Annotated in this window: 52 protein-coding genes, 1 tRNA gene and 1 pseudogene (1 of these 54 cut by a window edge); 21 read left to right on the top strand and 33 right to left on the bottom strand. The window is 66.4% G+C overall.

Annotated features, from left to right (window positions below):
- The 6 genes from mbfA to GPJ75_RS24385 form a co-directional block, all read right to left on the bottom strand.
- Positions 1 to 847: the 5' portion of an iron exporter MbfA gene (gene mbfA, locus GPJ75_RS24410; protein ID WP_163272296.1), read on the bottom strand. The gene continues 137 nt to the left of window position 1, outside the view; only the first 847 of its 984 coding nucleotides appear in the window; the start codon lies at positions 845 to 847; the stop codon falls past the left edge of the window.
- 88 nt (positions 848 to 935) lie between these two features.
- Positions 936 to 1,157, bottom strand: a complete 222-nt coding sequence (locus GPJ75_RS24405) for a DUF2283 domain-containing protein (protein ID WP_163272294.1) — start codon at positions 1,155 to 1,157, stop codon at positions 936 to 938.
- Complete coding sequence (locus GPJ75_RS24400) at positions 1,157 to 2,290, bottom strand: ABC transporter permease (RefSeq protein ID WP_163272292.1); 1,134 nt, start codon at positions 2,288 to 2,290, stop codon at positions 1,157 to 1,159. Before GPJ75_RS24400 ends, GPJ75_RS24405 begins: the two co-directional genes overlap by 1 nt.
- Positions 2,287 to 3,207, bottom strand: coding sequence for an ABC transporter ATP-binding protein (locus tag GPJ75_RS24395; protein ID WP_163272290.1), 921 nt, complete (start codon positions 3,205 to 3,207; stop codon positions 2,287 to 2,289). Before GPJ75_RS24395 ends, GPJ75_RS24400 begins: the two co-directional genes overlap by 4 nt.
- Before the next feature lie 124 nt (positions 3,208 to 3,331).
- Positions 3,332 to 4,279, bottom strand: a complete 948-nt coding sequence (locus GPJ75_RS24390) for an HlyD family secretion protein (RefSeq protein ID WP_163272288.1) — start codon at positions 4,277 to 4,279, stop codon at positions 3,332 to 3,334.
- Positions 4,276 to 4,974, bottom strand: a complete 699-nt coding sequence (locus GPJ75_RS24385) for a CerR family C-terminal domain-containing protein (protein ID WP_163272286.1) — start codon at positions 4,972 to 4,974, stop codon at positions 4,276 to 4,278. Before GPJ75_RS24385 ends, GPJ75_RS24390 begins: the two co-directional genes overlap by 4 nt.
- A gap of 99 nt (positions 4,975 to 5,073) precedes the next feature.
- Here GPJ75_RS24385 and GPJ75_RS24380 point away from each other — a divergent pair, with 99 nt between their 5' ends.
- The 4 genes from GPJ75_RS24380 (at position 5,074) to GPJ75_RS24365 (ending at position 8,028) form a co-directional block, all read left to right on the top strand.
- Positions 5,074 to 5,544, top strand: a complete 471-nt coding sequence (locus GPJ75_RS24380; protein ID WP_163272284.1) for a CYTH domain-containing protein — start codon at positions 5,074 to 5,076, stop codon at positions 5,542 to 5,544.
- The gene (locus GPJ75_RS24375; protein WP_163272282.1) at positions 5,541 to 6,440 is read left to right on the top strand and encodes a CHAD domain-containing protein; all 900 of its coding nucleotides are present in this window, start codon (positions 5,541 to 5,543) and stop codon (positions 6,438 to 6,440) included. The genes GPJ75_RS24380 and GPJ75_RS24375 overlap by 4 nt, the downstream gene beginning before the upstream one ends.
- Positions 6,441 to 6,746: 306 nt before the next feature.
- The gene (upp, locus tag GPJ75_RS24370; protein ID WP_163272280.1) at positions 6,747 to 7,376 is read left to right on the top strand and encodes a uracil phosphoribosyltransferase; all 630 of its coding nucleotides are present in this window, start codon (positions 6,747 to 6,749) and stop codon (positions 7,374 to 7,376) included.
- Between the two features lie 94 nt (positions 7,377 to 7,470).
- Positions 7,471 to 8,028, top strand: a complete 558-nt coding sequence (locus GPJ75_RS24365) for a TIGR02281 family clan AA aspartic protease (protein WP_343036382.1) — start codon at positions 7,471 to 7,473, stop codon at positions 8,026 to 8,028.
- Between the two features lie 3 nt (positions 8,029 to 8,031).
- On the opposite strand, the gene deoA is transcribed toward GPJ75_RS24365, so the two are convergent.
- From deoA to GPJ75_RS24335, 6 genes are read right to left on the bottom strand one after another with little or no spacing between them, the layout of a single operon-like run.
- Positions 8,032 to 9,354 (bottom strand): thymidine phosphorylase, encoded by a 1,323-nt coding sequence (gene deoA, locus GPJ75_RS24360; protein WP_163272278.1) that lies wholly within the window; start codon positions 9,352 to 9,354, stop codon positions 8,032 to 8,034.
- 2 nt (positions 9,355 to 9,356) lie between these two features.
- Positions 9,357 to 10,163 carry a purine-nucleoside phosphorylase gene (locus GPJ75_RS24355; protein WP_163272276.1) on the bottom strand — a complete coding sequence of 269 codons (807 nt, stop codon included), beginning with the start codon at positions 10,161 to 10,163 and terminating at the stop codon, positions 9,357 to 9,359.
- A complete protein-coding gene (locus GPJ75_RS24350; RefSeq protein ID WP_163272274.1) occupies positions 10,160 to 10,555 on the bottom strand; it encodes a cytidine deaminase in 396 nt (131 codons plus the stop codon). The genes GPJ75_RS24355 and GPJ75_RS24350 overlap by 4 nt, the downstream gene beginning before the upstream one ends.
- Entirely contained in the window at positions 10,555 to 11,526 is a 972-nt protein-coding gene (locus GPJ75_RS24345; RefSeq protein ID WP_159589897.1) for an ABC transporter permease, read from the bottom strand. Before GPJ75_RS24345 ends, GPJ75_RS24350 begins: the two co-directional genes overlap by 1 nt.
- Complete coding sequence (locus tag GPJ75_RS24340; protein ID WP_163272272.1) at positions 11,526 to 12,665, bottom strand: ABC transporter permease; 1,140 nt, start codon at positions 12,663 to 12,665, stop codon at positions 11,526 to 11,528. The genes GPJ75_RS24345 and GPJ75_RS24340 overlap by 1 nt, the downstream gene beginning before the upstream one ends.
- Positions 12,662 to 14,194, bottom strand: a complete 1,533-nt coding sequence (locus tag GPJ75_RS24335; protein WP_163272270.1) for an ABC transporter ATP-binding protein — start codon at positions 14,192 to 14,194, stop codon at positions 12,662 to 12,664. The genes GPJ75_RS24340 and GPJ75_RS24335 overlap by 4 nt, the downstream gene beginning before the upstream one ends.
- A 138-nt stretch (positions 14,195 to 14,332) precedes the next feature.
- On the opposite strand from GPJ75_RS24335, the gene GPJ75_RS24330 reads away from it, so the two are divergent.
- Positions 14,333 to 14,539, top strand: coding sequence for a SlyX family protein (locus GPJ75_RS24330; RefSeq protein ID WP_205602636.1), 207 nt, complete (start codon positions 14,333 to 14,335; stop codon positions 14,537 to 14,539).
- A 74-nt stretch (positions 14,540 to 14,613) separates the two neighbouring features.
- Here GPJ75_RS24330 and rpsA read toward each other — a convergent pair whose 3' ends face one another.
- The 3 genes from rpsA to aroA form a co-directional block, all read right to left on the bottom strand.
- Positions 14,614 to 16,320, bottom strand: coding sequence for a 30S ribosomal protein S1 (gene rpsA, locus GPJ75_RS24325; RefSeq protein ID WP_163272266.1), 1,707 nt, complete (start codon positions 16,318 to 16,320; stop codon positions 14,614 to 14,616).
- A gap of 210 nt (positions 16,321 to 16,530) precedes the next feature.
- The gene (gene cmk, locus GPJ75_RS24320) at positions 16,531 to 17,184 is read right to left on the bottom strand and encodes a (d)CMP kinase (protein ID WP_246249250.1); all 654 of its coding nucleotides are present in this window, start codon (positions 17,182 to 17,184) and stop codon (positions 16,531 to 16,533) included.
- On the bottom strand, positions 17,181 to 18,539 hold the full coding sequence (gene aroA / locus GPJ75_RS24315) for a 3-phosphoshikimate 1-carboxyvinyltransferase (protein ID WP_163272264.1): 1,359 nt from the start codon (positions 18,537 to 18,539) through the stop codon (positions 17,181 to 17,183). Before aroA ends, cmk begins: the two co-directional genes overlap by 4 nt.
- A gap of 250 nt (positions 18,540 to 18,789) precedes the next feature.
- Here aroA and GPJ75_RS24310 point away from each other — a divergent pair, with 250 nt between their 5' ends.
- Positions 18,790 to 19,173 (top strand): TIGR02300 family protein, encoded by a 384-nt coding sequence (locus GPJ75_RS24310; RefSeq protein ID WP_163272262.1) that lies wholly within the window; start codon positions 18,790 to 18,792, stop codon positions 19,171 to 19,173.
- Positions 19,174 to 19,328: 155 nt separating this feature from the next.
- Positions 19,329 to 19,404, top strand: a tRNA-Ala gene (locus GPJ75_RS24305).
- Positions 19,405 to 19,490: 86 nt separating this feature from the next.
- Here the strand turns inward: GPJ75_RS24305 and GPJ75_RS24300 are convergent.
- The 3 genes from GPJ75_RS24300 to GPJ75_RS27485 form a co-directional block, all read right to left on the bottom strand.
- Entirely contained in the window at positions 19,491 to 20,009 is a 519-nt protein-coding gene (locus GPJ75_RS24300) for a hypothetical protein (protein WP_163272260.1), read from the bottom strand.
- A gap of 57 nt (positions 20,010 to 20,066) precedes the next feature.
- Positions 20,067 to 20,411: an NIPSNAP family protein gene (locus GPJ75_RS24295; protein ID WP_163272258.1), complete on the bottom strand. Its 345-nt coding sequence runs from the start codon at positions 20,409 to 20,411 to the stop codon at positions 20,067 to 20,069.
- 75 nt (positions 20,412 to 20,486) lie between these two features.
- Positions 20,487 to 20,702, bottom strand: coding sequence for a DUF1127 domain-containing protein (locus tag GPJ75_RS27485; RefSeq protein ID WP_163272256.1), 216 nt, complete (start codon positions 20,700 to 20,702; stop codon positions 20,487 to 20,489).
- A 65-nt stretch (positions 20,703 to 20,767) separates the two neighbouring features.
- On the opposite strand from GPJ75_RS27485, the gene GPJ75_RS24285 reads away from it, so the two are divergent.
- Positions 20,768 to 21,448 (top strand): ArsR/SmtB family transcription factor, encoded by a 681-nt coding sequence (locus GPJ75_RS24285; RefSeq protein WP_163272254.1) that lies wholly within the window; start codon positions 20,768 to 20,770, stop codon positions 21,446 to 21,448.
- Between the two features lie 436 nt (positions 21,449 to 21,884).
- Here the strand turns inward: GPJ75_RS24285 and GPJ75_RS24280 are convergent, their stop codons facing one another.
- From GPJ75_RS24280 to dut, 5 genes are all read right to left on the bottom strand, one after another.
- Entirely contained in the window at positions 21,885 to 22,244 is a 360-nt protein-coding gene (locus GPJ75_RS24280) for a DUF1850 domain-containing protein (RefSeq protein WP_163272252.1), read from the bottom strand.
- On the bottom strand, positions 22,241 to 24,268 hold the full coding sequence (locus GPJ75_RS24275; protein ID WP_246249255.1) for a TRAP transporter permease: 2,028 nt from the start codon (positions 24,266 to 24,268) through the stop codon (positions 22,241 to 22,243). The genes GPJ75_RS24280 and GPJ75_RS24275 overlap by 4 nt, the downstream gene beginning before the upstream one ends.
- A 237-nt stretch (positions 24,269 to 24,505) precedes the next feature.
- Entirely contained in the window at positions 24,506 to 25,462 is a 957-nt protein-coding gene (locus tag GPJ75_RS24270) for a TAXI family TRAP transporter solute-binding subunit (protein WP_163272248.1), read from the bottom strand.
- 183 nt (positions 25,463 to 25,645) lie between these two features.
- Positions 25,646 to 26,455: an isocitrate lyase/PEP mutase family protein gene (locus tag GPJ75_RS24265; protein ID WP_163272246.1), complete on the bottom strand. Its 810-nt coding sequence runs from the start codon at positions 26,453 to 26,455 to the stop codon at positions 25,646 to 25,648.
- 96 nt (positions 26,456 to 26,551) lie between these two features.
- A complete protein-coding gene (gene dut / locus GPJ75_RS24260; RefSeq protein ID WP_163272244.1) occupies positions 26,552 to 27,037 on the bottom strand; it encodes a dUTP diphosphatase in 486 nt (161 codons plus the stop codon).
- A 201-nt stretch (positions 27,038 to 27,238) separates the two neighbouring features.
- On the opposite strand from dut, the gene GPJ75_RS24255 reads away from it, so the two are divergent.
- From GPJ75_RS24255 to ubiB, 4 genes are all read left to right on the top strand, one after another.
- A complete protein-coding gene (locus GPJ75_RS24255; RefSeq protein ID WP_163272242.1) occupies positions 27,239 to 28,837 on the top strand; it encodes a peptide chain release factor 3 in 1,599 nt (532 codons plus the stop codon).
- Between the two features lie 429 nt (positions 28,838 to 29,266).
- Positions 29,267 to 29,926, top strand: a complete 660-nt coding sequence (locus GPJ75_RS24250; protein WP_163272240.1) for a peroxiredoxin — start codon at positions 29,267 to 29,269, stop codon at positions 29,924 to 29,926.
- A gap of 135 nt (positions 29,927 to 30,061) precedes the next feature.
- Entirely contained in the window at positions 30,062 to 30,838 is a 777-nt protein-coding gene (gene ubiE / locus GPJ75_RS24245; RefSeq protein WP_163272238.1) for a bifunctional demethylmenaquinone methyltransferase/2-methoxy-6-polyprenyl-1,4-benzoquinol methylase UbiE, read from the top strand.
- 7 nt (positions 30,839 to 30,845) lie between these two features.
- On the top strand, positions 30,846 to 32,420 hold the full coding sequence (gene ubiB / locus GPJ75_RS24240) for a 2-polyprenylphenol 6-hydroxylase (RefSeq protein WP_163272236.1): 1,575 nt from the start codon (positions 30,846 to 30,848) through the stop codon (positions 32,418 to 32,420).
- Positions 32,421 to 32,690: 270 nt separating this feature from the next.
- Here ubiB and GPJ75_RS24235 read toward each other — a convergent pair whose 3' ends face one another.
- Positions 32,691 to 32,891 (bottom strand): 3'-5' exonuclease, encoded by a 201-nt coding sequence (locus tag GPJ75_RS24235; RefSeq protein WP_163272234.1) that lies wholly within the window; start codon positions 32,889 to 32,891, stop codon positions 32,691 to 32,693.
- Between the two features lie 208 nt (positions 32,892 to 33,099).
- Complete coding sequence (locus tag GPJ75_RS24230; RefSeq protein WP_163272232.1) at positions 33,100 to 33,936, bottom strand: tetratricopeptide repeat protein; 837 nt, start codon at positions 33,934 to 33,936, stop codon at positions 33,100 to 33,102.
- 110 nt (positions 33,937 to 34,046) lie between these two features.
- On the opposite strand from GPJ75_RS24230, the gene GPJ75_RS24225 reads away from it, so the two are divergent.
- The 3 genes from GPJ75_RS24225 to GPJ75_RS24215 all read left to right on the top strand — a co-directional run bounded on the left by GPJ75_RS24225 (position 34,047) and on the right by GPJ75_RS24215 (position 36,670).
- The gene (locus tag GPJ75_RS24225) at positions 34,047 to 35,408 is read left to right on the top strand and encodes a leucyl aminopeptidase family protein (RefSeq protein ID WP_163272230.1); all 1,362 of its coding nucleotides are present in this window, start codon (positions 34,047 to 34,049) and stop codon (positions 35,406 to 35,408) included.
- A 63-nt stretch (positions 35,409 to 35,471) separates the two neighbouring features.
- Positions 35,472 to 35,819, top strand: coding sequence for a MarR family transcriptional regulator (locus GPJ75_RS24220; protein ID WP_163272227.1), 348 nt, complete (start codon positions 35,472 to 35,474; stop codon positions 35,817 to 35,819).
- On the top strand, positions 35,816 to 36,670 hold the full coding sequence (locus GPJ75_RS24215; protein WP_163272225.1) for a C40 family peptidase: 855 nt from the start codon (positions 35,816 to 35,818) through the stop codon (positions 36,668 to 36,670). The genes GPJ75_RS24220 and GPJ75_RS24215 overlap by 4 nt, the downstream gene beginning before the upstream one ends.
- Before the next feature lie 41 nt (positions 36,671 to 36,711).
- On the opposite strand, the gene GPJ75_RS24210 is transcribed toward GPJ75_RS24215, so the two are convergent.
- The 5 genes from GPJ75_RS24210 to GPJ75_RS24190 form a co-directional block, all read right to left on the bottom strand.
- Positions 36,712 to 37,773 (bottom strand): DUF1513 domain-containing protein, encoded by a 1,062-nt coding sequence (locus GPJ75_RS24210; protein ID WP_246249248.1) that lies wholly within the window; start codon positions 37,771 to 37,773, stop codon positions 36,712 to 36,714.
- Between the two features lie 16 nt (positions 37,774 to 37,789).
- The gene (locus GPJ75_RS24205) at positions 37,790 to 38,869 is read right to left on the bottom strand and encodes an imelysin family protein (protein WP_163272221.1); all 1,080 of its coding nucleotides are present in this window, start codon (positions 38,867 to 38,869) and stop codon (positions 37,790 to 37,792) included.
- Entirely contained in the window at positions 38,869 to 40,386 is a 1,518-nt protein-coding gene (locus GPJ75_RS24200) for a di-heme oxidoreductase family protein (RefSeq protein WP_163272219.1), read from the bottom strand. Before GPJ75_RS24200 ends, GPJ75_RS24205 begins: the two co-directional genes overlap by 1 nt.
- A 54-nt stretch (positions 40,387 to 40,440) precedes the next feature.
- Positions 40,441 to 41,694: an imelysin family protein gene (locus tag GPJ75_RS24195; protein ID WP_163272217.1), complete on the bottom strand. Its 1,254-nt coding sequence runs from the start codon at positions 41,692 to 41,694 to the stop codon at positions 40,441 to 40,443.
- 128 nt (positions 41,695 to 41,822) lie between these two features.
- Positions 41,823 to 42,629 (bottom strand): undecaprenyl-diphosphate phosphatase, encoded by an 807-nt coding sequence (locus tag GPJ75_RS24190; protein WP_163272215.1) that lies wholly within the window; start codon positions 42,627 to 42,629, stop codon positions 41,823 to 41,825.
- A gap of 138 nt (positions 42,630 to 42,767) precedes the next feature.
- On the opposite strand from GPJ75_RS24190, the gene GPJ75_RS24185 reads away from it, so the two are divergent.
- The 6 genes from GPJ75_RS24185 to trxA all read left to right on the top strand — a co-directional run bounded on the left by GPJ75_RS24185 (position 42,768) and on the right by trxA (position 52,380).
- Positions 42,768 to 43,457: a glutathione S-transferase family protein gene (locus tag GPJ75_RS24185; RefSeq protein WP_159589957.1), complete on the top strand. Its 690-nt coding sequence runs from the start codon at positions 42,768 to 42,770 to the stop codon at positions 43,455 to 43,457.
- Positions 43,457 to 44,617 carry a tRNA epoxyqueuosine(34) reductase QueG gene (gene queG, locus GPJ75_RS24180; protein WP_163272213.1) on the top strand — a complete coding sequence of 387 codons (1,161 nt, stop codon included), beginning with the start codon at positions 43,457 to 43,459 and terminating at the stop codon, positions 44,615 to 44,617. Before GPJ75_RS24185 ends, queG begins: the two co-directional genes overlap by 1 nt.
- 8 nt (positions 44,618 to 44,625) lie before the next feature.
- Positions 44,626 to 45,342, top strand: coding sequence for a nucleotidyltransferase family protein (locus tag GPJ75_RS24175; RefSeq protein WP_163272471.1), 717 nt, complete (start codon positions 44,626 to 44,628; stop codon positions 45,340 to 45,342).
- Positions 45,339 to 48,464, top strand: a complete 3,126-nt coding sequence (gene addB, locus GPJ75_RS24170; protein ID WP_163272211.1) for a double-strand break repair protein AddB — start codon at positions 45,339 to 45,341, stop codon at positions 48,462 to 48,464. Before GPJ75_RS24175 ends, addB begins: the two co-directional genes overlap by 4 nt.
- Entirely contained in the window at positions 48,461 to 51,982 is a 3,522-nt protein-coding gene (gene addA / locus GPJ75_RS24165; RefSeq protein WP_163272209.1) for a double-strand break repair helicase AddA, read from the top strand. The genes addB and addA overlap by 4 nt, the downstream gene beginning before the upstream one ends.
- A 74-nt stretch (positions 51,983 to 52,056) precedes the next feature.
- A complete protein-coding gene (gene trxA / locus GPJ75_RS24160) occupies positions 52,057 to 52,380 on the top strand; it encodes a thioredoxin (protein ID WP_159589967.1) in 324 nt (107 codons plus the stop codon).
- 86 nt (positions 52,381 to 52,466) lie between these two features.
- On the opposite strand, the gene GPJ75_RS24155 is transcribed toward trxA, so the two are convergent.
- From GPJ75_RS24155 to trpA, 3 genes and pseudogenes are all read right to left on the bottom strand, one after another.
- Positions 52,467 to 53,795, bottom strand: coding sequence for a bifunctional folylpolyglutamate synthase/dihydrofolate synthase (locus GPJ75_RS24155; RefSeq protein ID WP_163272207.1), 1,329 nt, complete (start codon positions 53,793 to 53,795; stop codon positions 52,467 to 52,469).
- A gap of 34 nt (positions 53,796 to 53,829) precedes the next feature.
- Positions 53,830 to 54,756, bottom strand: a complete 927-nt coding sequence (accD, locus tag GPJ75_RS24150) for an acetyl-CoA carboxylase, carboxyltransferase subunit beta (protein WP_163272205.1) — start codon at positions 54,754 to 54,756, stop codon at positions 53,830 to 53,832.
- Positions 54,757 to 54,812: 56 nt separating this feature from the next.
- Positions 54,813 to 54,973 (bottom strand): annotated as a pseudogene (gene trpA / locus GPJ75_RS24145) (tryptophan synthase subunit alpha); the annotation flags it as partial.

The raw sequence follows: 54,973 nt of genomic DNA, 5'->3' as shown, positions 1-54,973 counted from the left end.
CGATGATGGCGATGGTCGTCGCGGTCCAGAAATCCGGGATGAGGTAGGGGAGCGCGTGGCCGAGGCCGCCCAGCGTCGTCATGATGCCGGTTGTGAGGCCGCGCTTGACGGGCGAGCCGCGCCCGGAGATCACGCCGTCGTCCGAGGCGACTTCGGTGAAGCCCATGGAAATGCCGGCGCCAATGGAGGCGGCTAGCCCAACGAGGAAGGTCTGCCACGTGTCGCCGGTGGCAAACGCGGCGGCGAAGATGGGGGCGAGCGTGGAGACGGAGCCGTCCATCAGCCCGGCCAACCCCGGCTGTACGTAGGTGAGGATGAACTGGCGCCGCTCGGTGCGCGCCTCCTCATCCCGCGCCTCGGCGCCGAGATGTTTTTCCGAAAGGTGCTCGGCCAGCGATTCGTGCTTCTCTTCGGCGGCTGCGAGGTCCCCCAGGAGCTTGCGGGTGGCGGCGTCCTCCGTGCGCTTGGCGGCCTCGATGTAGAAGCGCTGCGCCTCCTCCTCCATGAGCGCGGCCTGGGCGCGTACATTCTCAAGGCCCAGCGGCCGCACCAGCCAGTCCGGCCGGCGCTGATAGTAGCCGCGCACGTGCTCGCGGCGGATCAAGGGGATGCGCTCGCCAAAGCGCTGGCGGTGCAATTCGATCAGGGAAGCGCGGTGCCGGTCTTCCTCTTCCGCCATATCCTCGAACATCGCCGCGGAATGGGGATAATCGTCGGCAAGCCCGTCGGCATAGGCGCGATAGATGCGCGCGTCGTCCTCCTCGGACGAGATCGCCAGTGCCAGCACCTCCTGCTCCAAGAGTGAGGAAAAGGCGCGGCGGTTGAAGCCGAAGAGGCGGTTGAACATGAGGCGGGGAATCCAGTTAGTTTAGAATTATTCTAAACTAAGACCGAAGCGGCGGCCCGTCAAGGATGCTCCATCAAGGATGCCCCCATTAAGGATGCAAGACACGAACGGAGCGCAGATGCCGACGCCTCAGGAGCGTTGGCGGCAGGTGGGCGCTTGCGCCCAGCACCTCCATGCCGGCGATATGACCGGCTTCGTCGTAGTCGAGCACGATCCCTTGCGAGATTTCCGCGCTTGCGACGACGGGTGCGGCCGTGAAGTGGACATAGGCAGCGTCGGTGTCCGCGTCATATTCTATCTTGAGCCGCATCAATCCAGTGTCCTCCTGAAGCGCATCAGCGCGATTGCAGCGTAGATGAGGATGAAGAGCGCCAGGATGCCGGTCTCGAAGGCCACGGCCGGCAGGTCGGCACCCTTGAGCATTACGGCGCGGATGACGCGCAGGAAATGGGTGAGCGGAAAGGTCTCGCCGAGCCACTGCGCCCATTGCGGCATGCCGCGAAAGGGGAACATGAAGCCGGAAAGCAGGAGCGACGGCAGGAAGAAGAAGAAGGTGAGCTGCATGGCCTGCATCTGCGTCCTGGCGATGGTGGAGATGGTGTAGCCGAGAAGCACCAGCGCCATGACGAAGATGAACACGGCGAACAAGAGCAGCGACATGCCGCCGACGAAGGGGATGCCGAACAGAAGGCCGGCCGTGGTGAGCACCACCGCCACCTGCACGGCGCCGACCGCGAAATAGGGCAGGATCTTGCCCAGCATGATCTCCAGCGGGCTCGCCGGCATGGCGAGCAGGTTTTCCATGGTGCCGCGCTCCTGCTCGCGGGTCAGCGCGATGGAGGTCATCATGACCATGGTCATCTGCAGGATGACCCCAAGCAGGCCCGGCACGATATTGTACTGCGAGAGGCCCTCGGGGTTGTAGCGGCGGTGGACAACCACATCGAGCCCGCCGCCGGCTTCCGCCTCGGCGGGCGTGATGCCGCGCTCGCGCGTCAGTGCCTGGCTTGCCACGGTGCCGAGCGTCGAGATCGCGCCGCTGGCGACCGACGGGTCCGTGGCGTCGGCTTCGATGAGTATCTGCGCCTGCTCCCCGCGATCTACCTTTCGCGAGAAATCGGCGGGAATGGTGACGATGAAGGCCACCGCGCCACTCTCCATCAGCGCTTCCGCCTCTGCCGCGCTCCCCACCACGTGGTTGAAGCGATAGTAGTCGGTGAGTTCCAAGGCCGAGACCATGGCGCGGGTGTAGTGGTCCTGGCTGGTGGTCACCAGCGCGGCTGGCAGGTATTTGGGGTCGTTGTTGATGGCGTAGCCGAACAAGACAAGCTGCATCAGCGGGACGCCCAGCATCATGGCGAAGGTGATGCGGTCGCGCCGCATCTGGATAAACTCCTTCAAGAGCAGCGCTGCCAGCCGGCCGGGGGAGAAGAACCGCTTCATGACATGTTGTCCGTCGCATCGCCCATGAACTGGATGAAGACGTCCTCCAAGCTGGTTTCGCCGCGCGCCACCGTCACGCCGGGGCGGCTGCCGATCTCCTCCAGCGCCGCGCCCAGCGCCTCGACATCGGAGCCCACCACGTGCAGCGTCGCGCCGAAAGGCGCCACCTGCTCCACGCCCGGCAGCCTTTCGATCTCTCGCGCCATGCGTTCGAGGCGCGGCCCTTCGACCACGAATGTCGTCAGCCCGGCGTCGCGCACGACCTCGGCGACCGTGCCGCTGGCCAGCATCTTGCCGTAGGAGATGTATGAAATGCGGTGGCAGCGCTCGGCCTCGTCCATGTAATGGGTGGAAACGAGCACCGTCAGCCCGTCGGCCGCCAGGCGGTGTATCTCATCCCAGAAGTCGCGCCGGGCCTTGGGGTCGACGCCCGCCGTCGGCTCGTCGAGCAGCAGGAGCCTCGGCTTGTGCATGATGCAGGCCGCCAGCGCCAGGCGCTGCTTCCAGCCGCCCGACAGCGTGCCGGCAAGCTGATTGCGCCGCGTCGTCAGGCCTAGGTCCTCAAGTGTTTGATTCACATGCTCATTAGCCGGCTTCATATTGTAGAGCCTGGCAACGAAGGCGAGGTTCTCGGCGATCGTCAGGTCTTCGTAGAAGGAGAAGCGCTGGGTCATATACCCGACCTCGCGCTTGATCTTCAAAGGCTCGGTCCTGAGATCGTAACCGAGCACCTGGCCGTGGCCCTCATCCGCCGTCAGAAGCCCGCACATCAGGCGGATGGTGGTCGTCTTGCCGGAACCGTTGGGGCCGAGAAAGCCGACGATCTCGCCCGTATCCACCGTCATGGACACGTGATCGACGACGGTCTTGTCGCCGAAGCTCTTGACGAGGTCATGGACGTCGATGGCGTGCTGCATCGTCGGAACTCCAGTGAGTGGTAAGAAGTGAATAGTTGGATAGTGAGTAGTGAGTAGTGAGTAGTGGTTGGGGGGCAACAGTTCCGGGGCGCTTCACTATTTTCTACTCACTACTCACTACTCACTACTCACTTATCGCCACGTCCACGATCTGCCCCGGCTGCAGCCGCTCCGCCCCGTCTCCTTCCGGCTTGGCCTCGACGAGGAAGACGAGCTTCTGCCGCGTCTCCAGCGAATAGATCACCGGCGGTGTGAACTCCGGGTCCGGCGAGACGTAGGAGATGCGTGCCCTGAGGCCTTCCGGGCAACCGTCACAACTGACGGCGAGCAGCGAGCCTACCTCGACGGTGGAGAAGGAAGGCTCCGGCACGTAGAGCTTCAGCTTCACCGCGCCGTCCGGCAGCATGGAGATGACGGGGGCGGAGGGGCCGGCCACGTCGCCGGGGTTGCGCACGATGTCGTCGACGCGGCCGGCGGCCGGCGCCTTGATCTCACGTTCGGACAGTCGCCAGTGCGCCTCATTCAGCGAGGCCTTCGCCTGCTCCCAGCGCTTTTCGGCGGCGTCGATCTCCTGCGCGCGGGCGGGCAGGCGGGCGACCGCCAGGTTCGCCTCCGCCTCGCCGACGCGTGCCTGCGCAAGCTCGGCCTCGGTGCGTGCCTTGTCGAGCTCGGCCTGCGTGGCGATACCACGCCTGAAGAGGTCTTCCGTGCGGGTCAACACGCGTTCGGCCTCTGCAACCTGTGCATTGGCGGAGGCAAGCGTCGCTTCCAGAACGGCGATCTCCTCGGGCCGTTTTCCCTGCTTCAGATTGGCCAGCTGCGCCTCCGCCTCGGCCAGCGCGGCCTCGGCCTGGGCGACGGCGATCTTGGCGTCTGTCTGCTCCATCCGCGCCACGGTCTCGCCCCCCTCCACCCGCGCGCCTCGGCGCGTGGCAATGGAGCGCACCTGGCCCACCTCGGTCGGCGCCAGAAGCACGTATTCGCCCTCCACATAGCCCACGGCCAGCGGCCCCGGCGCGGCGCACGCGGAAATGAGCGCGGCGGCAAAAGGTATTGCGCAAAGCATGCTCATGATTTTCTGCGCCCCCGTGCGTCCAGAATGGCGGAAAGATTGTCGATGGCCACGCTCACCACCGCGGCGGCCTCGCGCTCGCCGATGTCGCTCCAGCCCATGCGGCGTTTCACGGCTTCGCGACCGATGCGGAAATAGACCACCTGCCCGATCAGCGTGAAGACGGTGATCCTGGTGCGCTCGCTTTCGGCAGGCTCTCCGGTGGCGGCCTCCCAGAGGCCGCACAGCCGCTTGTGCAGGGGCTCGAAGATGCCGGCATAGATCGTGTCGAGAGCGGTCGTTGGATGCGTCAGCTCGCGCAGGATGAACTGCACGATCTCGCCTGCCTCCGGCCGTTGGACAATAAAGCCCACCATGGCCTGCAGTGCCTGGCTCAGCATGGCCCGCGCCTGCCTTGGCGAGGCCGGATAGGATAGCGGCGCGGCCACGTCGCCCAGCGTATCCTCGGCAACACTGGAGATCATGCCGACGATATAGTCCGCACAAGCCCCGTGCAGGCCTTCCTTGCCGCCGAAATGATAGGCGATGGAGCCGATGTTGGCGCCTGCCGCGGCGGCGAGCTCACGCGTCGAGGCGGCCTCGAAGCCCTTTTCGCCGAAAAGCCGCAGCCCCGCGCGGATCAGCGCTTCGCGCGTGCGTTCGGCGCTGGTGAGGCGGGCCGCCCTTTCCTTGATGTCGAGTTCTTGTCTGGTCATGAGGTGTTTTTAATCAATCGATTGATTAATGTCAACCGTGTATCGGACCGGCCCTTGCGTCGCCGGGCGCGGCGCGCTTCTATGCGCTCAGGAGGACAGATGGCCAAGGAAACCGAGCGCAAATTCCTGGTCGCGAGCGAGGCTTGGCGCGATGAGGCCGCGGAGGTTCTTGCCATCCGCCAGTTCTATCTCTTTGTCGGGCCGGACCGCTCCCTGCGCGTGCGCCTCAAGAAGGGGCGTGCCACGCTGGCACTCAAGTTGGGCGCCCATGCACGGGTGCGGGATGAGTATGAATATCCCATTCCCCTCACCGATGTCCGGCAGATGGAAGCCTTCGCCTGCGGCAGAATTATCGAGAAAGCGCGACATCTCGTCCGCTACCGTGACTACCTCTACGAGGTGGATGTGTTTGCCGGCTCGCTTTCCGGGCTCGTCATCGCCGAACTCGAGACGGCGGACACGGTGGCGGACGACGATTTGCCGCCCTGGCTCGGTCTGGAAATAACCGGCGAGCCGGCATACTATAACGCCTCGCTCGCCGTGAACGGTCTGCCGGAGTGTACCGAATGAGTTATTGCTTCGATCCGGCTCTCCCCGTCGATGCGGAGGTCCGGCGAATTGCCGGCGACGAAATAGCCACCATCGCCGCACTGCTGCGGGAGGCACCGGAAGGGCGCCAGCGCTCCCTGCACGGCGCGCGCAAGCGGCTGAAAAGGCTGCGCGGGCTTATCAAGCTGGTGCGCGAGGGCGATGAAGACTTCCACACGCGCGAGAACCGGCGATTCCGCGATATGGCGCGCAGCCTGTCGGCGGCGCGCGACGCCGATGCGCTGGTCGAAACGCTGGATCGCTTTACCACCGGCCCCGGCGCCAGGGCCACCGCCGATCTGGCGGTCATCCGGACCTATTTGGAGAACCGCCGCGACCGCATCGTGCGCGAACATGCGGAGCGGGAAGCCGTGCCGGCCGCGCTCGCCTCCCTTGCCGAAGCGCAGGCGGCGCTGGAGGCGCTCGCCCTTCCCCGCACAAGGCAGGAAGGCGCCCGGCTTCTGGCCCGCGGCGCCCGCGCCATGGTGGCCAAGGCGCGCAGGGCGCTGAAGATGGCGAGGAAGGGCGGCGGGGCCGAGGATTTTCACGAGCTGCGCAAGGCACTGAAATATCACTGGATGCATTTGAACCTGCTCGGCCATATGTGGCCCGGCCGAACGCCGGCGCACCGTCGCCGCGCCGACCGGCTGGCCGAGAAGCTGGGCGAACTGAACGACATCTGCGCCATGTACCACATGCTCGACCAGGAGGAGGCGGAGATCGCGGCACCCGAGGCCGTCCGCACCTTCCGCAAGCTTCTCGCCGCCCGGGAAAAGACGCTGCGCAAGGCATGCCTCAGCCAAGCCGCGGCCCTCCTGGAGGGAGAAGGCAAGAAGCTGCGATCGAAGATCGAGCGCGAGATGCGCAAGGCTGCTTAGCACCAGCGGCCTTTATGTTTGACCGCTGGTGGTGCGTCGACGATCAGCCATGGATCCTCGGGCTTGATCCGAGAAATCCATGGCTGATCGGTCCAATAGACAAAACGGTCAAAGCTAAGGGTTGTTGCCCCTCTGCCCTCCGTTGAAGGAGGCGTGAAGGGGCGGAGACATTTCCTGCAACTGTATGCCCATACATGCTAGCGTTCCGGCACGGCGAAAAATTGTGGCCGGCGCCGCGCCGCGGTATGCCGTTTGCCGCGCCGGCGCTAGTATTGCCGGCGGATCAAGAACTCGTGGAGTAGTGATATGCAGGGCGTGACCGTCGTCGACCACCCGCTTGTCCAGCACAAGCTGACAATCATGCGTGACCAGAAGACGTCGACCGCCAGCTTCCGTCGGCTCCTACGCGAGATTTCGCTGCTTCTGTGCTACGAGGTGACGCGCGACCTGGAACTGACCACGCGCACCATAGAAACGCCGCTGACGACCATGGAAGCGCCGACGCTGGAGGGCAAGAAGCTGGTCTTCGCCTCGGTGCTGCGCGCGGGCAACGGCCTGCTCGACGGCATGCTGGACCTGGTGCCGGCTGCCCGCGTCGCCCATGTCGGGCTTTACCGCGACCACGAGACGCTGGAGGCCGTGGAATATTTCTTCAAGGCGCCGAGCGACCTGGAAAACCGCCTGGTCATCGTTGTCGACCCGATGCTGGCGACGGCCAACTCCGCCGTGGCGGCGGTCGACAAGCTCAAGGCCCGCGGGGCCACCAACCTGCGCTTCCTCTGCCTTCTCGCCGCCCCCGAGGGCATCGAGCACTTCCGTACCGCGCATCCGGATGTGCCGGTTTTCACCGCTTCCATCGACGAGCGGCTGAACGAGAAGGGCTACATCGTGCCGGGCCTTGGGGATGCCGGCGACCGCATGTATGGAACAAAATAGCCCTTTACCTTCCGCTAACCACACCGCCATCTCCCTGCCGGCGTTAAGCCGGCGGTGAGGCCGTACTGCCAGCGTGCATTTCCGGAAACGGACAATGCCGATGCTGCGTAATTTCATCCTACTGGGGGCCGTCGCGGGAATTTTCGCCGCGATCCCGGCCATCTATCAGCAGAACCCGCAGGCTTTCGGCGGGATGCTGCGCCGGGTGCTGGAGGAAGAGACGCCACGGGAGGCAGTGCGGCGTACCGCCGCTCCCGTCAAACGTGCCGAGCCGCTTTCGGGCAGGAAGGTGCGTATCCCTTCCGATGGCCGCGGCCACTACGCGGCTGAGTTCAAGCTCAACGGCCGCACGATCCATGCGGTGGTGGACACGGGGGCGACCTTCGTCGCCATCAATGAATCGACCGCCCGGCGCATCGGCCTGAAGCTTTCGCAGTCCGATTTCCGCCACCGGGTCGACACCGCGAACGGCACGACCGCCGCGGCGGCCGCGGCCATCGGGAACCTGCAGATCGGCCGCATTTTCGTCGAGGATGTGCAGGCAGTGGTACTTAAGGACGAAGCCTTGAGCGGCACGCTGGTGGGCATGAGCTTCCTTAACCGGCTCTCCCGCTTCGAGATGGAGAACGGCGCACTGCTCCTGGAGCAGTAGAGTTTACCCGTCCGCGGTCACCTTCCGCAGGATCGCCGGACGGCGGCGCGGCCGCTCCTCGACGATCTCGAAGGCGTTCGATACGGCCTTGGCCGCCTGCCCCGCATCGGCTTTCGTGCGGGCATGGATGGTCGCCAGCGCCTCGCCGCGCCGCACGGCGCTGCCTGCCGGCGCGATGCCATCGAGGCCCACCGCGTGGTCGATCGCGTCTTCCGGCGTGCGCCGGCCGCCGCCGAGCTCGACCACGGCGATGCCGAGGCCGCGCGTATCGATGCGGCCGACGAAACCTTCGCGGTCCGCCTTCACCACCATCTGCTCCGGCGCCTCCGGCAGGTGTTTGCGGACGTTCTCGACGAAATCGGCGGGGCCACCCAGCACCCGCACCATCCGGCCGAACCGCTCCGCCGCGCTGCCGCTGTCGAGTGCCATGCGCGTGCGGTCGTAGGCTTCGCGCGTGGAGGTGGCGATGCCGGCCGAAAGCAGCATTTCGGCGGAAAGCGCCAGGGTGACCTCTTCGAGGCGCCGGTCGCGCCTCTTGCCGGTGAGGAAATCCACCGCGTTCAGGACCTCGATGGCATTGCCGGCGCACGAGGCCAGCGGCTCATTCATGTCGGTGATCAGCGCGCTGGCGGAGAGCCCGGCACCCTCGGCGACCTGCACCAGGCTTTCGGCGAGCCTGCGCGCCTCGCGGCCGCTCGCCATGAAGGCGCCGTTGCCGGATTTCACGTCGAGCACCAGCGACTGCAGCCCTGCCGCCAGCTTCTTCGACAGGATGGAAGCGGTGATCAGCGGGATGGACTCCACCGTGCCGGTGACGTCGCGCACGGCATAGAAGCGGCGGTCGGCCGGTGCCAGATCCCCCGTCTGGCCGATGATGGCGCTGCCGGCCTCGCGCACGGCCTTGGCGAACAGCGCCCGGTCCGGCTGGCTCCTATAGCCGGGAATGGCATCCATCTTATCGAGCGTTCCGCCCGTGTGCCCAAGGCCGCGGCCGGAGATCATCGGCACATAGGCGCCGCAGGCGGCGACGATGGGTGCGAGCATGAGGGAGACGTTATCGCCGACGCCGCCGGTGGAGTGCTTGTCCGTGATGGGGCCGGAGAGCGAGGACCAGTCGAGCACTTCGCCCGTGGCGCGCATGGAAAGCGTCAGCGCGACGGTCTCCTCGCGGCTCATGCCCTTGAGGAAGATCGCCATGCCGAGCGCGGCGATCTGCCCTTCGCTCCAGCTCCCTTTGGCAAGGCCTGCCGCGAAATCGCCGATCTCCGCCGCCGAGAGCACCGCACCGTCGCGCTTCTTGCGGATGATCTCCTGCGGCAGCGGCATGGTCAAAGCTCGGCAGGGCCGTCGCGCAGGAACTGAGCGAGGAGCTTTGCCAACTTCTCCCCGCCCACCGGGGCCATGTCCTTGGTTTCCTCGTGCGACAGTTCCCCCGCCGCCATGCCGGCGGCAAGGTTGGTGACGACGGAGCAGGCCGCAACCCTGAGGCCGAGGAAGCGCGCCAGGATTACCTCCGGCACGGTCGACATGCCGACGGCGTCGGCGCCCAGCGTCCGCGCCATGCGAATTTCCGCCGGGGTCTCGAAGTTGGGGCCCGAGAACCACATGTAGACGCCCTTGTGAAGTGTCACTCCGGCCTTGCCGGCCGCCTGCTCGAGCGCCGTCCGCAGGCCCAGGTCATAGGCCTCGCTCATGCCGACGAAGCTGCGGTCGGTGCTTTCCCCGATCAGCGGACTGGCGCCGGAAAAGTTGATGTGGTCCTCGATCAGCATCACCGAGCCCGGTGGCATCTCCGCCTTCAACGAGCCGGCGGCATTGGTGAGGATGAGGGAGGTGATGCCGATGCCGGCCAGCACCTCCAGCGCCGGGCGCATGGCGGCGGCATCGCCGTGTTCGTAGTAATGGGCGCGGCCGGCCAGCACGAGCACCGGCCTTCCGGCCAGGTTGCCGGCGACGAGCGTGCCGGCGTGGCCGGTCACGCCGCTTTGCGGGAAACCAGGCAGTTCTGCGTAGGGGATGCGGACGGCATCCGCCACCGCGTCCACAAGGCCGCCGAGGCCGGAGCCGAGCACCAGCGCCAGCCGTGGAGTGCGCCCGCTGAGGCGTTTCGTCAGAAGGTCTACCGCTTCCTTCACCTGTTCGCCTCCAGACCGAATGCGCGCGGAAAGACGGCCGAGAAGGGCACCGTCTCCACCACGCCGTCCAGGTCGCACAGGTGCAGCTTGGCGTCCGCCGTCACGAACTCCGACAGGCGCTGGCGGCAGCCGCCGCAGGGCATGATCTTCGGCATCTTCTCCGCCACTACGGCGATCTCCGCCACCTTGCCGCCGCCGGCCATGATCATGTGGCCGAGCGCCGTCGTCTCCGCGCACCAGCCTTCGGGATAGGAGGCGTTCTCGATGTTGCAGCCGGCATGCACCGCGCCCGTTTCGGTGCGGAGCGCCGCGCCGACGGGAAAGCGGGAATAGGGCGCATAGGCCCGGCCCATCGCCGCCTTTGCGGACTTGAAAAGCTCTCTCGCGTTCATCAACGCTCCTTCACATAAGGCACGCCGCCGGCACGCGGCGGGATGGCCCGGCCGATGAACCCGGCCAGAAGCACAACGGTGAGGATATAGGGCAGCGCCTGCATGAACTGCACCGGCACGCGGCCGATAAGCGGCAGCGGCGTGCCCTGGATGCGGATGGAAAAGGCGTCCAGGAAGCCGAACAGCAGGCAGGCGAACATCACCGGCACCGGCCGCCATTTGGCGAAGATGAGGGCGGCGAGCGCGATGAAGCCGCGGCCGGCCGTCATGTCCTTCACGAAGCCGGCGTTCTGCGCCAGCGCCAGATAGGTGCCGGCAAGGCCGGTCAGCACGCCGGTGCAGATGACGGCGCGGTAGCGCAGCCATTGGACGGAGATACCCGCCGTGTCCACCGCTGCCGGGTTCTCACCCACCGCGCGCAGCCGCAGCCCGAAGCGCGTACGGAACAGCACCCACCAGGTGAACGGCACCAGCAGGAAGGCCAGATAGACGAGCAGCGAATGGCCGGACAGAAGCTGCGAATAAAGCGGCCCCAGAACCGGCACGCCGCTCAGCGCATCGGCGAAGGGCAGGTGGATGGCGCCGAAGCGGCCGGCCGCACCGACGAGCGGCGTGCGGCCGCCCTGGCTGAACCAGGCCTGGCCGAGGATGATGGTGGAACCGGCGGCGATGAAGTTGATCGCCACGCCCGACACGATCTGGTTGCCGCGGTGTGTGATGGAGGCGAAGCCGTGCACAAGGGCCATGAAGACGGAGACCAGCACCGCCGCCATGAGCCCAACCCACGCGGAGCCCGAAACGGCGGCCGCAGCGCCGGCCGCAAAAGCGCCCGCCAGCATCTTGCCCTCGAGGCCGATGTCGAAGACGCCCGAGCGTTCCGAATAGAGGCCGGCGAGAGCGGCGAAAAGCAGCGGCACGGAAAGCCGCACGGTGGAATCCAGAAGGAGGACGAGCGTGTTGAACAGGTCCATCAGGCGCCCTCCCCCTGCTTTGCTTCAGCCCCCACCGCTTGCGGGCTGAAACTGGCGAACAGCGCCTGCAAGCTGGGTCGGAACATGTGCTCGAGCGCGCCGGCGAAGAGGATCACCAGGCCCTGGATGATGACGATCATGTCGCGCGAGATGCCCGGCATCTCGAAGGCGAGCTCGGCGCCGCCCTGGTAGAGCATGCCGAACAGTATGGCCGCCGGCACGATGCCGGCCGGATGCGAGCGGCCCATCAGCGCCACGGCGATGCCGACGAAGCCCGCGCCGGTGACGAAGTCTATCTGCAGGCGGTTCTGGTCGCCCATCACCGGGTTGAGCGCCATCATGCCGGCGAGCGCTCCCGAGATCAGCATGGTGACGATGATGACGCGCACCTCGCTCACACCGGCATAGCGCGCCGCCTTGGGGCTATAGCCGCGCATGCGGATCTCGTAGCCGAGCCGCGTGCGCCAGATCAGCACCCAGACCAGGACGGCGGCGACAAGGGCCAGCAGGAAGGACACGTTCAAGGGCGCCGAGCGCACCGCAAACCCCATCGCCTCCAGCATCCAGTTGAGTTTGGGCAACTGCCCGCCCTCCAGGAAGGTGCGCGTTTGCGGCGCCTGACTTCCCGCGGGTTTCAACACCTCGACCAGCAGATAGACCATCAGGCTGGCGGCGATGAAGTTGAACATGATGGTGGTGATGACGATGTGCGAGCCGCGCTTGGCCTGGAAATAGGCGGGAATAAAGGCCCACGCGGCACCGAACAGCGCCGCGCCCAGGATGGCGAGCGGAAAGGTGAGCCACCACGGGAGCACGCTGTCGAAGGTGAGGCAGACGAGCGCCACACCCAGCCCGCCGACATAGGCCTGGCCCTCGCCGCCGATGTTGAAGAGGCTGCAGTGAAAGGCGACGGCGACCGCAAGCCCGGTGAAGATGAAGCTCGTCGCATAATAGAGCGTATAAGCGATCGCCTGCCCACGCCCGATCGCCCCGTCGACGAGGATGACGGCCGCCCGCAGCGGGTTCTCGCCAATGAGCAGCACGACCAAACCTGCGACGATGAACGCAACCGTGAGGTTGATGAGCGGGATCAACCCGTAGTCGGCCCATGCGGGCAGCTTTGCATAGGGCGCGCTCACTCGGCCGCCTCCTTCTCTTCCACGCCGGCCATCAGGAGCCCGAGTTCGCCTTCCGTTGCGTCCGGCCCGCGCTCGCCGACGATGCGGCCGGCGAACATGACCAGGATGCGGTCGGAAAGCGAGCGGATCTCGTCGAGCTCGACCGAAACGAGGAGGACCGCCTTGCCCTGGTCGCGCATGTCTATGAGGCGCTTATGGATGAACTCGATGGCTCCCACGTCGACGCCGCGCGTCGGCTGGCCGACGATCAGCACCTTCGGGTCCTGCTCCATCTCGCGCGCGAGCACGATCTTCTGCTGGTTGCCGCCGGAGAAATTGGCGGTCTTGAGCCGGGCGTCGGTGGGGCGGATGTCGTATTTCTCGATCTTCTCCTGCGCATCGCGGCGGATCGCCTCGATGTCGAGGAAGGGGCCGTTCACGTATTTATCCTGCCAGTGGTAGCCGAGGATGGCGTTCTCATTCTCCTCGAAGGGCAGCACCAGGCCCATGTTGTGCCGGTCCTCCGGCACGTGCGCCATGCCGCGCCGGCGCAGGTCCGTCGGGTCGGCCTCCCCCGTAAGCTCCACCGGCGCGCCGTCCAGGGTGACGGTGCCGGATACGGCCTTGCGCATGCCGGTGATGGTTTCCAGAAGCTCGGTCTGGCCGTTGCCGGCCACTCCGGCGATGCCGACGATCTCGCCGGCGCGCACGCCGAGGGAAACGTCGTCGACCATTTTCACGCCGCGCATGTCCTCCACGGTCAGGTTCTTGACCGACAGGACGAAGTCGCCCGGGTGGGCGTCACCCTTCTCGACGCGCAGGAGCACGCGGCGGCCGACCATCAGCTCGGCCAGCTCCTCCACCGTGGTCTCCTCCGTCTTCCGCGTGGCGACAAGCGCGCCCTGGCGCATGACCGAGACGTTGTCGGTGACGGCCATGATCTCGCGCAGCTTGTGCGTGATGAGGACGATGGTCTTCCCCTCGTCCTTGAGCTGACGCAAGATGCGGAAGAGATGCTCGGCCTCGGCAGGCGTCAGCACACCTGTGGGCTCGTCGAGGATGAGGATATCGGCGCCGCGGAAGAGCGCCTTGAGGATCTCCACCCGCTGCTGCAGGCCCACCGGCAGGTCCTCGATCACCGCGTCGGGATCGACCTCCAGCCCGTAGTCGCGCTCCAGCCGCTCCAGCTCCGAACGCGCCTTGGCGATGGAGGTCTTCAGAAGCGGCTCTCCTTCCGCCCCGAGGATGACGTTCTCCAGCACAGTGAAATTGTGCACCAGCATGAAGTGCTGATGCACCATGCCGATGCCGCGGGCGATGGCGTCGCTGGAGGCATGGATGACGGCACGCTCGCCATTGACGAAGATCTCTCCTCGGTCGGCTTGGTAAAAGCCGTAGAGGATCGACATCAGCGTTGACTTGCCGGCGCCGTTCTCGCCGATGATGCCGTGGATGGTGCCGGGCGCGATCTTCAGGTCGATGTCGCGGTTGGCGCGCACGGAACCGAAGTTCTTGCTGATGCCCTTGAGTTCGATTGCAGCTTCCGCCATACGGGCCCCGCTGTTCCCCATTTTTTATCGTTTGGTCAAAGACGTATCACGCCGCCTTGCGCGTGCCAACCGACGCCAGCTTACACTCGACAAAGGCCAGGGGAATTGTCAATTCTCAAGCTGCAAGCGGAGACGGAAATCATGGACGACAAGCGGCTGGAAAGACTCGAGATCCTGGTCGCCGAGCAGGAAAAGACGATCGAGGAGCTGTCGGGGCAGATCAACGAACAGTGGGCCGAGACCGAACGGCTGCGCAAGAAGCTCGATCGGCTGACGGAGCGTTTCCTGGCGCTGGAGGAGCAGACCGCACCTGACGTGCCGGTAACCAAGCCGCCGCATTGGTGAGTGCCAGCCAAAAGAAAAGCCCCGCGACCTGAGGCGCGCGGGGCTCTTTTTGGTATCGCGGATGGCGCGGAGGGCTACTCCTCCTTGCCGCCCTGCTTCTTCAGCGCGGCGCCCAAGATGTCGCCGAGCGAGGCGCCGGAGTCAGTCGAGCCGAACTGGGCCACCGCCTCCTTCTCTTCGGCGATTTCCAGCGCCTTGATGGAGACGTTGATCCGGCGCGTCTTCTTGTCGAACACCGTCACGCGGGCATCGACCTTCTGGCCCACGGCGAAGCGCTCGGGGCGCTGCTCGCCGCGGTCGCGGGAAAGGTCGGAGCGCTTGATGAACGATTCCAGGTCGTGGTCGACCAGGCGCACTTCCAGGCCGCCGTCCTTGACGCCGGTGACCTCGCAGGTGACGACGGCGCCCTTGCGCAGTTCGCCGGAAGCCGCCGCTTCGCCCACGGCATCACGGCCGAGCTGCTTGATGCCGAGCGAGATGCGCTCCTTCTCGACGTCGACGTCGAGAACTTGCGCCTGCACCACGTCGCCGCGGTTGTACTCCTCGATCACCTGCTCGCCGGGACGCGTCCAGTCGAGGTCGGAGAGGTGGACCATTCCGTCCACGTCGCCTTCCAGGCCGATGAACAGACCGAACTCGGTCTTGTTCTTGACCTCGCCCTCGACGACCGTGCCGGCCGGATGGGTGCGGGCGAAGGCCTCCCACGGGTTCTCCAGCGTCTGCTTGAGACCGAGAGAGATGCGGCGCTTGACCGGATCGACCTCGAGCACGACGACTTCGACCTCCTGCGTAGTGGACAGGATCTTGCCGGGGTGCACGTTCTTCTTGGTCCAGGACATCTCGGAGACGTGGATGAGGCCCTCGATGCCCGGCTCCAGCTCCACGAAGGCGCCGTAGTCGGTGATGTTGGTGACGCGGCCCTGCACCTTCTTGCCCAGCGGGTATTTCCCGCCGATGCCTTCCCACGGGTCCGCCTCAAGCTGCTTCATGCCGAGCGAGATGCGGTGCGTCTCCTGATTGATGCGAATGATCTGCACCTTCACCGTCTGACCGATGTTGAGGATCTCGGTCGGATGGTTGACGCGGCGCCATGCCATGTCGGTGACATGCAGCAGGCCGTCGATGCCACCGAGGTCCACGAACGCACCGTAGTCGGTGATGTTCTTGACCATACCCTCGACCACCTGGCCCTCCTCGAGGTTCTGCACGATTTCCGAACGCTGCTCGGCGCGGCTTTCCTCGAGCACGGTGCGGCGCGAGACGACGATGTTGCCGCGGCGCTTGTCCATCTTGAGGATCTCGAAGGGCTGCGGTGTGTGCATCAGCGGCGAGACGTCGCGGATCGGGCGGATGTCCACCTGCGAACGGGGCAGGAAGGCCACGGCGCCGTCGAGATCGACGGTGAAGCCGCCCTTGACCTGGTTGAAGATGACGCCCTCGACGCGCTCGCCGTTGTTGAACTTCTCTTCTAGCTTGACCCAGCTTTCCTCGCGGCGAGCCTTCTCGCGCGACAGCATGGCCTCGCCCAGTGCGTTCTCGATGCGCTCGACATAGACCTCGACCTCGTCACCGACATTGAGCTGGCCATCCTTCGCCTTGGCGCCGAACTCCTTGAGCGGCACCCGGCCTTCGACCTTCAGGCCGACGTCGATGATGGCCATGTCTTTTTCGATGGCCGTGACGATGCCCTTGACGACCGCGCCTTCGCTGGTGTCGCGCTCGGAAAAGGATTCTTCGAGAAGGCTTGCGAAATCGTCGCGAGACGGATTGAATTGTGACATTGATGCTCCTGAAAATGCCCCTTATCGAGGCGGCGCCGGTGGGTTCGTGTTGCGTCAGGCCTGCCGCGCATCCGAGCTTTGTCCAAGCTCAAAGCCGCCCCTCGGGGCGGCAAATCCGGCGCATGGGAACGCGCGCAGGCCGGTTATCCATCCAACGCAAAAATGCGCTTTGCCGCTTCCCCCTGGAAAGCCACGAAGCGCCCCTTTGCTTCAGATCGTCTTCTTCTTCGCCAGCACCTCATCTATCAGCCGGGTGGCGGCGAGAAACGCGGTTTCTATATCCATTTCGCTCGTATCAAGCAAGTGCGCATCGTCCGCGGGCTTGAGCGGGCTGTCGGCGCGGCCCATGTCGCGGGCGTCGCGCCGCTCGACGTCGGCCAGCACGGTGGCATAGTCGGTGTCGCCGCCAGCGTTCACGATCTCCTGCCAGCGACGCTTGGCGCGCACGTCCGCCGTCGCCGTCACGTAGAGCTTCAGGTCGGCATCCGGGCAGACCACGGTGCCGATGTCGCGGCCGTCGAGAACGGCGCCGGGCGGCGTTTCGGCAAAAGCGCGCTGTTTCTCCACCAGCGCCCGGCGCACCGCCGGCATGACGGCTACGGTGGATGCCGCCTCGCCGACGCCGTGGGCCGACAAGGCCGCGCGGTCGAGCGTGCCGAGATCGAGCGCGCGGGCCGCCGTCTCCGCCGCCGCGGCATCGTCGAGCGGCTGTCCGGCATCGAGGAGCGCCTTCGCCACCGCACGGTAGGAAAGGCCGGTGTCGAAATGGTTGAGGCCGTAATGGGCAGCAAGCCTGCGCGCCAGCGTCCCCTTGCCCGAGGCGGCGGGGCCGTCGATGGCGATGATGAGGCCTTCCTGCCTCACGCCTTCTCCTCCGCGGCCTCGATCTCTGCTCCCAGCCCGCGCATCAGCTCCACGAATTCGGGGAAGCTGGTGGCGATCATGGCCTGGTCGTCGATGGTCACGGGCTCTTCCGTGGCGAGCCCCATGACGAGGAAGCTCATGGCGATGCGGTGGTCGAGGTGGGTTTCGACGGTGCCGCCACCCAGCCCCTTGCCCTCGGGCCGGCCGCGCACGGCGAGCGTGGCCTCGCCCTCCGTGCAGTCGACACCGTTTGCCTTGAGGCCGGCGGCGACGGCGGCAAGACGGTCGGACTCTTTCACCCGCAGCTCCTCCAATCCCTGCATCAGCGTCTCGCCCTCGGCGAAGCTGGCGGCCACCGCCAGCACCGGGTATTCGTCGATCATGAAGGGCGCGCGCTCGGCCGGCACCGCCACTCCCTTGAGATGCGATGAGCGCACGCGCAGGTCCGCCACCTCCTCGCCGCCGGAGGCACGGCGGTTTATGGGTTCGATGTCGGCGCCCATCTCCTGCAGGGTGAGGATGAGCCCGGTGCGCGTCGGGTTCATCAGCACGTTTTCGATGACGACGTCCGAACCCGGCACGATCAGCGCGGCCACCAGAGGGAAGGCGGCCGACGACGGATCGCCGGGAACCGCGATCTCCTGCCCCTTGAGCACGCCCTGGCCTTCGAGCCGGATGTGGCGGACGCCTTCGGCATCCGTTTCCACCTCGAGTGCGGCACCGAAGCCGAGAAGCATCTTTTCTGTATGGTCGCGCGTCATCACCGGCTCGACGACAGTGGTGACGCCCGGCGTGTTGAGCCCGGCCAGAAGCACCGCCGATTTCACTTGGGCGGACGGCATCGGCACGCGATAGGCGATCGGCGCGGCATGTTTCGGTCCGTGCAGCGTGATCGGCAGCCGGTCGCCTTCCTGCGCTTCCACCACTTGCGTGCCCATCTGTCGCAGCGGGTCGAGCACCCGCCCCATGGGCCGCCGGGAGAGCGAGGCGTCGCCGGTAAACCGCGTCGTCATGTCGTAGGTGCCGACAAGGCCGATGGTCAGCCGCACGCCGGTGCCGGCATTGCCGAAGTCGAGCGGGCCTTCCGGCTCCAGCAGGCAGCCGTTGCCCGTGCCCTGGATGATCCAGGCCGCGCCCTGGCGCTCGATGCCGGCCCCCATCGCCTTCATGGCCTCGCCGGTGCGCAGTACATCCTCGCCTTCCAGGAGGCCGGTGACGCGTGTCTCGCCCGAGGCGAGCCCGCCGAGCATGAAAGCGCGGTGCGAGATCGATTTGTCGCCCGGCACGCGCCCGCGGCCCGAAAGCGCGGAAGATTTGCGGCTGGTCGCGGTGCGGGGGCGCGGAATGTCTGTCATGGCGTTGTCTCTCGGTCCGGCGGATGGCAGAGCCTCTAGCACGCAGGCAAAGCGTGGTCATCCCCCGTCGCGCCGGGTGTTTCGCTCTGACGTCGAATCCAGTTGCGCTCGCCGTTTCAATAGGCTTTGACAGGCGTGCGATCTGTGGTTATGGGGTCCGAAAATTCTTGGCAGAGGATCCTCCCGGTTTCGGCACGCCCGAGGACGCCGGGGGCCGGGCCCAGCCCTTAAGAGACGATGAGGCAATACGGTGGCTAAACCCCAACTCGGCACCAAACGCATCTGCCCGGAGACGGGCCGCAAGTTCTACGATCTGAACAGGGATCCGGTGGTTTCGCCCTATACGGGTCAATCCTATCCGCGCAGCTATTTCGAATCGGAAGCGGAAATCCTGGCCGACGAAGAAGAGGACGTGGAGGACAAGGAACTCGGCGAAGAGAGCCCCGAGATCGTCTCGCTGGAGGATGCCGACGAAGAGACGAAGGGCGGCGACACCGACCTGCCGGATATCGACGACGACGAGGATGTCGACATCGACACCGATGGAGACGACACCTTCCTTGAGGAAGAGGAAGAGGAAGATGATGACGTCAAGGGCATCATCGGCGTCGGGGAAGACGACGAGGAAAGATAAGCTTGGGACGCCCGTACGGCGTCTTGTCCGGCCATATGCTCGCGGGGCTTGATTCTGCGGCCGGGCAGGTTTAGAAGCCGCGAGCACGACGACGGCGAGCGATCGCCGAAGACCTCTTCGCCGGAAACGGCGGCGGCTCGCAGGAGCCGAAGTGTGGGGCCATAGCTCAGTTGGGAGAGCGCTTGAATGGCATTCAAGAGGTCAGGGGTTCGACTCCCCTTGGCTCCACCATCCAACTTTCAGCCACTGATTTCTTTTAAGAAGTCGGCTTCTTCCGCGGGAGACGGCCTTATCGCTGAAAGTCGTCGTCCCTGCCGCTATTCACCAGCCGCGCCCGGCGCCTCACTTCTCAATTCCGGGTTAGGGTGGTAGCCGGGGCCGATGGTGAGGGGCTTCTGCGGCATCATGCGATCGCTGATCTGGCTTTTGTAGCTGTGCTCCGCTTCCCACAGAAGCGCCTTGCGCTCGCGGTCGTAGACCTTGATGGCCACCTGATAGGGCTTTCCCGCCTCGATGTTGCGGACCGGCGGCGAGCGCAGGGAGTAGCGGTCGGTCATTGTGCTCACCCGTTCCGAAACCACGTGCGGCGGGCCGCCGGCGGGATCCTCGAAGGTTGCTTCGATGACCGACCCGTTGGCGAGTGGACGCATCACCTGCGCTGTGAAGCCGTAGAAGATCTCTGCTTCGCGGTAATTGAACATGAAGCCCCCGCCCATGACGCGCAGATAGGGATCGTCGGAAGGGTCCTCGCGCGTCAGCCATCCGATGGCGAACAGCACCGCCACCAGGGCGACGGCGATCCCGAGAACACTCTTTTCCGACCATTGCCAGCGCATCGTTCTTGCCTTCCGGAGGCGACGCCTCGCCGATGATCTTCCGGCGCAAAGCGTCCGTCAAGCGCCGGCCTGGCCGGATAGGGGCGCGCCGTGGGGCGCGGAGGCGAGCTTCAGGAAGATGCGGTCCTCCTTCAGGATGAAACGCTCGCGCCACGCGAATTCGTAATTCTCGCGCCCCAGCGGGTCGGCGGCGAGCCGGGCGCGGTAGGCCTCGTAGGCGGCGAGGCTGTCGATCGTATAGATGCCGTAGGCGGTCGTGGCGGAGCCTTCGTGCGGCGCGAAATAACCGATGAGGTCAGCGCCCGCGCGCGGGATCGCCTCGCCCCAGTTGCGGGCGTATTGCTCGAAGGCCTCGCGCTTGAACGGATCGATCTCGTAGCGGATGAAACAGGTAATCGGCATGTGGTGTCCAGGTCCTTCATGGTTCGGTTGCGATCGAAATGTCTATCCCCCTGGCAATGGCAGAATGACCGCCGGCTAGCGCCAGGGCGGGTTCGCGCATTCGTGGCGCACGTCCTCGCGCGTAAGGCCGATGTCGGCCAGGAGATGGTCGTCAAGCTCGGAAAGGTGCAGGCGCTGGCGCCGGCGCTCTTCGAGGCGAAGCACCATGGCGAGCGGGGCGACTGCCAGGCAGCGCAGGGCTTTGCACCAAGCTGCAGGGCGGTCTCGCCGGTGGGTGCTAATGTTCTGCATGCTCACTCCTTTGAGGGGGAGTGATAGCAGTTGTCGCGCGAAGATAGTTTGCTTATGATCGAAGTATGAAAGCAGGAACGGACCTTGCGCAGATCGGCAGTCTGGTGGGCGACCCGGCGCGCGCCAACATGCTGGCAGCCCTCATGGGCGGCACGGCGCTGACGGCCAGCGAGCTGGCGCTGGAGGCGGGGGTGGCGCTCCCCACCGCGAGCGCCCATCTGGCCAAGCTTTCCGATGGAGGGCTCGTCAGCGTGGCGCGGCAGGGCCGGCACCGCTATTACGCGCTGGCCGACCACCGCGTGGCGGCGATGCTGGAAAATATTATGGGTGTTGCGGCCACACTCGGGCCGAAGCGCGTGCTGCCCGGCCCGCGCGACAAAGCGATGCGCGATGCGCGCGTCTGCTACGATCATCTGGCTGGGGAGATGGGGGTGGCCATGCTCGACAGCTTCGTTGGGCGTGGGCTGATCCGGGTCGATGGCGAGCGGGCGGAGATGAGCAGCGCCGGCGCTTCATATTTCGCCGGCCTCGGTATCGATCTCGATACCATGGGCCGCAAGCGGCGGCCCGTCTGCCGCACCTGCCTCGACTGGAGCGTGCGCCGGTCGCATTTGGCCGGCGGCCTGGGCGCGGCGATGCTGGAATGCATCCTGACCAGGGGTTGGGCACGGCGGGAGAAGGATAGCCGCGTCATCCGCTTCACCCCGATGGGGCGGCGCGAATTCGAGATGATGCTGCGCGGCTGATCCCTTGGGGGAGCGAGCTGTGGCTTTTCAGCCACAGATGCGAAGGAAAGATCCGTGCCACGGGGCTGCCAAGATAAATCCCCTTTTCCGCCATGGACAGGTGGCTTGATCCGGGCGTGAATTCACCGAGTGTTCACGCACGGACGCTACGGTGCGAACGAAGGGACGCCCGAGACGTGTTAGGTACGGGATCATGGGGTTGGTTAAGCTATTGGTCAGTTGCGTAAAGGCGATCCGTAATGCCTTTGCGCCGCGCTATCATCCGGAGCGCCACTATATGCGCGGGCCGGGGCCGGCGAGCGCCCGGCGCGACGACGGCCCCTCGGCGCGCGCTTAGATCCGTTCATCGTTTCATGGCATCGATGAACTAACTTGGCTTTGTCGCAATTCCGGACGGAAAACCGGTTTCCACTTTCCTGGAATTGCTCAGACGGGTTCAGGAGCAGGGCTCGAGTACGACCGGGGCGCCGGGCTCGGCGCCCACATCGCGGCACGCCCCGCCGGCGCACAGACGCCAAGCGCTTCCCGTGGCGCCGGAGGCGGCAAGGCGCACTTCCGGCAGGGGGCCGAGCGCCGGCGCATAGACCCACCATCCATCCTCGAAACGCGCATCCGGCGGCGGCTCCATGCCGGCGCCCGAGCCTTTCACCCGCGCTTCAACGATCTGCAGGCCCGACGGCAGCACCTGCCACGTCTCGCGCCATTCCACCTTCTCCACCGAGTGGGTCCAGGAGAGTGTGAAGAGGGTGGCGGCGACGACCGCCGTCTCGCCGCCGGCGATCACGCACAGGCTCATTCGGCCGCATCGCCTGCCTTGCGCCGGGCGGGCTCCACTGGCGCCGGGCGCTTCAGGAAGAAGTTGATACCGAAGAAGAGGGCGCAGAGCGCGAAGCCGATCTCGTCGGTGATCGGCAGCGCGGCAATCAGCGTGAAGGCGGCTACTGTCGCCAGAAGGCGCTCCCACATGGCGAGCGGCCGGCGCAGATAGCCGATGACGGCGGCGCCCCACAGCGCGATGGCGAGGCTCGTCTTGATAACGATATAGGCGACAGCCGGCGCATAGCCGACGCTTTCCGCCAGCGGCCCGCCGTCCTGCAGCATGAGGGCGGGCGTATAGACCGCCATGAAGGGGATGACGAAGCCAGCGGCGGCGATCTTGATCGCCTCCATGGAGATCTTCAACCCGCTCTCGCGGGCGATCGGGCCAGCGGCGAAGCAGGCAAGTGCCACGGGCGGCGTGAGATCGGCGAGAATCCCGAAATAGAAGACGAACATATGGCTGACGAGCAGCGGCACGCCGAGCGCCAGCAGCGCCGGGCCGGCGATGGACGAGGTGATGATGTAGTTCGGGATCGTCGGGATGCCCATGCCGAGAATGATGCAGGTGATCATGGTGAGCACGAGCGACAGGAACAGGCTCGTCTCGCCGACGGCGACGATGAACTGGCCGAAGGTGTTGGCCGCGCCCGTCAGCGTCATGGTGCCGATGATGATGCCGACGACGGCGCAGGCGATGCCGACCGGCAGCGCCGTCTTGGCGCCCTCGGCGAGCGAAGCGCGGCAGACGTCGAGCGTCTTGCGCCCACCCTCGACGAAGATGTTGGCGGCAATGAGCACGAGGGCAGCGATCAGGATAGCGTTGATGCCGTAGCGGAAGAAGCTCGCTGCGACGAGGCCGAGCCCGATCCAGAAGATCACCCGCAAGACCTGGCTTGGCAGGCCGAGAGCGGCGGTGCCGCCGAGGATCAGCAGAACGGTCAGCGAAAGGCCGATGGTGCCAGCGAAGAGTGGCGTATAGCCGGTGAACAGCAGATAGACGAGCACGGCGAGCGGCAGCATCAGATACCAGCGCTCGCGCAAGGCGCGCGCCGCCGACGGCAGTTCCGCCTTCGGCAGGCCGTGCAGGCCGAACTTTCCCGCCTCCAGATGCACCATCCAGAAGGCGGAGCCGAAGTAGAGCAGCGCCGGGATGATGGCTGCCTTGACCACTTCGTAATATTCGATGCCCAGTGTCTCGGCCATGATGAAGGCGACGGCGCCCATGACCGGCGGCATGAGCTGTCCGCCCATGGAGGCGGTGGATTCCACGCCTCCGGCGAAGGCGGCGCGGTAGCCGAAGCGTTTCATCAGGGGGATCGTGAACTGGCCGGTGGTGACCACGTTGGCCACCCCCGAGCCGGAGATCGTACCCATGAGGCCGGAGGAAATCACCGACACCTTGGCGGGACCTCCGCGCGCGTGGCCGACGAGGCCGAGCGAGACGTCCGTGAAGAGCTTGATCATGCCCGCCCGTTCGAGGAACGAGCCGAAGAGGATGAAGAGGAAGATGTAGGTGGCCGAGACGTAGACGGGGATGCCGTAGATGCCCTCGGTGCCGTAGGCCATATGGTCGATGACCTGGGAGAAATCGTAGCCGCGGTGGTTGAGCGGCGCCGGCAGATACTCGCCGAACAGGCAATAGGCGAGAAAGACGCCGGAAATGATGGGGAGCGCCGGCCCCATCAGAACGTAGGCCGCAGCAAAGACCGTGAAAAGCGCGACGATGCCGAAGAAGATATCGAGCGGCAACGGATCGCCGGCGCGCAGGAGCAGCGGCCTATATTCGACGAACTGGTAGACGGCGACCGCGACACCGGCGAGCGCCAGCGCCCAGGCCCCGGCCTTCACGAGACGGCCCGCGTCGCGCGAGGAGGCGATCAGCGGGAAGACCAGCAGCATCAGAAAGCCAACATGGAAGGCGCGCACGATTTGGCTGGGCAGGCTGACGAGATGCGCGGCGGTGGCGATCTGGTAGAGCGAGAAGACGACGGCGATCCACATGAGTAGTCGCCCCTCGAGCGTCGGGCGGAAGTCGGCGTGCGTGGGATCCTGAAGCTCAGTAGCCGGCAGGCTGGCAGTCACGTCAATCTCGGACCTGCTCATTACGTCTCCCAATCTGAATACCTGTCACGGCCTCGCATCTCCCGGCGGCCATCAAAGCAGAGTTGTGTGGGGTTGCGCCCACTTGCCCGGTTCCCCTCCCCGTACGGGGAGGGGAGGTTGCTTCGGTCGACCGGCCTAAAGCAGACCCTGTTCCTTGTAGTAGCGCTCGGCTCCCGGATGCAGGGGAACGGGAACGCCCTGCGGGCCATTCTCCGCCGAGATCGCCCTGGCGGCGGCGTGCGCGGCCACCATCCCGTCCAGGTTCTCGAAGAGCTGCTTGGTCATCTCGTAGGCCACGTCGTCCGAAACGTCCGAATGGGTGACCAGGATGTTGGTGATCGCCAGCGTCGCCACATCCTCGTCCTGGCCTTCATAGGTGCCGGCGGGGATCGTCGCCGAAAGGAATGGTGCGCCGAGGCTTTCAGCCACTTCCTCCGGCACGGCGACCATTGTCACCGGTATGGAGAGCGCCAGGTCCTTGATGGAGGCGACGCCGAGGCCCGCAGACTGCAGCGTGGCGTCGAGCTGACGGTTCTTGATGAGCTCGACGGAATCGCCGAAGGGCAGGTATTCGGTCTGCGACAGGTCCTCATAGCTCATGCCCATGGCTTCGAAGATGCGCCTTGCATTGAGCTCGGTGCCGGACTTCGGCGCGCCGACTGAAAGGCTCTCGCCTTTCAGGTCCTCGAAATTCTTGATGCCGGATTCCTGCGAGGCGACGATCTGGATGTAGTTCGGATAAATGGCGGCGATGCCGCGCAGCTTGTCGAGCTTTTGCGGGAAACCTGCTTCCTCGTCGCCTTCCCAGGCGGACTTGACGGAATCACCCAGCGCGAATGCGATCTCGCCGCGGCCCTGCTGCAGGAGGTTGAGGTTTTCCACGGACGCCTTGGTGGATTGCACCTGCGTGCGCACGCCCTCGATGTTATCGCCATAGATCTTCGACAGCGCGACACCCAGCGGATAGTAGACGCCGGACGTGCCGCCGGTCAGCACATTGATGAATTCCTGTGCGTTCGCTGCGGTCGCATTGAGCCCAAGCCCGAGCGCTATGGCGCCGGCAGCCAGGAATTTCCCTTTCATGTGAAGCATTTTTCTCCTCCGCTTGGATGCTTGTTGTCTGCGCGCCCTTCCGGCACGGAAGGAGGCGGAATGTAGCTCATCGCGGCACGATGCCAATAAAAATCGCGCCGGCGGCCGCACAATAGCGGCAAGCGCGCCGTTGGGAAACGGGTGCCGGACGCGACTTTCGGGGAAGGCGGAAGCGCCGCCGCCTCAATCAGCTTGTGAGAACATGCCCTGCAGTTGCGCGAAAGGCATAATCTCGCGGGCATAGGTGAAGGTGCCTTTGGCCAGCATCTCCTGCGCCGCACGCTCCACGGCGCCGAAGGCGAGGGTGGTGAGCTTGGAGCCGAGCGATATGCGCTTGGCGCCGGCCTCGGAAAGCGCTGGGACGGAGAAGGCGGCCGTGGCCAGCACATTCACCGGCTTGCTGACTGCCTGGCAGACGGTGCGCACCTGCTCGATGTCGGAGAGCCCCGGCGCGTAGAGCACGTCCGCTCCCGCCTTCTCGAAAGCCTGCAGGCGGGCAATGGTGTCGTCGAGGTCCGGCCGATCCCAGAGAAAGTTCTCCGCCCGCGCGGTGAAGACGAAATCGCGCCGCAGGGCGCGTGCCGCCTCCGCCGCTGCTGCCATTCGCTCCACGGCAAGCTGGAAATCGTAGATGGGGTTTTCCGGATCGCCGGTGGAATCTTCAATCGAACAGCCGGCGAGCCCGGCCGCCTCGGCCGCGAAGACGGTTTCGGCCGCGCTGTCGGGGCTGTCGCCCTTGCCGTGCTCCAGGTCGGCGGAGACCGGAAGCGGCGTGGCGGCGACGATCTCCATGCAATGCTCCATCCTTTCTTGGAAAGGAACGCCGCCGTCGGGCAGGCCGCGCGAGAAGGCATAGCCGGCGCTGGTCGTCGCCAGTGCCTTGAAGCCCATCGCGGCAAGGAGCTTGGCCGTGCCGATGTCCCATGGGTTGGGGATGATGAAGGCGCCTTCGGCCTCGTGAAGCGCCCGGAAAGTGGAGCCGATGTCAGCCATGGTTCTTGCCTCTCCCGATGACATTCGTTTCGGCGAAGAGGTGCTGCTGGCCGCGCCGATGTCAAGGGCCAGATGGCGCGCTGCTGACAAAGCCTCTCAGGCCGTGCCGGTGGAGCCGAAACCGCCCGCCCCGCGCGCCGTCTCGCCGGCGCTGCCACGCTCCTCGACCGCCGCGCGGGTGACCGGCGCGATGATGAGCTGGGCGATGCGCATGCCGCGCGTGACGGCGAAATCCTCATCGCCCAGATTGACGAGCAGGATTTGAAGCTCGCCGCGATAGTCCGAATCGATGGTGCCCGGCGTATTGAGGCACGTGATGCCGTGACGCAACGCCAGCCCCGAGCGCGGCCGCACCTGCCCCTCGAAGCCTTCGGGAATCTCGAGGATGAAGCCCGTCGGAACCAGTGCGCGCTTGCCCGGCAGTAGGATGATCTGCCGGTCCTCGGGCACAGCGGCACGCAGGTCCATGCCCGCTGCGCCGGCGGATTCGTAAGCCGGCGGCGGCAGGCCTTCGGCATGCGGCAGGCGTACGACGCCGAGGATAGGGCCGATGACCGGCATGGAAGAGGGTGCGTTGGCCATGTCTCTATCTGCCGCCGCAACCGGCAAGCGTCAATTCGCCGCTCGCCGGCGAAGCGGGTTTTCCAACGCCTTTCGGGCAGCGGCCTGGCCGGCGACAGCGGCATGGCCGGCAAGGAGGCCGCCCGGCCCTCGTCGGTATCGAAGCTTTCGCTCGTCGGTGAAATGCTGTAAGAGCCCGCGCATCAAAAGGACTTCCGGAATATGTCAGCACGTTTAGCCGACGCGGTGGCGCGCCGCCGCACATTTGCGATCATCTCCCACCCGGACGCGGGCAAGACCACGCTTACCGAGAAGCTGCTTCTGTTCGGCGGCGCCATTCAGCTTGCCGGTGAGGTGAAGGCGAAGAAGAACCGCGTGCAGACGCGCTCGGACTGGATGAAGATCGAGCGCGAGCGTGGCATCTCCGTCGTCACCTCGGTGATGACCTTCGAATATGGCGACCACGTCTTCAACCTGCTCGACACGCCGGGACACGAGGACTTCGCCGACGATACCTACCGCACGCTGACGGCGGTCGATTCGGCCGTCATGGTGATCGACGCGGCCAAGGGCATCGAGCCGCGCACGCTGAAGCTTTTCGAGGTCTGCCGCCTGCGCGACATCCCCATCGTCACCTTCGTCAACAAGCTCGACCGGGAAAGCCGCGACCCCTTCGAGATCCTCGACGAGATCGAGGAAAAGCTGGCGCTCGACACCGCCCCCGTCACCTGGCCCATCGGCCGAGGCAGGAGCTTTTCCGGCACCTATCACCTGGCGGACAACACCATCCGCCATTCCGACGAGGATGCGACGCCGGTTGCCGTCAACGGGCCTGAGGCCGAGGCCGTGTCCGGCCTCCTGCCAGAGCATGAGCGCGAGGCCTTCGTCGAGGAGATGCTGCTGGCCAGGGAGGCCTGCCGGCCCTTCGATCTCCAGGCGTTCCGCGAGGGGCACCTGACGCCGGTCTATTTTGGCTCTGCGCTCAGGAACAACGGCGTGCGCGACCTGATCGAGGCGCTGGGCGCCATCGGCCCGCAGCCGCGCGCCCAGGCGGCGGCTTCGCGCAAGGTCGAGGCGACGGAGGAGAAGATGACCTCGTTCGTCTTCAAAATCCAGGCCAACATGGACCCCAACCACCGCGACCGCATCGCCTTCGTGCGCGTGTGCTCGGGCCGGCTGGAGCGCGGCATGAAGGCGAAGCTGATACGCACCGGAAAGCCGATCAGCCTGTCGGCGCCGCAGTTCTTCTTCGCCAAGAACCGCATCACGGCCGACGAGGCGTTCGCCGGCGACGTGGTCGGCATCCCCAACCACGGTACGCTCAGGATCGGCGATACGCTGACCGAGGGCGAGGAACTCGTCTTCCGCGGCGTGCCGAATTTCGCACCGGAGATCCTGCGCCGCGTGCGGCTCTCCGACGCCATGAAGGCAAAGAAGCTGAAGGAAGCCCTGCGGCAGATGGCCGAGGAGGGCGTGGTGCAGCTCTTCACGCCGGAAGATGGCTCGCCGGCCATCGTCGGCGTTGTCGGCGCCTTGCAGCTCGACGTGCTCAAGGAGCGGCTGAACAACGAATACGCCCTGCCGGTCGATTTCGAGACGGCGCGCTTTTCCGTTTGCCGCTGGATATCCGCCGGCGACCGCGCCGAGCTCGAGCGCTTCATCACCGCCCACCGCGGCGACATCGCCCGCGACCTCGACGAAGACCCGGTCTTCCTCGCCCCGCACGAGTTCGGCCTCAACTACGAGGCCGAGCGCTGGAAGGCGATCACGTTCAAGGCGGTGAAGGATTACCAGGTGGGCGGCAAGGCGAAGGCGGCGTGAGGGGAAGCCTCTGACGGAATGCACGCAAAAGTTGTTGAAAATCTCCGGTGCCTGGCTGTGCTCCCGGAAAATTGCCGTAAATTGCATCGTTCAGTGCCTGTGTCGTGCGTACACGAGTAGCATCTCAGGTTAGCCATGCGGGCGCGCGCTTCGCAGCATAATTCCGCCGTCTACAAAAATAAGTTGCATCGCGCGCCCCATGGCCGGCACTCTTCGCCGTCATCCCCGTCTGCACCGCCATACGGCCCCCCTTCAGCACGCGCCGTGGGGCCGGGGCATAATCTCCCTTTGTGAAAGCGCATCCCTCGTTTTGCCGGCCTTGTGGTATAATTTTCCCGACGCTGCCGTTTCTCGCCCATTCTGATGCTCAATACCGCAATGGACGGCGCGTATCTTGTAAGAACAGCTTTCAAGCAGGGAGAGACACTCATGGGCCTTCGCATCAACGACACCGCACCTGACTTCACGGCGGAAACCACCCACGGCACGATCAACTTCCACGAGTGGATCGGCGACGGCTGGGCCGTGCTCTTCAGCCATCCGAAGAACTTCACGCCCGTCTGCACCACGGAACTCGGCACGATGGCGGGTCTGGAAGGCGAGTTCAAGAAGCGCAACGCCAAGATCATCGGCATCTCTGTCGATCCGGTGGAGGATCACGACCGCTGGAAGGCGGACATCCAGAAGGCCACCGGCTTTAACGTCGACTATCCGCTGATCGGCGACAAGGACCTCAAGGTGGCCAAGCTCTACGACATGCTGCCGGCGGACGCCGGCGATTCGTCGCAGGGCCGCACGCCGGCCGACAACGCCACCGTGCGCTCGGTCTACGTGATCGGTCCGGACAAGCAGATCAAGCTGGTGTTGACCTACCCGATGACGACGGGGCGCAATTTCGACGAGATCCTGCGCGCTATCGATTCGATCCAGCTCACGGCCAAGCACCAGGTGGCCACGCCCGCCAACTGGAAGCTCGGCGAGGACGTGATCATCACCGCCGCCGTTTCCAACGAGGACGCCATCAAGCGCTTTGGCGCCTTCGAGACCATCCTGCCCTACCTCAGGAAAACGAAGCAGCCGAGCGCCTGATTTTCCGCACGCTAGGAGCGGGGCTTCAAGCCCCGCTCTTGCCTTTGCAGCAGCGCGTCTCTACTTCGCTCTATTCATGAATGGCGTCGGCCCGAGCGATCGGCTATGGTCGCGCCGTTTTTTTAAGAGAGAGCGATGTCGCAGGAGCGTACCACGGCCTCGGGCGGGATGGAGACCGCTTTCGGTTTCCGGCAGGTCGGCGAGGGGGAGAAACAGGGCCTCGTCGATGCGGTGTTTCACCGCGTCGCCAACCGCTACGACCTGATGAACGACGTCATGTCGGCCGGCCTGCACCGCGTGTGGAAGGACGCGATGGTGGCTTGGCTGTCCCCGCCGAAGCGGCGGGCCTTCAAGGCACTGGACGTGGCCGGCGGCACGGGCGACATCGCTTTCCGCATCGTCGAAGCCTCCGGCGGCCAGGCGGACGTGACGGTGCTCGACATCAACGGCTCCATGTTGGCGGTCGGCCGCGAGCGGGCGGAGAAGCGCGGCATCGGCGCCAATCTTACCTTCGTCGAGGCCAATGCCGAGGAGCTACCTTTCCCCGCCTCCTCCTTCGACGCCTATACGATCGCCTTCGGTATCCGCAACGTGCCGCAGATCGGCAAGGCGCTGTCAGAGGCATTCCGCGTGCTCAAGCCGGGTGGCCGTTTTCTGTGCCTGGAGTTCTCCGATGTCGGCATGCCATTGCTCGACAAGGTCTACGACGCCTGGTCTTTCCATGCCATTCCGCGCATCGGCCAGGTGGTCACCGGCGACGGCGAGCCCTACCGCTATCTCGTCGAATCGATCCGCAAATTCCCCAATCAGGAGAATTTCGCAGCGATGATGCGCGAGGCCGGTTTCTCTCGCGTCGCCTGGCGCGATTATTCCGGCGGTATCGCCGCGCTGCACTCCGGCTGGAAGATCTGAAGCGCCCATGAGCACGCTTGGTGCATACCTCCGCCTCGTCCGCGCGGGCTGGATTCTCTTGCGCGAGGGCGTGGTGGCCGCCCTTCCCGGAGACCAGCTCGAGGGCATGCCACGCTTCGGCTGGCGCGTGGCGAAGCTCATCTCGCGGCGCCGCGCGGGCACGCGCGACCGACCCGAGCGCCTGGCAATCGCCGTCGACCGCCTCGGCCCCTCCTATGTGAAGCTTGGGCAGTTCCTCGCCACCAGGCCCGACGTGGTCGGTCACGACATGGCCTTCGACCTGGCAAGCCTCCAGGACCGTATGGAGACCTTTCCCGAAGCCCAGGCGCGCGCCGCCGTCGAGGCCTCGCTCGGCGTCTCCGTGGAGGCGCTCTACACGGACTTTGGCATTCCGGTGGCGGCCGCCTCAATCGCCCAGGTGCATCGGGCAAAGATCATGCACGAAGGCGAGATGCAGCCGGTCGCCGTCAAGATCATCCGGCCCGGCGTGCGCCGCCGTTTCTTCAACGACCTGGAAAGCTATTTCCTGGCCGCCCGCCTGCAGGAGCGCTATATCGCCGCCGCCCGCCGCCTGCGCCCGGTGGAGGTGACGGAGACGCTCGCCCAGACCACAAAGATCGAGATGGACTTAAGGCTGGAAGCCGCCGCCATCTCCGAGATGCACGAATATTCCAAGGACGATCCGGGCTTCCGGGTGCCTTGGGTCGACTGGCGGCGCACGGGCCGTGACGTGCTGACGCTGGAATGGATCGACGGCATCAAGATGTCCAACATCGAGGCGCTGCGCGCCGCCGGGCACGACCTCGAGGGGATCGCCGTCACCCTCATCCAGTCCTTCCTGCGGCACACCCTGCGCGACGGTTTCTTCCATGCCGACATGCACCCCGGAAACCTGTTCGTGGAGGCGGACGGCACCATCGTCGCCGTCGATTTCGGCATCATGGGGCGCATCCGCCGCAAGGAGCGCCGCTTCCTGGCCGAGATCCTCTATGGCTTCATCACGCGCGACTTCCGCCGCGTGGCGGAGGTGCATTTCGAAGCTGGCTATGTGCCCTCCCACCACAACATCTCCGCCTTCGCCCAGGCGCTGCGCGCCATCGGCGAGCCGATCCATGGGCAGCCGGCCGAGACCATCTCCATGGCCCGTCTGCTCACCCTCTTGTTCGAAGTGACCGAGCTCTTCGACATGCAGACCAGGCCGGAACTCCTGCTTTTGCAGAAGACGATGGTGGTGGTCGAGGGCGTGGCGCGCACGCTCGACCCGCATTTCAACATGTGGAAGGCCTCGGAGCCCGTGGTATCGAGCTGGATCGCCGCCAATCTGGGGCCGCGCGGCCTCATCACCGACGCCCGCGACGGCCTCACCGCGCTTACGGCACTTGCCCGCCAGGCGCCGGAACTGGCCGCTCGCACCGAGCGCCTGTCGCGCGAGATCGAAGCCATGGCCGAGCACGGCCTGCGCTTCGACGCGGAAACCTCGGAGGCCATCGGCCGCGCCGAAGCCCGCCACACGCGCTCTGGCCGCCTTGCGCTGTGGGTCATCGCCCTGACGCTGCTCGCCATCGCCTGGCGGTTTTTCTAGCTCTACAGTTGCATTTGTCAGCCTTGATATAAGCGCCTCCCACCCTCAATCCCTCTCCACAGGGGGAGGGGGACGTCAGCGTCGTGCGACTGGCTTCAACGTTGGCGCCGGGCACGAAAGAAGCTTCCCTCCCCTTGTGGGGAGGGATTGAGGGTGGGGTACAGCGCTACCCAAGCCGAGAAACCCCGGCATGCAGTAGAGCAGCCGAGCTTCAGAACAGGTTGAGCTGCCGCGCCCGCGGCTTCCGCTTTGCGGTCGCATGGCTTGCCGTCAGATTGTCGGCGATATAACCCAGAAGGGCGAAGGCGGCAGCGCGTGCATCGCGCCGCGCAAGAACCGCTCGGCCGAGCGGGTGAGGAACAGCCTGTCCATGGCCCGCGTCATGGCGACGTAGAACAGGCGCCGCTCCTCGGCCCGCGCCTTCTCATCCTGTTCAGGCCGGATGCACGCAATCCCCGGTGCCGACCACACCAATCCCCTTGCGCGCCGCCCACCAGGCAAGATGCTCGATATCGAGGTCCCGGCTGGTGGCGCGGGAATATTTCAAATGGACGTGCAGGTCAGCATTGAAGGTCACGGAGCCTAAGAAATAGCAGCCGCCACAGGGCGGTTCAAAGGCTAGGGTGTGCCGCGACGGTCTTTCCACAGCCGCTGGCAATTGATTTGGAGGATCATCCTCTCAGTTGCCGCGCGCGCCGTCCTCCCTGGCAATCTGCGTCCAGCTGTCACTCTGGGCGAGCATTGCGCGCAGATAGCCTACGTTGGCTTCCGCCTGCTGAGGCAAAAGCTCCTGGCGGGCGATCTTTTCGGCCTCAGTAAAGCGGCCCTGCAGGCCGATGACGAGGGCGAGGTTCTGGCGCACGCGACTGTCGGCGCCGGGCGCGGCGGCAGCTTGGCGCATGTGCGCCTCGGCTGTCTTCAGGTCGCCTGCGAGCAGGTAGGACATACCGAGATTGGAAAGAACGGAGGGCTCGCCGGGCTCGATATCCAGGGCGCGGCGATAGAGCGCGCGGGCCTGGTCGGGCTCGCCGAGCTGGTCGAGGATCGCCCCTTCGGCCGACAACAGGCGCCAATCGGGGTATTCCGGCGTCTGCGCGCGGCGGACGGCATCCAGCGCCGGCTCCAGCTCTCCGGCGGCGGCGAGGGCCTTGCCGTAGGCAGCAAGCACCTCGCGGTCCTTCGGATAGTCGATCGCCAGCTTGCGCATGACGGCGAGCGACTGATCGGTGCGCCCGCTCATCTGCAGGATGCTGGCGTAGCGCAGCGCCACCGGCTTGTCCTTGGGGTTCTGGGTGTAGGCCTTGCCGAGGTTGGCGGCGGCGTTGTCGAGCTCGGGGCCGGACATCGAGGCCACGACGGACCGTTCGCCGCCGGCGACGGAGCCGGTGGTCATGACGCCGACCTTGCGGTTCTGGCTGGCGCAGCCGGCAACCGCGGCCGCCAAAAGCAGCATCGCCGCAGTGACGGCGAGCCTGCCGCCGCACGATCTTTCGCGACCCGAACTGTGGGTGAACATGCGCGCGCGCCCCCTACGCCAATTTACCGGACAGCCCTTTGCGGGCTTCCCTCGCCGAGAAGTATTCTGTTAACCCTAACGGAGCGTTAATCCTTAAGGAAAGAACCGCCATGCCGCTCACTCTGACCGCTCGCAAGGACACTGCCTCCCTTCCCGTCTATCTGGCATCCGGAGATGCGCTGGAGGAGACGGGGGCCGATGCGAGGGCCTGTGCCTGGGCGCGGGCGAACGGCTTTCAGGGCGCGGAGGGGGCGCTGCTCACGATTCCGGGGGACGATGGAGCGCTTGGCGGCGCCTTCTTCGGTGTCGGCAAGGCCCCCTTCGGCCTCGGCAAGCTGGCGCGCGCCCTGCCGCAGGGCACCTGGCACTTCGCCGTACCGCCGGAGGACCCGGATTTGGCAGCCCTCGCGCTCAAGCTCGGCAGCTATGCCTTCACCCGCTATGGCAAGAAGCCGACGCCGGAAATCAGTTTCGCCGCGCCGGAGGGGGCCGATCTAGCCGCCGTCGAACGGCAGGCCGAAGGCACCTTCCTTGCCCGCGACCTCATCAACACGCCGGCGAACGACATGGGGCCGGAAGCGCTGGAAGAGGCCGCGCGCGAACTGGCGGAAAAGCATGGGGCCGAGATACGGGTAACCGCGGGCGAAGCGCTTCTTGCGCAGAGCTTGCCGATGATCCACGCCGTCGGTCGCGCCGGCGCGCAAGCCCCGCGCCTCATCGACCTTGGCTGGGGGGCCGAGGCGGCGCCAAAGGTGACGCTGGTCGGCAAGGGCGTGTGCTTCGATACCGGCGGGCTCGACATCAAGCCGGCCAGCGGCATGCTGCTCATGAAGAAGGATATGGGCGGCGCGGCCAACGTGCTGGGTCTCGCCTCCATGATCATGGCGGAGAAGCTGCCGGTGCGTTTGCGCGTTCTGATCCCGGCGGTGGAGAACGCCATTGCCGGCAATGCCTTCCGCCCCGGCGACATCCTGACGAGCCGCAAGGGCGTGACGGTGGAAGTCGGCAATACCGACGCCGAGGGCCGGCTGGTGCTGGCCGATGCGCTCGCCTTGGCCGACGAAGAGGCGCCGGAGCTCATGATCGACATGGCGACGCTGACGGGGGCCGCGCGCGTCGCCCTCGGCCCCGACCTGCCGCCGTTCTACACCCATGACGAAGCGCTGGCGGCCAGGCTTTCCGAGGCAGCCGAAACGGTCGCCGATCCCCTTTGGCGCATGCCGCTGTGGCAGCCCTACAAGGACAAGCTGCGCTCCAAGGTGGCCGACACGAACAATATCACCTCCGACGGCTTTGCCGGTTCGATCACCGCTGCGCTTTTTCTCGAGCGCTTCGTCGAGAAGGCTTCCGCCTGGGCGCATTTCGATATCTACGGCTGGAACCCGAACGAGAAACCCGTCTCCCCGGTGGGTGGCGAGGCGCAGGGGATTCGCGCCATCGAACGCGTGCTGAAGGAGCGTTACGGCGCATGATCCCTTTGCGAACACCGGCAATCGGCGTAATGATACGGAACCGAAACGATTGCAGAGGGTTCGATGGTCGCGCTGCGGCCCCTTCAGGCGCTCAGGCTTTGGCAGCAGGTATGCCTTGCCGAGGTGCGCGATGACATGCCGGACCTGACGGAGCGGCAGATGGCGATCCTGCTCACCGTTTATCTCGATCCGCCCCCGCATACGGTGCGCGGGCTGGCGGAGAAGCTGAAGGTGACGAAACCGGTGATCACGCGGGCGCTCGACACGATGGGCGCGATGAAGCTCCTTGCGCGCCATCGAGACGAGCGCGATCGGCGCAACGTTCTCATCCGGCGCACGGTGGAAGGCGCGCTGTTCGTCGAGCGCATCGGTGACGTGGTGGTGGCCAACGCGGCGGAGCTTCCCCTATGAGCACCCTCGACCGCCGCCTCAATGCTTTCCGGCCCGACCTCGCCGACAAGCGGCTGACGGGGCGCGTGGAGGCGGAACGCTTCGTCGCCGGAGAGCCGGCCGTGATCGCCGCGCCCGTGGCGGATCTTCATTCGGCGCCGGACGTGGGCGCCGGGATCGACACGCAGCTTCTTCACGGCGAGGCGATCCAGGTGTTCGAGCGGAAGGATGGCTGGGCCTGGGTGCAGGCGGCGCGCGACGGCTATGTGGGCTATGTGGACGAGGCGGCGGCCGGCCGGCCCCTCGCCGCACTGACCCACGTGGTCTGCGTGCCGCGCAGCTTCGTCTACCCCGAGCCCGAGCTGAAGGCGCCGATGACGACCGTCCACAGCATGGGGGCGCGGCTGGCGGTCACTGGCGAGGTGGAGAAACGCGGAACACGCTACGCGCTACTCGCCTCGGGTGAGGCGATGATCGCCCGGCACCTGCGCCCCATCGAGCGGCATGCCGAGGATTTCGTTTCGGTAGCGGAACAGTTTCTGCATACGCCTTATCTGTGGGGCGGGACGAGCGGCTTCGGCATCGATTGCTCGGGGCTGGTGCAGCTTCCCATGCTTATGGCGGGGCGAAACGTGCCACGCGACACGGACATGCAGGCGGAGGGGATCGGTGCGGCGCTCGATCCGGAGAAGGGATTGAAACGCGGCGACCTCGTCTTCTGGCGCGGGCACGTGGCAATCATGACCGACGGTGCACATGTCATCCATGCCAACGGCCATACGATGACGGTATCGCGAGAGCCGCTTGGCGAGGCGATACGGCGGATCGAGCCGCTTTATGGAATGCCGACGGGGTATCGCCGGTTGGTGTAGGTGCTGCGCGCCGTCATCCGTTCGCCGTATCCCCCCAACCCTTACATCCGACGCAGATGGTTGTCCCACGCAGGTGCCCCGCCGCCCGCCTCAGTGAGGACCCTTTCCGTCTCCGGCCCCGCGTTCACCACCGCGCCGCGCCCGCTGGTGGCAAGCACCCTTCCCCGCGCGGAAGGGGCGACGCCGCAGCCATCGGCCAGCGTTTGGCGACCCAGGCACCGACCGCTTTCGGTATCCCAGAAGGCGATGAGGCCGCCGCGCGGGCTGGAGGTGGCGAGCACCGTGCCGGAGGCGTCCACTGCAACGGAGCCGACATAGTTCTGCATGGCGTGCAGAACCTCCCGGGGGCCGGGAAAGAGCTCGACCTCGCGGCCGCGCCTGTGGCGGCCGACCAGCGGCGGGCGATCCGTGGCCGCGCCTTCGTACTGGCAGCCGAACCAGACATGGCCGGCCGCGTCCAGCGCCATGTGACGGATCGAGAGTCGGCTGAGCTCCGGCGCCAGCGCCGCCTTCTCCACCACCTCACCGGAGGCGGCGTCGATGTAGGCGAGGCTGGGCGCCATGGTGGCGAGGTTGAGCTTGGCTCGGCCGTAGTCCGGATGGGTGAGAATGCCGCCATTGGCCACGCAGATGGTGCGGCCGTCGCGCAGAGGCACGGCCTCGTGCGGACCGATACCGTCGCTCGGGAACTCGCCGATGCGGCAGAAGCGGTCCGTTGCGTCGTAGATGCCGACGACACCGCGCCCCGCTTCGAAGTCGTTCTCGGTGGCGAGCATCAGCCTGCCGTCGGGCGTGAAGACGCCATGGCCGTGGAAATGGCGGTCTGCCGCGGCGGTGATCGCCACCGGCTCGTCCCTGCCGTCCACGTCGAAAGCGACGGCGAAGCGGCCGGGCGAGCGGGCGAAGGCCACGGCGCGGCGGCGCGGCGGATCGATGGCGAAGGAGTGGCCGCGCGCCTCGAGCGGCAGCACCAGCCGGTCGCGGCCCATTTCGTCGATGACGGCGGCCTCGAAGCGGCCCCTGTTGAGCCTGGCGCCGAGGAAGAGCGCCTCCTCGGCGGCGTCCGCCCACGTCGGCGCGAGCGCGGCTCCGCCGGCAAGCATGAGGAACGTCCTGCGATCAATCGCCGTCGAGCGCATTGAAACCCATCGTCAGTCCGATGGCAGCCGAGAGCTGCTCGCTTATCGTGTGGTCGGCGCCCTCCAGGGCGACGCCGGCATAGGAGATACGGCCGCGGTCCTCCGCCTCGGTGAAGGCCGTTTCGGCCGGTGTCCCCACCTCTTCCAGCGCCCCGAGGGCGTGCTCCAGGTCAAAGAGCACGGAATCGACGATGGCGCCGCCCGCTGCGTCGAGGTGCGTCTTGAAGTCCGCCGCGTTGACCAGCCCCATCATGCCCTCGATCTGCGTGCCGACAAGGTCAAAGGTCAGGTTGGAGCGCCAGAGCGGCGTGCGTTTGCCGTTGGCTTTGTCGGGATTTGCGCCGAGAGCGGGCAGAAGCTCGGCGTTGCGGGCGAACTGCAGCCCCGTCGTCAGCGCTTTGACGACCTCGCCGGCCACCTCGCCCGGCGAGCGGTAGAGCGCGTTGCCGGCGGCGGGTCGCGTGAAATCGGAATGGAACGGCGCGTCCGGCGCCCAAGCCTGCGTGAGCTCCGCGGCGCGCCCGGTCAGGTTTGTGGCGATCGCCGTGCCATAGCGGCAACGGAAGGCACCGTCGGCGCCCGCAAGCTCTTCTGCACCAGAGCCGAAAAGCACGAACTCCAGCGCCGGCAGGCCCTGCAGGGCCACGCTCTTCTCCTTCAGGCTCGCGGCGGCCGCGGCGCTCTCGTCCTTGTCCGCCAGCACGCCCTGCACCTGGCGCAGGGTGACGCCGCGCATGTCGGGCCAGAAGAACAGGTGCTCGAAGCGGTTCTCCTCGACCAACGGCCCGAAGCGGAACATGGAGACCGGCCCCCAGGCTCGCACCGTATCGGCAAAGGTGGCGCGCGCTTCTTCCAGAGCCTCGTCGCCGGGAGCCGCGCAAAGCTCTCCCATCTTGCCGTCGAGGCGCCCGGTCACGCCGGAAAAGGCGGCAAGGCTCGGTGCGACGTAGCGCTCCGCCACGCGCTGGCCGATGTCGGGCGGAACGGTTTGCGCCGCATCCTGCGCATGCGCCGGCAAGCAGCAGGCAAGGGCGAGGCAAAGAAGCGCGTTCCTCAGCATCACAGCGACTCCAGGAAGCGGATGAGGTTGTCGCGGTCGGATTTCTCCATCTCCACCACCTTCTGGCGTGCCGCCTCCGCCTCGCCGCCGTGCCACAATACGGCTTCCAGCAGCGTGCGGGCGCGGCCGTCGTGCAGGAACCCGGCCTCGCCGCTGACGGTCTTGGCAAGGCCGATGCCCCAAAGAGCCGGCGTGCGCCACTCGTAGCCGGTGGCCGTGCCTTCCGGCCGGTAGTCGGCGAGGCCCTCGCCCATGTCGTGCAGGAGAAGGTCGGTATAGGGCCAGATGAGCTGGAAGGCGAGTGCCGGCACCGCCGCATCGCGCCGCGTAACGTATTTCGGCGTGTGGCAGCCGGCGCAGCCCATCTCGTAGAACACCCTTTTCCCGGCAAGAACCTGGCCGTCCTCCACCTCCCGGCGGGCGGGGACGGCGAGGTTTTGGGAATAGAAGGCCACGAGTTCCAGAAGCTCCGCCGGCACTTCCCCCTCGCCGAGGTGCGGCTGTGCGCCGTGAGGCAGTCTGCGGCAGGGCTTTTGCGCCGCCGTGCACTCGCCCCAGTGGTCCGGCACCAGCGGCGTGGAAAGGCCCATGTCGCCGGAGAATGCATCCGCCGCCTGCTGCTTCACGCTTGCCGCGTTGCCTTTCCAGCCAAAGCGGCCAAGGCGCCATTTGCCCGTTTCGTCGCGCACCCGGCGGGCGCGGCCGGAGATGCCGTCACCGTCCACATCCTCGGGGTCCTCGCGAGAGAGGATGTCGCCCTCGTCAATGGCCTCCAGGAGGCCGAGGCCGATCATCGGCGGGGCGACGCGCGCCGACAGCATGGTGTCCGGGTGAAGCGGGCCATAGCCAGGGTTGTCGACGGTAATCGTCGGCTTGCGCAGCCTCACCGTCTCCCCGCCGTTGAGCCTGACGGGGATTTCCTCGTAATCGATGCGCAAGCGGCCTTCGGCGGGCAGGCCCGCCACGGCGAAATCCTGCAGCTGGCCGCCATAGACGGGTTCGGGGGCGCTGGAAAGATTGCCGGCGCGGATGGCCTCTTCCTGCTCCTCGCCGGGCGGCACGGAAAGGCGCACCAAGAGCGAGACGGCGGAATCCTCGGCATGCGCGGGAGCGTGGCCGCGCCCGTCCTTGATGTGGCAGGACTGGCAGGCCCGCGCGTTGAACAGCGGGCCGAGGCCGTCGGAGGCCTGGGTGGAGGACGGCGACGACACCCATTCCTTGCGGAACAGCCCGTTGCCGAGCAGGAACCGCTGCTCACCCTCGAACTCCAGATTGGCCGAGGGGTGGGAGAATGCATCGGCGTTGATGCGCTTCGTGGAGGTGGCCGCCCCCGCCTGCATGCGCTCGAAGGGCTCGGCCTTGTCGAATGCCGTTGCCGGGCGAACGACCTTTTCGACCCGCGCCCGGTCGGCCCCGCTCAGATCATCCCGCGGCGCGGGGGCGCGCGCCTGAACGGCAAAGGCGGCGAGCAAGCCCGCCGCCGCCAGGGTCGAATAAAAGCGAAGAGACAAACGCATCACACCGGCACGTAGAAAAAGCCGCCACACACTTTGCGCGACGGCTCGTCAATCTTACTGGAAGACCGCGTTGGGATCGTCCAGGCTGTCGGATCCTTCGATCGTCACGCCGGAAAGGTCAAGCGCCGCGATGACGCGCTCGATGGAGCGGGTCTGGTCGACGAGGCCGTCGATAAGCGCCTGCACGGCGGCGTTCCCTTCCGCGTTGCCTTCGCCGATCATCTGGTCATAGGCCTCGACAGTCTCGGCACGGTCTTTAAGCGCCTCGGCGGCTTGAAGCGTGGTGGTGAGCTTGGCTTCCATCTCGTCGGCAAGGGCCGGATCCGCCTCGCGCACCAGCTCAGCCAGGCTAGGCCCTTCCACCGTCTCGCCGCCGGTCCGCTCGTAGCGGCCGAAATAGACGTTGTTGATACCGAGAACGTCGTAATAGTGGCTGTTGTGGGTATTGTCGGAGAAGCAGTCGTGCTCCTCCTCCGGATCGTTCAGGAGCAGCCCGAGCTTCATGCGCTCGCCAGCAAGCTCACCGTAGGAGAGTGAGCCGAGGCCGGTCAGCATGGCCGTCAGCCCTGTTTCCGGCTCGCCTTCGCTGAGTACCGTTCGCCCCTCGCCGCCTTCCTTCCAGTTGGCCACCATCTCTTCCAGGTCGGCAACCAGCAGGTCCGCCGCCGCCTTGAGATATTGCGCGCGACGCTCGCAGTTGCCGCCGGTGCAGTTCTCCGCGTCGAAATCCGTATAGGGGCGGTTGCCGGCGCCAGGTCCCGTGCCGTTCAGGTCCTGCCCCCACAAGAGGAACTCGATGGCGTGATAGCCGGTGGCGACATTGGCCTCGATGCCGCCCAACTCGTGCAGGGACTGGATGAGGTCGGGCGTGATCTGCGAAGCATCGACAGTCTTGCCGGAAGCGCTCACCTCGTCGTTGGCGATGACGTTGACCGTGTAGAAGCTGTTTTCGTCGGACTCGGTGCCGTAGCTGGCGTCGACATAGTCGATCAGCCCCTCGTCCAGCGGCCAGGCGTTTACCCGACCTTCCCACTCATCGACGATAGCGTTGCCGAAGCGGTAAGCCTCCGTCTGCTGGTAGGGCGCGCGGGACGCCAGCCAGGCCTCGCGGGCGGCAGCCAGTGTCTGCTCGGAAGGATCGGCAATCAGCGCATCCACCGCGCCTTGCAGGGAGCGCGCAGTCTCCAGGCTGTCCTCGTAGCCGGCGAGCGCAATGTCGGCATAGGTGGTCAGAACGGCCGAGGGCTCGGCGGCATGGGCGGCGGAAACGGCCATGCCGGCCGTGGCAAAAGCAATCGTCAACTTCATCGAAATCCTCCGGAGCAGGTTTGTGGGTGCGGCGGACAAAACCTTATTCACCTCACTAATTGTGGAGTGAAAAAATCACATTTGAAGCCGCCCCGCAAGACGCCATCCCTGCATGGAAGGAGAACGCCTTATCCCAGCAGGAAAAGCGCCGTAAGGCCTAGCACTCCGACGAGGATCCGCCACCAGCCGAACAGTGCATAGCCGCGCCGGGAAACAAAGCCGAGCAGCGAACGCACAACGATCACCCCGGCGATGAAGGCGGCGATGAAGCCGACGACGATGATCTCCACGTCGGCGGCGGTGAGCACGTTGTAATTCTTGTAGAGATCGTAGGCGAAGGCGCCAGCCATGGTGGGCATGGCGAGGAAGAAGGAGAACTCCGCCGCCGCGCGTTTGTCAGCGCCCAGGATGAGCCCGCCGACGATCGTCGCGCCCGAACGCGAGGTGCCTGGAATCATGGACAGGCACTGGAACAGGCCTATCTTGAAGTACATGGGCAGCGGGAAGCGGGTGATGTCGTCGTAACGCGGCGCCTTGACCCAGCGGTCGACCCAAAGAAGCACGATGCCCCCAAGGATAAGCATGACGCAGATCAGCATTGGCGTCTCGAAGAGCACGGTCTTGATGACTGTGTAGGCGAGCACACCGATGACGGCAGCCGGCAGGAAGGCCACGAGAATGCCGAGAAAGAAGCGCCGGGTCGCCGAGTCGCGCGGTAAATCCAGAGCCATCTTCCACAGGCGCGCGGCATAAACGCTCAGAACCGCCAGGACGGCGCCGAGCTGGATCAATATCTCGAAGGCCTTGCCGGTCGATTTGAAGCCGAGGAAATGGCCCGCCAACAGAATATGCCCCGTGGAAGAGACGGGAATGAACTCGGTCAACCCCTCCAGAACGCCGAGCAGGAGGGCTTCCGCGATGGTCTGGTCCGGCACGCTTTCTCCTTGGCTGGGTTTGCTTGTCAGGCCCGGCGTCTGCCCGTATAGCTCGGCGGAGAACTCGGGAATCAGACCGCCTGAGGAATACCGTCGCGGCCACGAAATGACCAGAGCATTCATGTATCACGTGCAGCCATGCTGACCCTGTTTCACCATCCGCTTTATGCCTCCTGCCGTTTCGTCCGTTTGGCTTTCGGCGAATATGGCGAGGAGCTCGCCCTGATCGAGGAGCGCCCCTGGGCGCGGCGCAAGGAGTTTTTGTCGCTCAACCCGGCCGGCACGATCCCCGTGCTCCTGGCGGAAGGCGACCATGTCATCGTCGGCGCGACGGTGATCGGCGAGTACCTCGACGAGACGCGCGGCGCCTTCAAGCGCGAGAAACGGCTGATGGCCGAGGATTCCATCGCCCGGGCGGAAATCCGCCGCCTCGTCGACTGGTACCTGGTCAAGACCGAAGGCGACGTGACGCGGCATCTGGTGCGCGAGCGGGCGCTGAAGCCGCTGATGGGCGGCGAGGGGGGCGGGGCGCCCGATTCCGCCGCCATACGCGCGGCGCGGGCAAACGTGCGCCAGCACCTGAAATACACCAACTGGCTGGCCGCCACGCGTGACTGGCTGGCCGGCCCGCGCCTTTCCTACGCGGACGTGGCGGCGGCTGCCGCGCTCTCGACCCTCGATTATCTCGGCGAGATCGAGTGGCGCGAGTACCCGGCGGCGCGCGACTGGTATAGCCGCATGAAGTCACGGCCCTCCTTCCGTTCCCTCCTGAGCGACCGCGTGCGTGGGCTATCACCCGCCTCCCATTACGCGGACCTGGATTTCTGATGCGCGCGGCGCGAGCCCATCCGGAGCGGCTGCGCGCGTTCATCGAGAAGGAGGCGCGTGCGGCAGGCTTCGACGCGGTGGCGGTGACGGCGCCCGACGCCACGCCCATGGCTTCCGCGCGGCTGGCACATTTCCTACGCGAGGGTCGCCACGGTTCGATGGCATGGATGGAGGAGACGGCCATGCGCCGTGCCCGCCCGCGGACGCTCTGGCCGGAGGTGCGCTCCGTCATCATGCTGGGCATGAACTACGGCCCGGAGGAAGACCCCCTGCCGCTTCTGGAACGCAAGGACAGGGCAGCGATCTCCGTCTATGCGCAGAACCGCGACTATCACGACGTCGTCAAGGGGCGGCTGAAAGAGATCGCCGGCAAACTCGCCGCCAGATGCCACGCGGATGTGAAGGTGTTCGTCGATACCGCGCCGGTGATGGAAAAGCCGCTTGCGGAGGCGGCGGGGCTCGGCTGGCAGGGCAAGCACACCAACCTGGTGAGCCGCGAGCTTGGTTCCTGGCTCTTTCTCGGCTCCATCTTCACGACTGCCGAGATCCCGCCCGACGCGCCGGAGCGTGACCATTGCGGCTCGTGCCGCGCCTGCCTCGACATCTGCCCGACCGACGCCTTCCCCGCGCCCTACCAGCTCGACGCGCGGCGCTGCATCTCTTACCTCACCATCGAGCACAAGGGGCCGATTCCGCGCGAATTCCGCGAAAAGATGGGCAACCGCATCTATGGCTGCGACGACTGCCTGGCCGTCTGCCCGTGGAACAAGTTCGCGCGCACCGCCTCCGAGGCCAAGCTGAAGGCACGCGATGACCTGAAGGCACCGCGGCTCGAGGGCCTGCTGGAACTCGATGACGCCGCCTTCCGCGCCTTCTTCTCCGGCTCGCCGATCAAGCGTATCGGCCGCGACCGCTTCATCCGCAACGTGCTGATCGCCGCTGGCAATTCCGGCGATGCGGGGCTCGTGCCCGCGTGCGAGCGGTTGCTTCGCGACGATTCGCCGCTGGTGCGCGGGGTGGCCGTCTGGGCGCTCTCGCGGCTCATGGACCGGCAAGCCTTCGTGGCGCTGACGCGGCAAGAACAGGCGGACGAGACCGACGGCGAGGTGATGGCGGAATGGGCCGATGCCCTCGCGCAAAAGCGGGAAGCCATCCATTGAACGGGAGAATGCCGCAGAAGGCCATGATGCTCGCCGCCGGCCTCGGCACGCGCATGCGGCCGTTGACGGAAACGACGCCGAAGCCGCTCGTGCCCGTCGCCGGAAAGCCGCTGATCGACTGGGGGCTCGACGCGCTGCAACGGGCGGGCGTGGCGGAGGCGGTGGTCAATATCCACCACCTGCCGGATTTGATGACCGCCCATCTTGGCCGGCGCACCGCCCCCCGGATAACGATCTCGGATGAACGCGACATGCTGCTCGATTCGGGTGGCGGCGTCGTCAAGGCGCTTCCCCTTCTGGGGATGGAGCCCTTCCTCGTCCTCAACGCGGACACGTTCTGGATCGACCGGAGCGAGCCGAACCTTGGGCGCCTTGCCCTTGCATGGGACGTCGCCCGCATGGATATACTCATGCTCCTAGCGGATCCGGCATCCGCCACGGGCCATACGGGCAAGGTGGATTTCACCATGGATGAGGAAGGGCGGCTGAAACGCGCGCGCAACGGGGAGGGCGGCTTTATCTATGCCGGCGCCTTCATCGTCCATCCGCGCCTGTTCGCCGGCGCTCCCGCCGGCCCGCATTCCCTCAACATGCAGTTCGACCAAGCCGCCGCTTCGGGCCGGTTCTTCGGCCTGCCCCTCGACGGCCACTGGATCACCGTCGGCACGCCCGGGGCGATCGCTCCCGCGGAGGCGGCGCTGCGGCGGCTCGGCGCGGCCCCGTGACCGCGGCGCGCACAACGCCGCGCGTCTTCTCCATCCCGCCTGGCGTGCCCTTCCTGCCGGCGCTTGCCGAGGCGCTTTTGTCCGGTGCGCTGGTGCCGGGCTTTCGCCACGACGGCGATCCGCTGGCGCTCGCCGAGGCGACAATCTACCTGCCCACCCGCCGCGCGGCGCGGGAACTGAGGAGTGTGCTGGTCGAGCGGCTCGGCGGCCGCTCCGCCATCCTGCCTGTTATCCGCCCCCTCGGCGAGTTCGAGGCCGATCTTGCCGATCTCGAAGGCGAGGGCGGGGCCGCCGTCCTCGACCATGCGCCGCCCATCGGCGGGCTCGAGCGCGTCCTGCTGCTCGCGCCGCTGGTGCGGGCTTGGAAGGCGCGTGTGCCGGCGCATGTCGCCGCGCTCTTCGAAGAAGGCGTGGTCGTGCCGGCTTCGCTGAGCGACAGCCTGTGGCTCGCCCGCGACCTTGCCGCCCTGATGGACGAGATCGAGACCGAGGAAGCCGACTGGACAAAGCTCGCGGATCTGGTGCCGGAGGAGCTTGCCGGCTGGTGGCAGGTCACTCTCGATTTCCTGGACATCGTCACCGCCGCGTGGCCGGACCTGCTGGCCGAGCGCAACCGCTCGAACCCTGCCGCCCACCGGAACGCCATGCTGGCGGCTGAAGCCGCGAGGCTGAAGCGCAATCCCGGGAGCGGCCCTGTGATCGCCGCCGGCTCCACCGGCTCGATACCCGCCACGGCTCGGCTGCTCGCAACGATCGCCCGCCTCGATAACGGCGCCGTGGTTCTGCCCGGTCTTGACCGTTATCTTGACGAGCCCTCCTGGCAGGCGGTGGGCGCGAGCGAGGAGCCCGCGGCCTGCGGCCATCCACAATTCGGCCTGAAGAAGCTCACCGGCGGCATCGGCATCGCCCGCGCCGACGTGGCCGAACTTGCCGCGCCGCCGCCCGCGCTGGCCGCGCGGCGCCGGCTGATGAGCGAGGCGTTGCGGCCGGCGGAGACAACCGAGCTGTGGGCCGGCAACAGAGAGAGCGTCGACCGGGCCTTGCGCGACGGCGCGTTGGCCGGCGTTAGCCTGGTCGAGGCGGCAAACGAGCGCGAGGAGGCGCTCGCCGTCGCCGTGGCGCTGCGCCAAGCCGTCGCCCATGAACGGAAGACGGCCGCGCTTGTCACGCCCGATCGGGCGCTGGCGCGGCGGGTGGCGGCGGAGCTGCGCCGTTTCGGCATCGAGGCCGACGATTCGGGCGGCAGCCCGCTTGCCGACAGCGTGCCGGCCACACTGATGCGGCTCATGCTGGAGGCCGTGTGCCGGCCCGGTGAACCGGTGGCGATCATCGGTCTCCTGAAACATCCGCTCTTGCAGCTCGGCATTCCGCGTCAACAGGTGCGCGGCGCGGCGGAGCTGATCGAGCTGGTGGCGCTGCGCGGTGGGACGGGGCGGCCAGACGTCGCCACGCTTTCCGCCCTGTTCGACACGCGTCACGCTGCCCTCGCCGACGCGCGCAAGCCTTTCTGGTTCGGCCGGCTGACCAAGCGGAACCTCACCGAGGCGCGCGAGGTTCTGGTGGCGCTCGAAAAGGCGCTGACGCCGCTCACCGCGTTGCGGGGCGAGCGCTCTGTCGGCCTCGCCGCAGCAGTGCGCGCTTCGGTCCTGGCGCTGGAGGCGCTGGCCCGCGATACCGACGGCAGCCTGGCCACGCTTTATGGCGGCGAAGCGGGCGAAGCGCTGGCGCGGTTCCTACGCGAATTGGTCGACAGCCACTCGGCGCTGGAGGTGGCGCTTGCGGAGTGGCCGGACGTCTTTGCCGCGCTCATCGCCGGCCAGGTGGTGAAGCCGGCGCACGGCGCCGACCATCGCGTCGCCATCTGGGGCACGCTGGAGGCGCGCCTGCAGAGCGTCGACACTCTGGTGCTGGGCGGGCTTAACGAGGGCACGTGGCCGCAGGTGCCGGCTTCCGACCGTTTCATGTCGCGCCTCATGAAGGCCGAGCTTTCGCTCGAGCCGCCGGAGCGGCGCATCGGCCTTGCCGCGCACGATTTCATGATGGCGCTGGGCGCGCCCGAGGTCGTGCTTTCCCGCTCGGCCCGCGCTGGCGATGCGCCCGCTGTCGCCTCGCGCTGGCTGCAGCGGCTTGCCGCCTGCGCCGGCCCGGCGGAGACGGACGCCACCAAGGCGCGCGGCCGCCGCTTTATCGACTGGGCGCACGCGCTGGAAACCAGCATGGATGAGCCGTTTGTGCCGCGCCCATGCCCCAAGCCGCCACTGGAAGCGCGGCCGCAGCGTTTCTCCGTCACCGAGATCGAGACGCTGCGCCGCGATCCCTACGCCGTCTACGCGAAGCGCATACTAGGCCTCTCCCCCCTCGACCCGCTGATCCGCGATCCGGGCGCGGCAGAGCGCGGTACGCTGTTCCACGACATCTTGCAGGCATTTATCCAGTCTGGCGCCGACCCCTGCGGCGCCGATGCGCTGGACAATCTGCTTGCCACTGGCCGGGCGCTCTTTGCCGAGGCCGGCCTTCCCGCCGATGTCGAGGCAGTATGGTGGCCGCGCTTCGAGCGCACGGCGCACAACGTCATCCTCTGGGAGCATGAGCGCGCCGAGGGTGTCGTCGCTCGCCACGCCGAAATCCGCGCCGAACCGCTCGAAGTCGGTGCCACCGGCAAGCTGCTTGCCGGCCGCGCTGATCGCATCGACACGCGCTCCGGCAACCGTGCCGATATCATCGATTACAAGACCGGCTCCAATCCTTCCAAGGTGCAGGCGCACCGCCTGCTCGCCCCGCAGCTAGCCTTGGAGGCCGCTCTTTTGAGCCGCGGCGCCTTTACCGGGCTGGGCAACCCCGCTCCTGACGAATTATGCTATGTGCGGCTGAAGGCGAACGGCGCGGTGGAGCCCGAATCGATCCTGGAAATCAAGGACAGCCAGAAGACGGGACCAGCGCTCGCGGAAGAGGCCTGGCAACGGCTCGAACGGCTGCTCGCCTATTACGACTCCCTGGAAGCCGGCTATCTTTCCCGCGCGCTGCCCTTCAAGGAAGGCGACATGGAGGGCGACTACGACCATCTGGCGCGTGTCCTGGAGTGGTCGGCGGGGGGTGACACGGGCGAAGAGGAGGCCGAATGAAGAGGCCTCTCCGCATCCCCGAGGATACGCTGAAGAACCAGGCGCTCGCCTCGGACCCGGCGCTCTCGGCCTGGGTGTCGGCCCATGCCGGCTCGGGCAAGACGCATGTGCTGGCAAGCCGCGTCATCCGCCTTCTCCTGAAGGGTACGGACCCATCGAAGATCCTCTGCCTTACCTATACGCGCGCCGCCGCCGCCAATATGGCCAACCGGGTGTTCGAAAAGCTCGCCGGCTGGAGCTTGCTGCCGGACGAGAAGCTTGCCGAGGAGATCGCCAGCCTCGAAGGCCGCAGTCCGGGATCCGAAAAGCTGCGCCGCGCGCGCCAGCTCTTCGCACGTGCGCTGGAAACGCCGGGCGGCCTGAAGATCCAGACCATCCACGCCTTCTGCGAGGCGATCCTGCACCAGTTCCCTCTGGAGGCGAACATCGCCGGCCACTTCGAGCTCTTGGACGCGCAGATGGAAGAAGCGTTGTTCGGCGAGGCGCGGCGCGACCTTCTGACCGCCGTCGCCGCCGTGGGTGATGGCCCGATGACGGAGGCTTTCGCGCAGGTATTGGAGCGCAGCGGCGAGAGCGGTCTGCAGCGGCTGCTCACCGAGATTGTGGCGAAACGCGAGGAACTGCGCCTTTTCATCGATGCCATAACCGACGGTGTCTCCTGCCTGCCTGAGCTTCTCGCCGAGTTCGGCTTTACCGAAGGTGAGACCGCCGAAAACCTTGCCGCCTCGGCCTGGCCGGTGCCCGGCTTCGATCCGGCGGAATATGGCCGCTTTGTCGCCGCCGCCGAGGAGACCCACGCGCGCGCGGTGCTGAAAAACATCGTCCCCACCGCCTCGCTGGGCTTTGCGGAGGTCGACCCCGTGCGCCGGCTGGAACTGCTTGCCGAAGGCTTCCTCAAGACGGGCGGCGACCCTTACGGAGAGGGCACCTTCAGGGCGGCGCTGAAGGACCGCTTACCCGGCCTCTACGAGCGCTATCTTGAGGCGGCGGCCTTCCTGCAGAAGGCCGCCGACCGGCTGGCGCTCTACCGTATGCTGGAGGCGACAAGCGCTGCACTCGGCATCGCCGATGCGCTGATCTCCCGCTACGAGCGGCTGAAGCGGGCGCGCGGCTTCCTCGATTTCAGCGACCTCATCATGCGCACCATGCGGCTTCTCGCCCGCCAGGACGTAGGCCCCTGGGTGCAGTACAAGCTCGACCGTGGCATCGACCATATCCTGATCGACGAGGCGCAGGACACGAGCCCGCCTCAATGGCAGATCGTGCGGCAACTCGCGGAAGAGTTCTTTGCCGGCGAAGGATCACGTGCAGGCGTGGAGCGCACGATCTTTGCCGTCGGCGACGAGAAGCAGTCGATCTACTCTTTCCAGGGTGCCGAACCTGCCGCCTTCGCCGAGAGCGGCGCCGCCTTCGACAAGCGCGTCCCGCAAGGCGGCGGGCGCTTTGCGAAGGTGCGGCTGAAGCGCTCCTTCCGCTCCACCTACGACGTGCTGCGCGCGGTCGACCTGGTGTTTTCCCGCGAGGAGGCGCGCCGCGGCCTCACCCGCGATCCCGAGCTGATCGAGCATGAGGCCGTCCGCGAGAACGCGCCCGGCTATGTGGAGGTCTGGTCTCCGCTGAGTCCGGAGGTCGTGGAGGAGCCGGACGATTGGACGCTGGCCGTCGATCATGCCTCTGCCCCCGCAGCAAGGCTTGCCGAGGTGATCGCCGACAAGATCGAGCGCTGGCTGAAGGACGGCGAGATCCTGGAAGGGCAGGGCCGGCGCCTGCGGCCGGGCGACATCATGGTCCTGGTCAGGAAGCGCGACCGCTTCGTCCATGCGCTGTCGCGCAGCCTGAAGAATCGTTACATCTCCGTGGCCGGCGCCGACCGCCTGCGCCTAACGGCCCATATCGCCGTCAAGGATCTGACGGCGCTCGGCCGCTTTCTCCTGCAGCCCCACGACGACCTATCGCTGGCGGCGGTGCTCAAGAGCCCGCTCTTCGGGCTCGACGAGGAGGCGCTGTTCCACCTCGCCTGGCCGCGCGCCGACGGTGTCTCCCTGTTCGCGGCGCTGCGCGAGAAGGCGAAGGTCGATGGCGCGCTGGGAGCGGTCCTCGAGACGCTGGTTGACTGGCAGGCGCAAGCCGCCTTCAAGCCGGTCTTCGAGTTCTATGCCGGCGTGCTCGCCGGCACGCCCGAGCGCGAAGGCGCCCGCAGCCGCTTCGTCGCCCGGCTGGGGCACGAGGCACACGATATCCTCGACGAGTTCCTTTCCTTCTGTCTGACGGGCGAGAAGACGGGCCTGGTCGGCCTGGAGGCGCTTTTGGAGACGCTGGAGGGCGCCGCCCCCGAGATCAAGCGCGAGATGGACCAGTCGCGCGACGAAATCCGTATCATGACCGTGCACGCGGCCAAGGGGCTGGAGGCACCGGTGGTCTTTCTCGTAGACCCCGGCAGCGCGCCGGTCAGCAACAGCCACCTGCCGATACTCATGCCTTTCCCGATGCGGGAGGCCCGGCCGGTCACCGGTTATCTGTGGCGTCAGGGCAAGGATCTTTCCAATTCGCTTGCCCGCCGCTTCGAGGCGGACGCGCGGGAGAAGGCGGAGGACGAGTACCGCCGTCTGCTCTATGTCGGCATGACGCGAGCCGAGGACCGGCTGATCGTCTGCGGCTATCATGGCGCGCGGCCCGCTCCCTCCACCTGGCAGACGCTCGTGCGCGATGCCTTCGCCGGCCAGGCGGAGACCGAGGAACGGGACGATCCGAAGGATTGCGCGCCCGTGCTGCGCTTTCGCGTCACGCCGCTTTCCGAGGCGGGGCCGGCGGAGGCCGTGGCCGCGCCCGAAACGACGGTCGAGCCCTTGCCGCCGGAAATGAGACAGCCGTTGCCGCCCCCGCCCTCACTGCCGCGCCCGCTGTCGCCGTCGGGTGCCGCCGCGTTGATCGACGGCGGCTTTGAGATAACCCCCTCGCTGCGTTCACCCGTCCTCGACGGCTCGGATAGGCCGGGCCTTGCCCTGGAGCGGGGCAATGCGGTGCATCGCTTGCTGCAGGTCCTACCCAATCTGCCGCCCCCCGAGCGCGAAACGGCAGCCCGCCGCTATCTGGAGCGGGCCGGCGCCGGCTGGCCCGAGGGAGAGACGGAAGGCGCCCTCGACTCCGTCCTGGCGATCCTGCGGGACGCCCGTTTCTCGCCGCTTTTCGCCCCGGCCTCACGGGCCGAGGTCTCCGTGATGGGTGAATTGACCATCGGCGGAGCGCGCCGCGCCGTCGCCGGCAAGGTCGACCGCTTGGCCGTGACGGAGGAGGCGGTGCTCATCGTCGACTACAAGACCAACCGTCCTGCACCCGCCGCTCTTGCCGAGGTGCCACTGCCCTATGTGGCCCAGCTTGCGCTCTACGCGGAGCTCTTGAAGCCGCTTTATCCGGGCCGCCATGTCTCCGCCGCGCTGCTTTTCACCGAGGTTCCGCGCCTTCTCCCCGTGAGCGAGTCGGACATGGCCGCCGCCCTTGCCCGACTCACGAGAGCGTGAGAAAAGGGTGCTTGAACCCTTCCCCGCCCGGCCCCACATGTCGGGGCGACACTTGCCGAGACAAGGAGAGGCTGATGGCCACCGTCACCGTAGACAACAGCAATTTTCAGGCCGACGTGCTGCAGGCGAGCGAGCCTGTGGTGGTGGATTTCTGGGCGGAATGGTGCGGCCCCTGCAAGATGATCTCCCCCGCCCTCGAGGAGATCTCGGCCGAGCTGGGCGGCAAGATCAAGGTCGCCAAGCTCAACATCGACGAGAACCCCGAACTGGCCGCGCAGTACGGCGTGCGCTCCATTCCCACGCTGATGCTGTTCAAGAACGGTGAAGTGGCCGACATGAAGGTCGGTGCCGCGCCGAAGACCGTGCTGTCGGCGTGGATCGGCGGCGCGGTTGCATAACCGGCCTGAGCGGTATTCGAGTATACAGAAAGCCCGGTGAAAGCCGGGCTTTCTCTTTGAAGCGGGCTACCTCTCTCTACTGCCTCTCAATCCGGCGGCGTGCCGTTCTCCGCCAAGACCTCGCCGACGAGATAGAGCGAACCGCAGATCAGGATGCGCGGCGGCACCTCGCCGTCCCACGTGTCGGCCAGCAGCTTCAGGGCATTGGAGACCGAGTTCACCGGCTCCGCCGAAAGGCCGGCGGTGTTGGCGCGGGCGGCGAGCTCGCTGTTGGGCGTGCCGGCGTCGCTGCTTTCCACAGGCACGGTATAGACATGCCGCGCCATGCCCTCGAAGGCGCGAAAATAGCCGGTCTGGTTCTTGGTGTTGAGCATACCGGCTACGAGGAAGAGCGGCCGCGGCCGCTTCTCCTCCGCTTCCGCCAGGGCCTCGGCGATCACTGCCCCGGCGCCGGGGTTGTGCCCGCCGTCGATCCAGATTTCCGTGCCCTCTGGAGCGATCGTCGAGAGCCGGCCCTCGGGCAGCCTCTGCAGGCGTCCCGGCCATGAGACGGTGGACATGGCGCGCTCGGCCGTGCGGTGACCGACGGTGAAGCCGGCGGCCCTGATCGCGGCGATAGCCGCCGCTGCGTTGGCGATCTGATGGCGGCCGGCAAGGCGCGGCAGCGGCAGATCGAAGAGGCCGTCTTCATCCTGATAGACCATGCGGCCGTTCTCTTCCACGGCGATGAAATCCTGCCCGTAGATCTTGAGCGGACAGTCGAGCCGCTCCGCCGTCTCCACCAGCACGTCGCGCGCCGCGTCCCACTCCTGCTGGCCGATGACGACTGGCGAGCCGGCCTTGATGATGCCGGCCTTCTCCGCCGCGATCAGCTCCACCCGGTCGCCCAGGTAGGCCTCATGATCGAGCGAGACCGGCATGATGAGGCTGACGGCGGGGTGCGCGATGACGTTGGTGGCATCGAAGCGCCCGCCGAGCCCGACCTCGACGATGGCCGCATCCGCGGGATGCTCGGAAAAGAGCACGAACATGACCGCGGTTAGGATCTCGAAGACCGTGATCTGCTCGCCACTATTGGCCTCCGCCACCCGCTCTACCGCCTCGGCCAGCACCGCATCCTCCACCAGCCGCCCTCCGCCGGGGGCGGCGAGGCGGTAGCGCTCGTGCCAGTTCACCAGGTGGGGGGAGGTGTGGACGTGCGCGGTCTTGCCGGAGGCTTCGATAAGCGCGCGCGCGAAGGCGGCGGCCGAACCCTTGCCGTTCGTGCCGGCGATGTGGATGACCGGCGGCAGCTTCTCGTGCGGGTTGCCCAGACGTTGAAGCAGCCGCTCGATGCGCTCCAGCGCCAGGTCGAAGCCCTTCGGATGGAGCGACATCAGCCTCTCGATGGCGTGCTCGGCGGTATCCACGGTCATGGGTTGCCCTTAAAGGCGAGGCAGGATGGCACGATCAGGTTTGCTCGGACGCTTCGGCAAGCTCCGCTTCGGCCGGTGCCGGCAGCACCGCAGGCGCGCTTTCGGTTTCTTCGTGCGTCTTGAGCAGGATCTTGATGAGTCGCGCCACCGTGGCCTTCATCTCCAGCCTGGAGACCACCATGTCCACCATACCGTGCTCCATCAGATACTCGGAGCGCTGGAAGCCCTCGGGCAGCTTCTCGCGGATCGTCTGTTCGATCACGCGCGGTCCGGCGAAGCCGATCAGCGCCCCTGGCTCGGCGATGTGGATGTCACCCAGCATGGCATAGGAGGCGGTCACGCCGCCGGTGGTAGGGTTGGTGAGAACGACGATATAGGGAAGCCCTGCTTCCTTCAGCCGGTCGACGGCAACCGTCGTGCGCGGCAGCTGCATCAGCGAGAAGATGCCCTCCTGCATACGTGCACCGCCGGAAGCGGCGAACAGCACCAGCGGCAGCCGCCGTTCGACAGCCGTCTCAAAGCCGCGGATGATGGCCTCGCCCGCCGCCATGCCGAGCGAGCCGCCGATGAAGGCGAAGTCCTGCACCGTGGCCAGCACCTCCTGGCCCTCGATGTGACCGACGGCGTTCAGCACCGCGTCCTCGAGGTTGGTCTTCGCCTTGGCGTCACGCAGGCGGTCGCTGTAACGTCGCTCGTCGCGGAACTTCAGCGGATCGACTGGCGCCTTGGGGTTCCCCATCGTCTCGTAGGCACCGTCGTCGAAGAAGAATTTCAGCCGCTCGCGCCCGCTGATCTTCATATGGTGGCCGGAGGAGGGGATGACCCACTGGTTCTCTTCCAGGTCCTTGTGGAAGACCATCTCGCCCGTCTCGGGATCCTTGATCCAGAGGTTCTCCGGCATATCGCGGCGGCCGAGCATGGAGCTGATCTTCGGCCGCACATAATTGGTGATCCAGTTCATGGGCTAGCCCTTTCCGTTTCCGTCCCGGACAGCACTTTTGTCCGGCAAGAATGCGTTCATTGTTCGGCGGCTGTAAGTCGCGCCTCTTTGACGCCCTGTGCCAGCCCTCTGACGAGTGTCGAGACGGCCTCGGCGGGGTCTGCGGTTGTTTTGCCGTCTTGGCCGAGGACATTGGCGATGGCGTTGACGATGGCGGTGCCGACGACGACGCCGTCGG

Origin of the sequence: Chelativorans alearensis (assembly GCF_010993735.1) — a bacterium.
In the GTDB taxonomy this organism is placed as follows: Bacteria; Pseudomonadota; Alphaproteobacteria; order Rhizobiales; family Rhizobiaceae; genus Chelativorans; species Chelativorans alearense.
Note: the sequence above shows the minus strand (reverse complement) of the source record. Positions and strands in the feature narration are given on the sequence as shown.

Excerpts from the sequence above, each read along its gene's own strand:
- GPJ75_RS24405 (WP_163272294.1), bottom strand. The coding sequence starts at position 1,157 with ATGCGGCTCAAGATAGAATATGACGCGGACACCGACGCTGCCTATGTC.
- GPJ75_RS24400 (WP_163272292.1), bottom strand. The coding sequence starts at position 2,290 with ATGAAGCGGTTCTTCTCCCCCGGCCGGCTGGCAGCGCTGCTCTTGAAG.
- GPJ75_RS24395 (WP_163272290.1), bottom strand. The coding sequence starts at position 3,207 with ATGCAGCACGCCATCGACGTCCATGACCTCGTCAAGAGCTTCGGCGAC.
- GPJ75_RS24390 (WP_163272288.1), bottom strand. The coding sequence starts at position 4,279 with ATGAGCATGCTTTGCGCAATACCTTTTGCCGCCGCGCTCATTTCCGCG.
- GPJ75_RS24385 (WP_163272286.1), bottom strand. The coding sequence starts at position 4,974 with ATGACCAGACAAGAACTCGACATCAAGGAAAGGGCGGCCCGCCTCACC.
- GPJ75_RS24380 (WP_163272284.1), top strand. The coding sequence starts at position 5,074 with ATGGCCAAGGAAACCGAGCGCAAATTCCTGGTCGCGAGCGAGGCTTGG.
- GPJ75_RS24375 (WP_163272282.1), top strand. The coding sequence starts at position 5,541 with ATGAGTTATTGCTTCGATCCGGCTCTCCCCGTCGATGCGGAGGTCCGG.
- upp (WP_163272280.1), top strand. The coding sequence starts at position 6,747 with ATGCAGGGCGTGACCGTCGTCGACCACCCGCTTGTCCAGCACAAGCTG.
- GPJ75_RS24365 (WP_343036382.1), top strand. The coding sequence starts at position 7,471 with ATGCCGATGCTGCGTAATTTCATCCTACTGGGGGCCGTCGCGGGAATT.
- deoA (WP_163272278.1), bottom strand. The coding sequence starts at position 9,354 with ATGCCGCTGCCGCAGGAGATCATCCGCAAGAAGCGCGACGGTGCGGTG.
- GPJ75_RS24350 (WP_163272274.1), bottom strand. The coding sequence starts at position 10,555 with ATGAACGCGAGAGAGCTTTTCAAGTCCGCAAAGGCGGCGATGGGCCGG.
- GPJ75_RS24345 (WP_159589897.1), bottom strand. The coding sequence starts at position 11,526 with ATGGACCTGTTCAACACGCTCGTCCTCCTTCTGGATTCCACCGTGCGG.
- GPJ75_RS24335 (WP_163272270.1), bottom strand. The coding sequence starts at position 14,194 with ATGGCGGAAGCTGCAATCGAACTCAAGGGCATCAGCAAGAACTTCGGT.
- rpsA (WP_163272266.1), bottom strand. The coding sequence starts at position 16,320 with ATGTCACAATTCAATCCGTCTCGCGACGATTTCGCAAGCCTTCTCGAA.
- aroA (WP_163272264.1), bottom strand. The coding sequence starts at position 18,539 with ATGACAGACATTCCGCGCCCCCGCACCGCGACCAGCCGCAAATCTTCC.
- GPJ75_RS24300 (WP_163272260.1), bottom strand. The coding sequence starts at position 20,009 with ATGCGCTGGCAATGGTCGGAAAAGAGTGTTCTCGGGATCGCCGTCGCC.
- GPJ75_RS24295 (WP_163272258.1), bottom strand. The coding sequence starts at position 20,411 with ATGCCGATTACCTGTTTCATCCGCTACGAGATCGATCCGTTCAAGCGC.
- GPJ75_RS27485 (WP_163272256.1), bottom strand. The coding sequence starts at position 20,702 with ATGCAGAACATTAGCACCCACCGGCGAGACCGCCCTGCAGCTTGGTGC.
- GPJ75_RS24285 (WP_163272254.1), top strand. The coding sequence starts at position 20,768 with ATGAAAGCAGGAACGGACCTTGCGCAGATCGGCAGTCTGGTGGGCGAC.
- GPJ75_RS24280 (WP_163272252.1), bottom strand. The coding sequence starts at position 22,244 with ATGAGCCTGTGCGTGATCGCCGGCGGCGAGACGGCGGTCGTCGCCGCC.
- GPJ75_RS24275 (WP_246249255.1), bottom strand. The coding sequence starts at position 24,268 with ATGTGGATCGCCGTCGTCTTCTCGCTCTACCAGATCGCCACCGCCGCG.
- GPJ75_RS24270 (WP_163272248.1), bottom strand. The coding sequence starts at position 25,462 with ATGCTTCACATGAAAGGGAAATTCCTGGCTGCCGGCGCCATAGCGCTC.
- GPJ75_RS24265 (WP_163272246.1), bottom strand. The coding sequence starts at position 26,455 with ATGGCTGACATCGGCTCCACTTTCCGGGCGCTTCACGAGGCCGAAGGC.
- dut (WP_163272244.1), bottom strand. The coding sequence starts at position 27,037 with ATGGCCAACGCACCCTCTTCCATGCCGGTCATCGGCCCTATCCTCGGC.
- GPJ75_RS24255 (WP_163272242.1), top strand. The coding sequence starts at position 27,239 with ATGTCAGCACGTTTAGCCGACGCGGTGGCGCGCCGCCGCACATTTGCG.
- GPJ75_RS24250 (WP_163272240.1), top strand. The coding sequence starts at position 29,267 with ATGGGCCTTCGCATCAACGACACCGCACCTGACTTCACGGCGGAAACC.
- ubiE (WP_163272238.1), top strand. The coding sequence starts at position 30,062 with ATGTCGCAGGAGCGTACCACGGCCTCGGGCGGGATGGAGACCGCTTTC.
- ubiB (WP_163272236.1), top strand. The coding sequence starts at position 30,846 with ATGAGCACGCTTGGTGCATACCTCCGCCTCGTCCGCGCGGGCTGGATT.
- GPJ75_RS24230 (WP_163272232.1), bottom strand. The coding sequence starts at position 33,936 with ATGTTCACCCACAGTTCGGGTCGCGAAAGATCGTGCGGCGGCAGGCTC.
- GPJ75_RS24225 (WP_163272230.1), top strand. The coding sequence starts at position 34,047 with ATGCCGCTCACTCTGACCGCTCGCAAGGACACTGCCTCCCTTCCCGTC.
- GPJ75_RS24220 (WP_163272227.1), top strand. The coding sequence starts at position 35,472 with ATGGTCGCGCTGCGGCCCCTTCAGGCGCTCAGGCTTTGGCAGCAGGTA.
- GPJ75_RS24215 (WP_163272225.1), top strand. The coding sequence starts at position 35,816 with ATGAGCACCCTCGACCGCCGCCTCAATGCTTTCCGGCCCGACCTCGCC.
- GPJ75_RS24210 (WP_246249248.1), bottom strand. The coding sequence starts at position 37,773 with ATGCTTGCCGGCGGAGCCGCGCTCGCGCCGACGTGGGCGGACGCCGCC.
- GPJ75_RS24205 (WP_163272221.1), bottom strand. The coding sequence starts at position 38,869 with ATGCTGAGGAACGCGCTTCTTTGCCTCGCCCTTGCCTGCTGCTTGCCG.
- GPJ75_RS24200 (WP_163272219.1), bottom strand. The coding sequence starts at position 40,386 with ATGCGTTTGTCTCTTCGCTTTTATTCGACCCTGGCGGCGGCGGGCTTG.
- GPJ75_RS24195 (WP_163272217.1), bottom strand. The coding sequence starts at position 41,694 with ATGAAGTTGACGATTGCTTTTGCCACGGCCGGCATGGCCGTTTCCGCC.
- GPJ75_RS24185 (WP_159589957.1), top strand. The coding sequence starts at position 42,768 with ATGCTGACCCTGTTTCACCATCCGCTTTATGCCTCCTGCCGTTTCGTC.
- queG (WP_163272213.1), top strand. The coding sequence starts at position 43,457 with ATGCGCGCGGCGCGAGCCCATCCGGAGCGGCTGCGCGCGTTCATCGAG.
- GPJ75_RS24175 (WP_163272471.1), top strand. The coding sequence starts at position 44,626 with ATGCCGCAGAAGGCCATGATGCTCGCCGCCGGCCTCGGCACGCGCATG.
- addA (WP_163272209.1), top strand. The coding sequence starts at position 48,461 with ATGAAGAGGCCTCTCCGCATCCCCGAGGATACGCTGAAGAACCAGGCG.
- trxA (WP_159589967.1), top strand. The coding sequence starts at position 52,057 with ATGGCCACCGTCACCGTAGACAACAGCAATTTTCAGGCCGACGTGCTG.
- GPJ75_RS24155 (WP_163272207.1), bottom strand. The coding sequence starts at position 53,795 with ATGACCGTGGATACCGCCGAGCACGCCATCGAGAGGCTGATGTCGCTC.
- accD (WP_163272205.1), bottom strand. The coding sequence starts at position 54,756 with ATGAACTGGATCACCAATTATGTGCGGCCGAAGATCAGCTCCATGCTC.